This window comes from Bradyrhizobium sp. ORS 111 (genome assembly GCF_045571485.1).
Classification (GTDB): Bacteria; Pseudomonadota; Alphaproteobacteria; order Rhizobiales; family Xanthobacteraceae; genus Bradyrhizobium.
The window spans coordinates 2,347,592-2,405,262 of sequence record NZ_CP120701.1; the positions used below are offsets into that span (position 1 = coordinate 2,347,592).

Annotated in this window: 29 protein-coding genes and 16 pseudogenes (1 of these 45 cut by a window edge); 30 read left to right on the plus strand and 15 right to left on the minus strand. The window is 59.9% G+C overall.

Annotated elements, in window-relative coordinates:
• Together ltrA (P6U30_RS10855) and ltrA (P6U30_RS10860) are read left to right on the plus strand one after the other, a co-directional pair.
• Positions 1 to 210, plus strand: a pseudogene (gene ltrA / locus P6U30_RS10855) (group II intron reverse transcriptase/maturase); it begins 1,051 nt to the left of the window's first position.
• Positions 211 to 541: 331 nt separating this feature from the next.
• A complete protein-coding gene (gene ltrA, locus P6U30_RS10860) occupies positions 542 to 2,023 on the plus strand; it encodes a group II intron reverse transcriptase/maturase (RefSeq protein ID WP_407170421.1) in 1,482 nt (493 codons plus the stop codon).
• A 38-nt stretch (positions 2,024 to 2,061) separates the two neighbouring features.
• Here ltrA (P6U30_RS10860) and P6U30_RS10865 read toward each other — a convergent pair.
• A pseudogene (locus tag P6U30_RS10865) lies at positions 2,062 to 2,184 on the minus strand (transposase); the annotation flags it as partial.
• A 474-nt stretch (positions 2,185 to 2,658) separates the two neighbouring features.
• Between P6U30_RS10865 and ectB the strand changes: the two are divergent.
• The 3 genes and pseudogenes from ectB to tnpC all read left to right on the plus strand — a co-directional run.
• Positions 2,659 to 4,014 carry a diaminobutyrate--2-oxoglutarate transaminase gene (ectB, locus tag P6U30_RS10870; RefSeq protein WP_407169150.1) on the plus strand — a complete coding sequence of 452 codons (1,356 nt, stop codon included), beginning with the start codon at positions 2,659 to 2,661 and terminating at the stop codon, positions 4,012 to 4,014.
• Complete coding sequence (locus tag P6U30_RS10875; RefSeq protein ID WP_407169151.1) at positions 3,908 to 4,750, plus strand: hypothetical protein; 843 nt, start codon at positions 3,908 to 3,910, stop codon at positions 4,748 to 4,750. The genes ectB and P6U30_RS10875 overlap by 107 nt, the downstream gene beginning before the upstream one ends.
• 254 nt (positions 4,751 to 5,004) lie before the next feature.
• Positions 5,005 to 5,727 (plus strand): annotated as a pseudogene (gene tnpC, locus P6U30_RS10880) (IS66 family transposase); the annotation flags it as partial.
• Positions 5,728 to 6,356: 629 nt separating this feature from the next.
• On the opposite strand, the pseudogene P6U30_RS10885 reads toward tnpC, so the two are convergent.
• Positions 6,357 to 6,807: pseudogene (locus tag P6U30_RS10885) on the minus strand (transposase); the annotation flags it as partial.
• 199 nt (positions 6,808 to 7,006) lie between these two features.
• On the opposite strand from P6U30_RS10885, the gene P6U30_RS10890 reads away from it, so the two are divergent.
• On the plus strand, positions 7,007 to 7,960 hold the full coding sequence (locus P6U30_RS10890; RefSeq protein WP_407169152.1) for an IS481 family transposase: 954 nt from the start codon (positions 7,007 to 7,009) through the stop codon (positions 7,958 to 7,960).
• Between the two features lie 161 nt (positions 7,961 to 8,121).
• On the opposite strand, the gene P6U30_RS10895 is transcribed toward P6U30_RS10890, so the two are convergent.
• The 3 genes and pseudogenes from P6U30_RS10895 to P6U30_RS10905 all read right to left on the minus strand — a co-directional run bounded on the left by P6U30_RS10895 (position 8,122) and on the right by P6U30_RS10905 (position 11,992).
• Positions 8,122 to 8,940, minus strand: a complete 819-nt coding sequence (locus tag P6U30_RS10895; protein ID WP_407169153.1) for a cupin-like domain-containing protein — start codon at positions 8,938 to 8,940, stop codon at positions 8,122 to 8,124.
• Between the two features lie 521 nt (positions 8,941 to 9,461).
• Positions 9,462 to 9,947, minus strand: a pseudogene (locus P6U30_RS10900) (IS630 family transposase); the annotation flags it as partial.
• Positions 9,948 to 10,498: 551 nt separating this feature from the next.
• A pseudogene (locus P6U30_RS10905) lies at positions 10,499 to 11,992 on the minus strand (ISNCY family transposase).
• A gap of 700 nt (positions 11,993 to 12,692) precedes the next feature.
• On the opposite strand from P6U30_RS10905, the gene P6U30_RS10910 reads away from it, so the two are divergent.
• From P6U30_RS10910 to folD, 7 genes are all read left to right on the plus strand, one after another.
• Entirely contained in the window at positions 12,693 to 14,207 is a 1,515-nt protein-coding gene (locus P6U30_RS10910) for an NAD-dependent succinate-semialdehyde dehydrogenase (RefSeq protein WP_407169154.1), read from the plus strand.
• A gap of 10 nt (positions 14,208 to 14,217) precedes the next feature.
• Positions 14,218 to 15,618: an aminotransferase gene (locus P6U30_RS10915; protein WP_407169155.1), complete on the plus strand. Its 1,401-nt coding sequence runs from the start codon at positions 14,218 to 14,220 to the stop codon at positions 15,616 to 15,618.
• A gap of 674 nt (positions 15,619 to 16,292) precedes the next feature.
• Complete coding sequence (gene eutB / locus P6U30_RS10920) at positions 16,293 to 17,279, plus strand: hydroxyectoine utilization dehydratase EutB (RefSeq protein WP_407169156.1); 987 nt, start codon at positions 16,293 to 16,295, stop codon at positions 17,277 to 17,279.
• Positions 17,279 to 18,271, plus strand: coding sequence for an ectoine utilization protein EutC (eutC, locus tag P6U30_RS10925; RefSeq protein ID WP_407169157.1), 993 nt, complete (start codon positions 17,279 to 17,281; stop codon positions 18,269 to 18,271). The genes eutB and eutC overlap by 1 nt, the downstream gene beginning before the upstream one ends.
• A 667-nt stretch (positions 18,272 to 18,938) precedes the next feature.
• On the plus strand, positions 18,939 to 19,688 hold the full coding sequence (locus P6U30_RS10930; protein WP_407169158.1) for an electron transfer flavoprotein subunit beta/FixA family protein: 750 nt from the start codon (positions 18,939 to 18,941) through the stop codon (positions 19,686 to 19,688).
• Complete coding sequence (locus P6U30_RS10935) at positions 19,688 to 20,635, plus strand: electron transfer flavoprotein subunit alpha/FixB family protein (RefSeq protein ID WP_407169159.1); 948 nt, start codon at positions 19,688 to 19,690, stop codon at positions 20,633 to 20,635. Before P6U30_RS10930 ends, P6U30_RS10935 begins: the two co-directional genes overlap by 1 nt.
• A gap of 932 nt (positions 20,636 to 21,567) precedes the next feature.
• Positions 21,568 to 22,524, plus strand: a complete 957-nt coding sequence (gene folD, locus P6U30_RS10940; protein WP_407170422.1) for a bifunctional methylenetetrahydrofolate dehydrogenase/methenyltetrahydrofolate cyclohydrolase FolD — start codon at positions 21,568 to 21,570, stop codon at positions 22,522 to 22,524.
• A gap of 188 nt (positions 22,525 to 22,712) precedes the next feature.
• Here folD and P6U30_RS10945 read toward each other — a convergent pair.
• Positions 22,713 to 24,049: pseudogene (locus P6U30_RS10945) on the minus strand (IS5 family transposase); the annotation flags it as partial.
• Between the two features lie 236 nt (positions 24,050 to 24,285).
• Positions 24,286 to 24,639, minus strand: coding sequence for an acetyl-CoA hydrolase/transferase C-terminal domain-containing protein (locus P6U30_RS10950; protein ID WP_407169160.1), 354 nt, complete (start codon positions 24,637 to 24,639; stop codon positions 24,286 to 24,288).
• Between the two features lie 1,313 nt (positions 24,640 to 25,952).
• On the opposite strand from P6U30_RS10950, the gene P6U30_RS10955 reads away from it, so the two are divergent.
• The 3 genes from P6U30_RS10955 (at position 25,953) to P6U30_RS10965 (ending at position 30,762) form a co-directional block, all read left to right on the plus strand.
• On the plus strand, positions 25,953 to 28,460 hold the full coding sequence (locus P6U30_RS10955; RefSeq protein WP_407169161.1) for an FAD-dependent oxidoreductase: 2,508 nt from the start codon (positions 25,953 to 25,955) through the stop codon (positions 28,458 to 28,460).
• Positions 28,461 to 28,519: 59 nt separating this feature from the next.
• Positions 28,520 to 29,383 carry a formyltetrahydrofolate deformylase gene (purU, locus tag P6U30_RS10960; RefSeq protein ID WP_407170423.1) on the plus strand — a complete coding sequence of 288 codons (864 nt, stop codon included), beginning with the start codon at positions 28,520 to 28,522 and terminating at the stop codon, positions 29,381 to 29,383.
• Positions 29,384 to 29,535: 152 nt separating this feature from the next.
• On the plus strand, positions 29,536 to 30,762 hold the full coding sequence (locus tag P6U30_RS10965) for a CaiB/BaiF CoA transferase family protein (protein WP_407169162.1): 1,227 nt from the start codon (positions 29,536 to 29,538) through the stop codon (positions 30,760 to 30,762).
• A 353-nt stretch (positions 30,763 to 31,115) separates the two neighbouring features.
• Here P6U30_RS10965 and P6U30_RS10970 read toward each other — a convergent pair.
• Positions 31,116 to 31,828, minus strand: a pseudogene (locus P6U30_RS10970) (ISNCY family transposase); the annotation flags it as partial.
• A 5-nt stretch (positions 31,829 to 31,833) separates the two neighbouring features.
• On the opposite strand from P6U30_RS10970, the pseudogene P6U30_RS10975 reads away from it, so the two are divergent.
• Positions 31,834 to 32,264: pseudogene (locus P6U30_RS10975) on the plus strand (IS21 family transposase); the annotation flags it as partial.
• A gap of 78 nt (positions 32,265 to 32,342) precedes the next feature.
• Here P6U30_RS10975 and P6U30_RS10980 read toward each other — a convergent pair.
• Entirely contained in the window at positions 32,343 to 33,083 is a 741-nt protein-coding gene (locus tag P6U30_RS10980) for an enoyl-CoA hydratase/isomerase family protein (RefSeq protein WP_407169163.1), read from the minus strand.
• Between the two features lie 184 nt (positions 33,084 to 33,267).
• Here P6U30_RS10980 and P6U30_RS10985 point away from each other — a divergent pair, with 184 nt between their 5' ends.
• Complete coding sequence (locus tag P6U30_RS10985) at positions 33,268 to 33,819, plus strand: TetR/AcrR family transcriptional regulator (RefSeq protein ID WP_407169164.1); 552 nt, start codon at positions 33,268 to 33,270, stop codon at positions 33,817 to 33,819.
• Positions 33,820 to 33,843: 24 nt separating this feature from the next.
• A complete protein-coding gene (locus P6U30_RS10990; protein WP_407169165.1) occupies positions 33,844 to 34,827 on the plus strand; it encodes an MDR family oxidoreductase in 984 nt (327 codons plus the stop codon).
• A gap of 358 nt (positions 34,828 to 35,185) precedes the next feature.
• On the opposite strand, the gene P6U30_RS10995 is transcribed toward P6U30_RS10990, so the two are convergent.
• Positions 35,186 to 36,148, minus strand: a complete 963-nt coding sequence (locus P6U30_RS10995) for an IS110 family transposase (RefSeq protein ID WP_407169166.1) — start codon at positions 36,146 to 36,148, stop codon at positions 35,186 to 35,188.
• Positions 36,149 to 36,537: 389 nt separating this feature from the next.
• On the opposite strand from P6U30_RS10995, the pseudogene P6U30_RS11000 reads away from it, so the two are divergent.
• Positions 36,538 to 37,446 (plus strand): annotated as a pseudogene (locus tag P6U30_RS11000) (IS3 family transposase); the annotation flags it as partial.
• A 258-nt stretch (positions 37,447 to 37,704) separates the two neighbouring features.
• Here the strand turns inward: P6U30_RS11000 and P6U30_RS11005 are convergent.
• Positions 37,705 to 38,725 (minus strand): annotated as a pseudogene (locus P6U30_RS11005) (IS110 family transposase).
• Between the two features lie 78 nt (positions 38,726 to 38,803).
• Between P6U30_RS11005 and P6U30_RS11010 the strand changes: the two are divergent.
• The 8 genes and pseudogenes from P6U30_RS11010 to P6U30_RS11045 form a co-directional block, all read left to right on the plus strand.
• Positions 38,804 to 39,073, plus strand: a pseudogene (locus P6U30_RS11010) (transposase); the annotation flags it as partial.
• Positions 39,074 to 40,123: 1,050 nt separating this feature from the next.
• Positions 40,124 to 41,302 (plus strand): M24 family metallopeptidase, encoded by a 1,179-nt coding sequence (locus tag P6U30_RS11015; protein ID WP_407169167.1) that lies wholly within the window; start codon positions 40,124 to 40,126, stop codon positions 41,300 to 41,302.
• 150 nt (positions 41,303 to 41,452) lie between these two features.
• Positions 41,453 to 42,340, plus strand: coding sequence for an HpcH/HpaI aldolase/citrate lyase family protein (locus P6U30_RS11020; protein WP_407169168.1), 888 nt, complete (start codon positions 41,453 to 41,455; stop codon positions 42,338 to 42,340).
• Positions 42,337 to 43,608 (plus strand): acetyl-CoA hydrolase/transferase family protein, encoded by a 1,272-nt coding sequence (locus P6U30_RS11025; RefSeq protein WP_407169169.1) that lies wholly within the window; start codon positions 42,337 to 42,339, stop codon positions 43,606 to 43,608. The genes P6U30_RS11020 and P6U30_RS11025 overlap by 4 nt, the downstream gene beginning before the upstream one ends.
• A complete protein-coding gene (locus tag P6U30_RS11030; protein ID WP_407169170.1) occupies positions 43,608 to 44,375 on the plus strand; it encodes an enoyl-CoA hydratase/isomerase family protein in 768 nt (255 codons plus the stop codon). The genes P6U30_RS11025 and P6U30_RS11030 overlap by 1 nt, the downstream gene beginning before the upstream one ends.
• Before the next feature lie 513 nt (positions 44,376 to 44,888).
• Positions 44,889 to 46,055: a M20 aminoacylase family protein gene (locus tag P6U30_RS11035; protein WP_407169172.1), complete on the plus strand. Its 1,167-nt coding sequence runs from the start codon at positions 44,889 to 44,891 to the stop codon at positions 46,053 to 46,055.
• Between the two features lie 573 nt (positions 46,056 to 46,628).
• Complete coding sequence (locus tag P6U30_RS11040; RefSeq protein ID WP_407169173.1) at positions 46,629 to 46,847, plus strand: transposase; 219 nt, start codon at positions 46,629 to 46,631, stop codon at positions 46,845 to 46,847.
• Between the two features lie 36 nt (positions 46,848 to 46,883).
• Positions 46,884 to 47,617, plus strand: a pseudogene (locus tag P6U30_RS11045) (ATP-binding protein).
• A 296-nt stretch (positions 47,618 to 47,913) separates the two neighbouring features.
• Here P6U30_RS11045 and istB read toward each other — a convergent pair.
• From istB to P6U30_RS11060, 3 genes and pseudogenes are all read right to left on the minus strand, one after another.
• Positions 47,914 to 48,655, minus strand: a pseudogene (gene istB / locus P6U30_RS11050) (IS21-like element helper ATPase IstB).
• Between the two features lie 13 nt (positions 48,656 to 48,668).
• Positions 48,669 to 50,185 (minus strand): annotated as a pseudogene (gene istA / locus P6U30_RS11055) (IS21 family transposase).
• A 525-nt stretch (positions 50,186 to 50,710) separates the two neighbouring features.
• Positions 50,711 to 51,725 (minus strand): IS630 family transposase gene (locus P6U30_RS11060; RefSeq protein WP_407170424.1). Its coding sequence is split into 2 segments (ribosomal slippage): positions 50,711 to 51,287 and positions 51,286 to 51,725, totalling 1,017 coding nucleotides; the frame shifts between segments, so codons are not numbered across the junction.
• 131 nt (positions 51,726 to 51,856) lie between these two features.
• Here P6U30_RS11060 and P6U30_RS11065 point away from each other — a divergent pair.
• Positions 51,857 to 53,351, plus strand: a pseudogene (locus P6U30_RS11065) (ISNCY family transposase).
• A gap of 552 nt (positions 53,352 to 53,903) precedes the next feature.
• Here P6U30_RS11065 and P6U30_RS11070 read toward each other — a convergent pair.
• Positions 53,904 to 55,013: an aminotransferase class V-fold PLP-dependent enzyme gene (locus tag P6U30_RS11070; RefSeq protein ID WP_407169174.1), complete on the minus strand. Its 1,110-nt coding sequence runs from the start codon at positions 55,011 to 55,013 to the stop codon at positions 53,904 to 53,906.
• Between the two features lie 471 nt (positions 55,014 to 55,484).
• On the opposite strand from P6U30_RS11070, the gene P6U30_RS11075 reads away from it, so the two are divergent.
• Positions 55,485 to 56,627, plus strand: a complete 1,143-nt coding sequence (locus P6U30_RS11075; protein ID WP_407169175.1) for a M24 family metallopeptidase — start codon at positions 55,485 to 55,487, stop codon at positions 56,625 to 56,627.
• The last annotated feature ends 1,044 nt before the right edge of the window (positions 56,628 to 57,671 follow it).

Below are 57,671 nucleotides of genomic sequence, written 5' to 3' on the forward strand. Positions count from 1 at the left end.
TGGATTGCCTATTACGGACGATACACGCGCTCGGCTCTGGGCCCATTTCTGGCATTCGTCGATCAGACGCTCCGGGCGTGGCTGATGCGGAAGTTCAAGCGCTTTAAGGGACAGAAGACCCGAGCAGGAAAGATCATCGCTCGATTATCTCGAGAATGGAGTGACCTTTTCGCACGCTGGAAACTCGGACTACGCGGCTCGTTGGCCTGATGGGAGCCCAGTGAGGGGAGACCCTCACGCTGGGATCTGAGAGAGGCCGGCGGTGAGATTCCGCCGGCCTACTCGCCCGCGAAATCGGAAGTCTGGAGCGCCGACGCTGTTATCCTAAGCGGAAGGCAACACTTTGGGCGGCGCACATCGCTAGCCGCTCAACGGCTCCACGCGGTCGGAGACCCTGAGCATGCGGGGAAATCCTTCGCACAGGAACTGGGAGATCTCGTCGTCGCCGGAGGACGAACAGCCTTCGGGCAGGCTGGGGAAAGGCGAATGCCATAAGCCCAGCGTCATCGTCGACGAGAAGTCGGATGTCCGCATAGTACCAATGAACGACCTGAACAAAAGCGACGGGTCCACACCGTTGCTGGCGGAAGGTCCGGAGGGAAGGCGGACAGCCAAGGGCAATAGCAAACATCCTCCCGCGCCCCGGACCCTGAGCCGGACCAGCGCGTCGACGAGGCTGGAGGCTATACGTGAACTGGCAAGACGGAATAGGAAGACACGGTTTACGGCGTTGATGCATCACGTGACGCGCGAATTGCTGACGGAAAGCTTCAGGCAACTGAAGCGCTCCGCGGCGCCCGGCGTCGACGGGATGACATGGCGCGACTATGAGGAAGGGCTCGACGAGCGAATAGCAGCGCTTTGGGACGCGGTCCAATCAGGCCGCTACCAGGCACTCCCGTCTCGCCGAGTGTATATCCCCAAGTTGAATGGCAAACTGAGACCGCTCGGAATCGCTGCGCTGGAGGATAAGATCGTCCAGCACGCGGTGACGACGGTCCTGAATGCAATCTACGAAGCGGACTTCCTCGGCTTTTCCTACGGATTCCGGGAGGGGCGAAGTCAGCATAAAGCGCTGGACGCACTCTGGATCGGCATCCATCAGAAAAGAGTGAACTGGGTGCTCGACGCCGACATCCGCTCGTTCTTCGACACGATCGATCACGAATGGATGATGCGGTTCCTCGAGCACAGGATTGCAGACCGCCGGCTCTTGCGATTGATACGCAAGTGGCTGACCGCTGGCGTTGTCGAAAGTGGATCGAAGTCCGTAGCACGGATAGGTACGCCGCAAGGCGCGGTGATCTCGCCGCTCCTCGCCAATATTTATCTGCACTACGTCTTCGACCTCTGGACCCACCAATGGCGAAGCAAAACGGCGAAAGGGGATGTCATCGTCGTCCGCTATGCGGACGACAGGGTCGTGGGCTTCGAAACAAAGTCCGAGGCCCTACGCTTTCTCGACGCACTGCGTGAGCGGATGGCGAAGTTCGGTCTCTCGCTGAATGAGGAGAAGACACGGATTCTGGAATTTGGACGGTACGCGGCCGAGCGCCGCGCACGCCGGGGGCAACGCCGCCCGGAAACGTTCGACTTCCTCGGGTTCACGCACATCTGCGCTGTGACCCGAATGAATCCGCACTTCACAATCCGGCGCGTGACAATCGCCTCCCGCATGCGGGCGACGCTGAGGGCGATACGACACGACCTGATGAAACGCCGCCATGCGCCCATCGCTGAGATCGGCGCCTGGCTCCGTCGCGTGGTGCAGGGGTACCTGAACTACCACGCGATTCCAGGGAATCTGAAACGGCTCGGCATGTTCCGCGCCGAGGTCTGCCGGGCAGGGCTGCGCTCGCTTCGCCGACGCAGCCAGCGCTCCCGCATGACCTGGGATCGATTCCAGCGTCACGTTAGGCGATACATCCCGAAAGTCCGCGCCTGTCATCCGCATCCCAATCCGCGGTACACGCATGACCCAAGGCAGGAGCCGTATGCGGTAGCTCCGCACGTACGGATCTGAGCGGGGGGCGCTGGGAAACCAGCGTCCCTACCGCGACCGATGCTGGCGTCGCTGACGCCGTACTTCCGGCACAGATCGGCGACCGAGACGCCAGCCCCGTGCTCCTTCAAAATCCCGATAATCTGCTCTTCCCGCTCTTCCGAAAAGCGGCTGCGCTTCATGCTCTGGTCCTTGCCTTGGGCCAGAGAGAACTTGAACCTGGATTAAATCCGTGGAGCCCCGCGATCTGTATGACCACCACCCGCTCAGCGGGCGCACTCACATGGGCGGAGTGCAGACGCATCGTTGGACCAGAAGACTATCAGCCCTAGTAGGTTCGTTGTTCGCATTTCTCAAGTAAGTGAGTGGCCCTTCTAGGAGCCAACGCCACGCAACATAAGCTCCGCCGCGCGCCCGTTCGGCCGTCGGCATCGTCCGCAGCTCGCGCAATCTGTCATTGAACCACTTACCTTGAAGGGACCCAAGATACGTGTGGAGTGATTGGCGAGCTACGCAATTGACAGCGTTTCGAAACCCTAGAAACGAACGCCGGCTCATACTCGCATATGTAGCGGGTAAGAACATCTATCACAACCAAACGCACTCCATTGCAAATCTCGTTGAACGCGATGCCTACACGCAGATGGACTCGAAAAATGAATACCGATGTGTTCGCGGCTCATGAGTCTAGCGTTCGTCGCTATGGGCGGTCGTTTCCCACAGTCTTTACGAAAGCCCTTGGAGCGACAATCTGGGACGAGGCCGGTAATACGTATCTCGACTTCCTTGTGGGATCCGGCGCACTCAATTACGGACACAACAACCCGAATATTCTCGCACCGGCAATTGAATATCTCGCCGGCGGAAACATTCTTTTGTCGCTTGATATGTACACAGCCGCAAAGCGTGACTTCATTGAGGTGTTTGTCGATTCAATCCTGAAACGTCGGGGCCTTTCTTACAAAATTCAGTTTCCTGGGCCGACCGGCACAAGCGCTAACGAAGCGGCGCTAGCGTTGGCGCGAAAATATACGGGTCGTTCTAGCGTCATGGCTTTCACAAATGCGTTCCACGGCATGTCGCTCGGCTCTCTGGCGGTTTCAGGTTCAGCGTCGACTAGGGAGCTAGGCGGCGTCGCACGCCACGATGTGATCCGTGTCCCCTACGACGGCTATCCTAACCGAGCGTTCGATTCCGCGAGTTACATCAACTACGTACTGGGCGACCCGGGGAGCGGCATAGAAAAACCCGCCGCAATCATTCTAGAGACCATCCAGGCAGAAGGCGGAATGAACACCGCATCCGCCGCCTGGCTCACGGAAATTCAGCGCATTTGCCGTAAACACGGTGTTGTTTTAATTGTCGACGACATTCAGGCAGGCGCCGGACGAACGGGCGATTTCTTCTCGTTCGAGTTCGCTAAAATCGAACCAGATATCGTGTGCCTTTCGAAATCCCTAAGCGGTTTAGGTAATCCTCTATCCATTGTTCTGATTCGCCCCGACATAGACATATGGAATCCCGGCGAACATAGCGGGACCTTCAGAGGCAATAATCTCGCCTTCGTCACCGCGGGAGCCATGTGCAAAATGTGGTCCGACCGGCAGTTCACTGCAGGCGTCGAGCGGACAGCCATCAAACTGCAAGGATACCTGGATCGCCTTGTTGAGAAATTCCCTAAAGTCATCGAACAAAAGCGCGGCCGCGGTCTTATGGCCGGCCTCAAGTGTCGTTCGCAGGCTGATGTCGGCCGTGTGCACGACGTTGCGTTCGAAAACGGCCTGCTAATAGAATCCTCAGGGCCAAACCGCGACGTCATCAAAGTTCTCCCACCGATAACCATCACCGATGACGAACTCGAACATGCCATCGCGATCCTCGATAACGCACTACAGGAGCAAGCCAATGGTGACTGCCCAAGTATCTCAAGCGCCAGCGATCTCGCCTTTGGCGATCAAGGAACGAACCGGCTCAATCAGCATCGCGGAGATCATCGCAATTATGAAAGGTGAGATCACTGGCCTGCACATTAAACACGGCTTTAGTGTCGAAGTAGCCGACGAGATCGCCGCGAACTTTACCCGCAATCCCGGCCTCAAGGAGCGGGAAGATGGCGTTCCTGGACAATATATAGGCGCATCTCACTACAGGAAGCATGCAGCCACTTATTTCGCAGAGGCGCAAAATGCGCGACCGTTCGTCGACGCCCTTTTTGGCAATTTGGTTGATCCAGTCCGCGGATTATTCGACGCGTTGCGGCGCGAGCTTCACAATCAGGGCGTTGAATTGCGGCTTGCCAGTTCAAAGCATGGCCAAGCTAACATTTGTCGCGCTATCTGTTGGTCTGGTACCGGCACGTATGCCTTGGAGCCTCACGACGACGTCGCTCAAGTCCTATGTGCCGGGAAGGAATACGATCTTGCTGCTGTGGCAAATAACACCGTCGTAGCGCTTAACTTCTATCCTAGTATGCCCGAGGAAGGTGGCAATCTGAGGATCTGGAGCCATAAGCCGACAGCCACGGACCGAAAGTCACAGGGTGTCGAGACCACAGGCTATCCCTATTCGACAGCTTATCTCGACGCCATCCCTTCTCACGACTTCCAGCTTCAGGCCGGGGATATCGCTCTGATCGACGGCGGTTTCATTCACGGGGTTACCCGACAATCAGGCTATGGAAAGCACCGTCTTCTGCTGAACTGCTTCTTCGGGTTTGCGCAACCGGATCTTGTTCTCTGGTGGACCTGAAGTTCGACGTCACAGCGAGTGACCGGTCCGCCGGCAGCTAAGGGGCCCACATGCCTCGTAACGGCGCCGCCGTTGCGTGACGGACCATCGGGCTGATTGAACTACCTCCATTTTTAACCGGACACCGGCGTTAGCTGGAGGAGGTAAAGTATCCCCGGCAAAGCCAGGGGCTTTAGGAATTGGGCCGCTCAAAGCGGCCGTGGGGACGTTAACGCATCCCCGATTTCTTTGGCCGCCTAAAGGCGGCCTTAGCGCCACATGTTCATTTGGTCGAGCCGGGTATCCTGCAAGCCGATTGCTACAACGGCTTCGAGCCGCTGTTCGACCCGCAGAAGAAGATGCTGCCGATTACGCCGGCGTTTTGCTTGCCCATGCGCGGCGGGGCTTCTTCGAGCTGGCTGACATCGAGAAAAATGCCCGGGAAGGTAACAAGGGCAAACCGGTCTCGCCGATCACGCTGGAGGCGGTCAGACGCCTCGATGCGTTGTTCAAGATCGAGCGCGCCATCAACGGCCGCGGCGCCGACGAGCGACGCGCCGTGCGCCAGGAAAAGAGCAAGCCGCTTCTCGAGGACATGCACGCCTGGTTGCTGCGTGAGCGCGAAACCCTCTCGCGCTCCTCCGAGGTCCTGAAGCCTATGAATTACATGCTCAGGCGCTGGGACGACTTCGCCCCGCTTCCTCGACGATGGCAGGATCTGCTTGACCAACAATTGCGCTGAGCGCGCATTGAGAGGCATCGCCTTGGGAAGGCGCAACTGGACCTTCGCCGGCAGCCAGCGTGGCGCTGACCGTGCCGCCATCATGCTGACGATGATCACGACCTGTCGCCTCAACGACGTCGATCCCAAGGCCTGGCTCGCCGACATCCTCGCCCGTATCGCCGATCTTCCCGCGTCGCATCTGCACGAACTGCTGCCCTGGGAATGGAAGCTCCTGCGCCAAGGCGACAAGCTCGCCGATCAGCAGGCCGCCTGATCTTCACGCAACGCCATCATAGAGCTCGCCGTGCCCGCGCGCATGCGTCAATCAGGCGGTCTTCGTCGTATGCGTACGTTGAGGGCGCCATTCGCCCGCCAGCTTCGTCATGCGGTCCCAGATGAAGCGGCCTCGTTGACTTCGGCGCCGAAGCGTTCGGAACGCTGAGGGCGCTCACCCATTTGTAGGAACAGCGTAGTATGCGAAGTGGCCGGTGACGACCTGCCTCAACCATGCCCCCCTGGACGGGGATCGGTTGGTGCATTCGACATCGCAACTCTTCCTTGATGCCCTGAAGCTTCGTCCGCAGACGGGCGCGACGGGTCTTCCTTTCGAGCAGGAAGTTCCTCCGGCGTGACTTACCGCAGATGTGGATGAAGCCCAAAAACATGAAGGTCTCCGGTTCGCCAAGCCTGCGTCCCTTGCGATTGGCCGCCGGACGGGGACCGAACTCGCGGTCCAGCGCCTGGGTCACGCGAGCCCGGGTCTGCGTCCGGTACGTGCTTTGCTGTCCCGCGTTCCCCTTGGTCCCAGCCCTCCTCTCCATCGCCTCTGCCACCGGAGTTCCGGCTTTACTCGGCGACTTCATAGCTGCTGTAGCGGAGTCAGACTTCTCTAGATCGTTCATCGGCGACTAGGCTCCTCGCCTTGCCGAGCTCACGCATCGCCGTGGCGCGGGCTCTCACTAAGTCGCGCATGGCCTCATGCGCCGCATCCGGAACCCACACCGCTGTTAGCTCGCCGCTCCGGTGCAGGTTGGCCAGCATCGCCGCGTCGTGCCGGTCGGTTTTAACTCGATCGCCGGCCTTCATCGGAATCAGCGAGGGTGCCACCACGATGCAGTTGTGCCCCCAGTCCCATCAGTTGTCGATGCAGGCCATATCCGCACGGACCGGCTTCGTAGCAAAAGCTTATCTGCCGGTCACCCCTGCCAAGCTTCTTCGCCAGCTTGGCGACCTGATCGGCGCGATTGGGGATGATCCCCAAGTTCCGAACTTCCCCGCCGCGCATCCCTTCGGCCACCGCAACCGAAATCGTCGCCTTGTGCACATCCAGCCCCACGAAAATGCTATCGTTCATCAGGCCCGCTCCCCCATGCTTGAGGCTCGGCGCCGGACCATCCGGCGCAACCTCCGATAGGAGCTTGCCGCCGGCGGGCCGCCCGTCACCTCAGGGAGCGAACATAGGGTCTAGCTGTGAACTTTCAGGAGGTTGTCCATTCGGCCCCGACCGTGAACGCTGATGTCGCCAAACACACAGTGATTCGCGGGGGAACCGAATGGACACTCACAAGAATGCGCCTCTGACGCCCAAAGGTCGAGAGGCCATGGTGCGCAGTGTTGTTGAAGGCGGGCTCAGCAAGGTCGCAGCTGCACGCCAATTCAACGTTACGCCGAAGACTGTGGCCAAGTGGGTCAACCGTTTCCGCGCCGAAGGTGTAGATGGTTTGCGGGATCGTTCCTCACGGCCTCATTCATTGCCAGGCCAAACCCCGGCGGCCACATGCGCCGTCGTCGAGGCGTTGCGCCGGCGGCGCTACACGGGCAAGCAGATCGCCACTGAGGTCGGAGTATCGGCAGCGACCGTCAGCCGCATCCTGCGCCGGCTCGGCCTGAACAGGCTCGCCGCGCTGGAGCCGGCCGAGCCGATCCGCCGCTACGAGCGCGAGCACCCGGGCGAGCTTATCCATCTCGATATCAAGAAGCTCGGCCGCATCGGCTCGGTGGGACATCGCATCACCGGGCGCTATCCCGGCGCGGTCAATCGCCACCACGGCATCGGCTGGGAGTTCGTCCACGTCTGCATCGACGATGCTTCGCGCATCGCCTTCGTCCAGGTCATGGCCGATCAGCGCAAGGAAAGTGCTGTGGCTTTTCTTGAGGCCGCTGTCGCTTACTTTGCCAAACTCGGAGTCCGCGTCGAGCGCGTGATGACAGATAATGGTTCGTGCTACCGCTCAAAGATGTTCCGAGCCGCTTGCAAACGCCTCGGCCTTCGCCAAATCTTCACCAGGCCATATACTCCTAAGACCAACGGCAAAGCCGAGCGCTTCATCCAAACCGCGCTTCGGGCTTATGCGCAAGCCTATCAAAGCTCATATCAGCGAACCGCCGAACTGCCCAACTGGCTCCATCGCTACAATTGGCATCGGCCGCATGGTAGCCTGAAGGCCAACACACCTATCAGCCGACTTGGCTTAGCCGGGAACAACCTCTTGAGGCTCCACAGCTAGTCCGCCAGAAAATGATGACGTCTTGCGCTGTCCGCGCTCCTTTGCTCAGTTCGGAATCATTTGTCGGGCAGGTTCCGTTTGATCGGCACGACCTCGGACAACTCTTCGAATCGTGCTCAATGCGATGTCCATTGCGCAGTGCTTGCGGCCTTTTCATTCTATCAGCTTACGTAACTCAAATAGGGCCGGTACAACGGAAACGTGATGGCTTCAGGTATTTTTGTAATTGCCGTCAATGCCGTGATCGCATTGTAATACACGACCTTTCTCGGCATTCCCTTGTTTGACTGCGCCAGCGCACGTAATACACTCCGTCTTGTGTGCCAATCGATAGCAAAGGAAATCGAGGCGGATAAGCTGCGAACGTGGTGGAGGGTTCCAGCCGGCATAAACAGGACGTCGCCAGCACTTACGGTGATGACGGCGGGCGTCGCTTGCTTGTACTGCGGAAAGCGCACATAGTCTGGTTGCTCGGGGTCCACATCAAACCACCTCCAGCCACGGCGTCCACAGCATGTAGTTTGGTTAGGTGGAATGAGGATGAACTGCTTCGCGCCGTAGATCTGGAAGAAGAGATTATGAGTGAGGAGGCTGTCGAAGTGGAGCGGGGTAACCGAGCCTGCCGGGCCCATGAAGAACTGCGAGTAGCGCCACCAATGCCGACGATACCAGGGACTAAGAAAGTTTGCGGGAAAGGGCTGACAATCCTCTGCCAGGCTTTCCACCAAGCCCAGTAGTGGAATGTCATGACAGTAAGGAATTTTTGCCGCGTTCGACAAGGCTCCATCCGCGTCCGCCGGCTGTTCCATGATGAACCGTGCGTATTCCGCGAGGCGCCAAGAAGAAACCTCGATCTCGCTGCCGTTAAGCGTTTTGACGGGCACCGTAAGTGATCCGGCGACCTTGTCAAAATGCTGAGGGGACCAGCGTCGGCAGGCGCTCCAAGCCGCGCAGCCGCCTCGTAGGAGAACTGGCCGCATTGCATCTCGGTAATTCGCCACAAAGTCCTGGTCAGATAGCTGTGTTACGATTGATACCCATGGTGAGCTCGAGTCCTGTAGCGTCGACGATCGATCGCGTGGCGCTTGTGGCGATGTTACTACTGTTATTTCAGCCATTTTTTGATCCTCTCTTCGACGTAGTTACGTTGAATGACAACTTCCGCCGCGACCGGAGCCAATCCAGTTGATCGGGAACGATGAACAGTAATCATGGAAGCAACCGCTTCGCTAACCAGCTGGTCCGCGGACAGTCTGGGCGGAAAGCAATTCGGACAATGGTCCCCATGCCTAGTGAGAGCAAGGTTCAGACTACATGGAAGGCCACACTTTGAAACTACCAAGATCTATAGTTTGAGATTGTTGTCCCGGAACGGCATCGCATGCTCAAGGAGACGGGGTGATGACATGTATGGTCGTCTCGCCGGAACCTATCCGTCGTATGTGAATCGGGCTGCCCTAAAGCCGCTAAGCGTGCCAGTGCGCGCTAAAGCGTGATGGCATTAGGTTCGATAGCCTGAGTTTTTGAGGTAGTTGGCGCATTCACCAGGGGTGAAGGCATGAAGTGCCTGGGCGATTGCGGCGCAGACTGCATCGACGGTTCGCGCGGCAGCTTTTCGGAGCAGGTGCTTGAGCTTGGCAAAGACCTGTTCGATCGGGTTCAGGTCGGGCGAGTATTTTGGCAGGAAGAAGAGTTTGGCGCCGACCGAACGGATGAGGTGGCGAACTGCTTTGCTCCTGTGGCTGCCGAGGTTATCCAAGACGACGATATCGCCGGGTCGAAGGACGGGCAGAAGAACCTTCTCGACATAGGTGCGGAAGCTCACGCCATCGATCGGCCCCTCGATGAACCATGGCGCATCGATCCGGTCATGGCGCAGGGCCGCCAAGAAGGTCATGGTCTTCCAGCGGGCGTGTGGAACCTTGGCGTAAAGTCTGTGCTCGTGCGGCGCCCATCCTCGCAAGGGCGCCATATCGGTCCTGGTCCAAGGATGAGTAGGCCAGGGGATTTTCACCCCCGGCCTCTCGCAGAACGGTGCGTGAACCTCTCGGCTCACACCGCTCCCGTCAGGTGAACATGATCGTTCCGAAGAACTGCCAGTGGTTTGCGGATTCCGATTATCTCGCCCGGGTGTACCGATTTGATCTCGCCCAGGATTCCGAGATGATCTCGCCCACCATTCCGATTTGATATCGCCCGGGGCGCGAGGCGTTCTGGCTGCCTGGTTTCTGGCACCGGCGAAGCCGCGTGGTCAATCTTGAATCGCGGCTCGAAGTACTCGTTTTTTGCTGCTCCTGCTGTGGGCATGAGGGCAACGCTCTTCGCGTTGTCCAAGCGCAGCGGCATGTCCACAGCGCCACCGGCTTAGGCCTTTCGGCCGGGCTTGCGGGTTCGCCGCAGGGTCTCGCCGTTAAGATCGATCCGGTATGGCGCGACAATCAGGATGAGAGTGCGTATTGCCTCACGTATCCATGCTCCGAGTACGGTCCGTTGCCTCATTTATTTTGTTCCCGGCCTCCTCCGCTCGTTCCTGGCTCGTCACTGGGGTATTGTGATCTCATACGTCGACGGCGTCTTCTCCGAGGGGACGAACAGCAATGCATTTGCTTGCTCGCTGCGCCAGGATTTCAAGCGGCGCTGAAGCGTTCGAAGTTCGAATAGGCCCCGGGATATTCTACCTGTAATCGGGAGAGCAGTTCACTACCGGTCCGCCAAGGCTTGGCCTCAAACCATTTTCGCAAATCTGGCGTGACCCGGATGAGCGGGTCGGGACGACGCCGACCTCTCTTCGCTTTCACGATTGGCCGATCCGTCGGTCGCACACCTCCGTCCTTCCAGGCGGTTCGCAGGCTTGCCAAGAAGAGATCGATCGGTTGCGATGCCATGGCAGGATCGACGATTGGCTGGACATCCGCGAGCGCCGCGAGGCGCTCCTGTGCGGCGCGGATATCGTGCAGCAACGCGACCGGGTCGAGAGCGGCATAGATTTCCTGGAGATGGGCGCGAACCGCTTCGGGCGTGCGAGCGTCGGCAGCCAAGCGCTGGTGTGGCGTCGCCGGCGCGCTGTACGTCTTGCGCACACGCGCACCGTCGCGCTGTTTGGCTATCAACTTGAACGAAGGCTGGAAGAAGTTCGCGAACAGCCGCGCCGATCGGTAGAGTTGAGCAAGCAGTGTAGCCGCCTCCAGGCCCTCGAACCGGCGATAGCCGACCATCCTGCGCACGACCGCGCCGTTCTTCTGCTCGACGAACGCCTGGTCGTTCTTGCGGTAGGGCCGGCAACGCGTGAGGACGATGTTGCCCGCATCGCAGTAGGCCTTCAGCGTCTCGTTCATAAACACGGTGTCGTTGTCCGTATCGAGGCCGAGCAGCGCGAAGGGCAATTGTTTGCGCAATTCCGTCAGCACAGTGCTCAGCAGCGTCTGTTCGCGCACAATCAATGGAGCGCACTCTGTCCAACCGGTCGCGACGTCGGTGAGCACGAGGATCTGGATGAAGCTGCCGCGCGCCGATGGACCGCTGTGCGCTACGAGGTCCGCTTCGACAAAACCCGGCGCCGGATCGTTCCAATCTGCCGACGTCCGTATTGAAATCCTGCGACGCAAGGCGTGCGTCGCGGGCCGCCGGCGCTTGCGACCTAACCCGTATCGCACCCCGCGCCAATGCGCGGTCGATCGTCGCAGCGCTCATGGCCAGAAGTTTGTCGCGGATCTCGGGAGCGAGGTCGAGGTGGCCGTGCCGTTCCATCGCCTCGATCAGCGCAGGCATCAACGCCTTCAGCCGCTTCCCGCAGATCCGGTCTGACGCCTCCCAAAGAAGCGCGAGCGCGTTGTGTTCCGCCTCGGAATAGACTCGACGTCGCGCCCGCCGACCTGGGCGTACGTCTTCCTGACCTCGAAGCAGTCGCATCGCGTGCTTGCGATGGAATCCGGTGATGTCGACGAACTCGTCCAATATCCGCGCCTTCTTCGCGCGATCCGACGTCCGATAGCGCGCGGCTACCGCCGCCGTCAGTTCCTTCCGCGTCGCCATGCTCAGCTACCCCATCTTTGCCCCCGCTCGTTCCCAGTCCAAGGGAGCAATTTACGTGAGGCAACGGCTCAGCATCCGGTAACATTTAGGGCGAGGCAATGCGTGCCTCTTCAGTCGCGTGCGTCGACCAGGTGAGCCAGATGCTCAAGGCTATTCAGGCGCAGGAGAGCCGCGCCGCGGCCGGCGAGAAGACCAGGACCGTCATCGCGAATCTGCGGCAAGCCACGTGGCCAGAGCTGCTGATCTCGTCGAGCAGGTGGTTCACGAGACGCTCACCGACTACGCCGTTCCGGGCATCCATTGGTGTAAGATTCGAACGAACAATCCGTTGCATCATGAAGGAGATCCAGCGACGAACCCGTGTCGTCCACGCCTTTCCTGACAGCCAATCCTGTCTCAATTAGGCGGCGATCGGCCTGCAACACGTAGCCGGAAGGGCGTGATCGACTAAATGCTACATGAATACACGAGCGCGATATCAATCAGCAGAAGGTCTCTGAAACCGGAGCCGTTGCTTGATCAAAAGTGCGAAAGATTCTGGACAACACCGCAAAGCCTTCAGGTGTATTTTAGTCGCAAAGTCGCCGCGACTTGCAGGAAATCGTCCGAAGGACGGGAAACGCGACGCAAATATTTATGCGATATCAGTATCATTATTGGTATAGGCAATTTCAACAAATGACCGTGTGGAAACCGTCAAATGACCTTCCAAGGTATTCGACCTAAAAGTCCTCATTGGACCGGTCTCGCTAGGAAGCGCCTGCAAAACCTGCGTCGTCGAGATTTCGTTTCGGGGGCCGCGCTCATTGACGGCAGCTGGATTGCGAGCGAGCGAAGAGACGTTGTTATCGATCCGGCGACTGGCGAGGAGATTGCTGATGTTGCTCGTTGCGGTGCCGCTGATGTGAGCCTGGCGATCGCCGCGGCCGAACGAGCCTTTCCCGTCTGGCGAGAATTGTTGCCAGTACAGCGCGGCGCGATCCTCCGGTCGTGGGCGTCGTTGATGCGCGACCATTCGGAAGAGCTCGCCATCCTGGTCACGAGCGAGCAAGGCAAGCCGATTGCTGAGGCGCGGTACGAAATTGCGTACGGTGCTGGATTTCTCGAGTGGTTTGCTGCGGAGGGGGAGCGCGCATATGGCGAAACGATCCCCTGCCACAAGCCTGGAAGTCTAGTTCAAGTGCGAATGCAACCAGCTGGTGCTGCGGCTGCGATCACCCCGTGGAATTTCCCTATCGCCATGATTACCCGAAAGGCGGGCGCCGCTCTTGCAGCTGGTTGTCCGATGATTGTGAAGCCTGCTCCCGAGACGCCGCTCTCTGCGCTTGCTGTCGCTCGATTGGCCGAGGAGGCCGGGGTCCCTCGCGGTGTCTTTCAAGTGCTCGTCGGCAATCCGATCGAACTTTCGACACCTCTGTTGCTCGATACAAGAATACGCGCTCTCTCGTTCACCGGTTCTACCCAAGTTGGCCGTCTGCTTTTGGAAGGTGCAGCCGACACAGTAAAGAAGGTTTCACTCGAGCTGGGGGGGCATGCTCCCTTCGTAATCTTTGACGACGTCGACCTTAGGAAGGCCGTCAAAGGGGCGATGGCCGCAAAATTTGCCACCTCGGGTCAGGATTGTCTGGCCGCTAACCGCATCTACGTACAACGGGGCATCTATGGTGCCTTCGTCGAGGCGTTTGCTGGGGCGATGGCTCAGCTCAACATCGGTCATGGCCTGGAGCCTGCAACGGATATCGGGCCAATGACGAAGTTGTCGGTCGCCAACAAGTGCAGAAACCAAATCGATGATGCGGTGACAAAGGGGGCGCGAATCGTCTCCGCGAATCAAGGCGCAAGTCTAGGCCCAAACTTCGTTCTTCCGACGCTGCTGAGTGAAGTCAATGAAGACATGCTGATCGCGCATGAGGAAACGTTTGGGCCGGTAGCAGCTGTACTGCCGTTCGATTCTGAAGAAGAGGTCATAGCCCGAGCTAATGCTAGCGAAATGGGATTGGCTGGATACGTCTATACGGACGATCTACGTCGAGCGCTCAGACTTTCTGAGCAGATTGAGTGCGGCATGCTTGCCGTCAATACAGCGTCATTCACAGGCCCGCCCATTCCGTTCGGCGGATGGAAGCAATCTGGGCTCGGTCGCGAAGGGTCGCGGCACGGTTTGGCGGAGTACATGGAACTGAAATACGTCTGCTTCGGCGATTTGGCGGCTTAGGAGAACCGAAATGATTGATATCAAAACTATCGCTGAACGTGACCGATCGACGGTTCTGCATCCTTTCACTCAGCTGAAGGAATTTGCCACAGGTAAGATTGGTGATCCTACGATTGTCGCGGGGGGGGAAGGAATCCGCATCGAAGACGCGGGGGGGCGTAGTTACATTGACGCCTTCGCTGGCCTCTACTGTGTAAATATCGGATACGGCCGGACCGAAGTAGCTGAGGCCATCGCCCGGCAGGCCTACAAGCTTGCATACTATCACACATATGCGGCGCACACGACTGAAGAGCTGGCAATTCTGTCGGATCGTCTCGTGCGAATGGCACCGGGTAATCCGAGCAAGGTATTCTTCGGGATGTCCGGGTCGGATGCCAACGAAACGCAAGTTAAGCTCGTCTGGTATTACAACAATTTACGGGGCTACCCTAAGAAGAAGAAGATCATCTCGCGTGAGCGAGGCTACCATGGCTGCTCAGTGATTTCCGGTTCAATGACTGGTATGTCATTCTACCACGATCACATGGACCTTCCCTTTCCCGGCATTTTGCATACAGGCACACCGCACCACTATTGGGGCGCCGAGCCAGGCGAGACGGAGGAGTCCTTTTCTAGCCGGCGTGCAGCTGAGCTTGAGGAGCTGATCGTCCGAGAGGGTCCCGAAACAATCGGTGCCTTTATTGCTGAGCCGGTGCTGGGTACGGGCGGTATCACGCCGCCTCCTACCGGCTACTGGCGCGAGGTTCAGGCCGTGCTCAGGCGCTATGACATTCTTCTGATCGCCGACGAGGTGATTTGTGGATTCGGTCGAACCGGCGCTGATTTCGGTAGCACTCTGTATGGGATCGAGCCAGATCTGGTGACAGTTGCGAAAGGTCTGACATCTGGATACGTGCCGCTCTCGGGAGCCATAGTTGGAAAGAAGGTTTACGCAGTTATGGAGGAAGCAGCAGATCGAGTGGGGGCATTTTCACATGGATATACCTATTCGGGTCATCCAATTGCTGCCGCTGCTGCGAACGCAGTCCTCGATATTGTTGAGAAGGAACGGCTAAGCGAGCGCGCCAGAATCGTCGGCTCGCACCTCCTTAGGCGACTCAAGGAACGGTTTGCGCAACTGGAAATCGTCGGTGAAGTACGAGGTATAGGCTTGCTCGGCGCCATCGAGCTTGTTGCCGATCGCCAGACGAAACAGCGATTTGATCCGCAACTCAAGGTCGGCGCGCGCATCTCGAAGGCTGCTCGTGATCGCGGACTTATTGCGCGCGCAATGCCGCACGGAGATATTATTGGTTTTGCCCCGCCGCTCGTTGTGTCCGAAAGTGAGATCGATGAGATTGTTGATCTAGCGTATCGGGCGACGAAGCAGGTAATGGACGAACTCGTAAAGGAATCAGTGATCCAATGAATCTGGATGCATACCGCTGTGAATCTATGTCCATCCTCGGGGAGGCATTTGCCGTGGCAGCAGACTTCGGGCCTGGCTCTCTGAGCGCGTTCCGCACCTTCTTGTCCAGTAAGCGACTCCGAAACGTCCCGCTTTCACAATAGGCAAGGCGATCTCCCAGTTCTCCGCGCCGCGAACAAGTTCGACGGTCTGCGGGGCGGCGGCTGGGTCACACGTGTGGATCAGTTCACGTATGCCGCCGACTTCGCCAGAGCTTCACGGCTGCTTTCTCGTCCAAAATCAGGTTGCGTATGGCCCGAGCAACATCTGGAATGTAAGCGGCGCGATGTCGCTGGACTTGCGACCGGAAGGTATGTGTCGAGGCCAATCCTAGTCCGGTCATGAGGCATCGAAGGTTTGCATTCTGCCGATTGGACGCCGAATTTCGGCAATGCGTGGCCTCTACATTACCTAATTCAGCTTCCAACCGAACTATGCTCGGTTTTATGAGGTCGCAAACCCTATCTTCTCCCTGGAGACCTCAAGGTCGAACGAAGCCTTCCGCCAAGCGCCAATGCTGCCGACGTCGGTCTGAGTTCGATTTCCCGACCATTCCGGGCGTCGCGGGAGGGATCTACCGGATGACGATTGGGTCCATCTCCTGAGGGCGTCGTTGCTTGATTCGAGGAATGTCTATGATTGATCTCGATACTATTCAGGATGCGCGCGGGCGCATCGCCGGTCACATCCTCTCGACGCCACTCGTACACTCGCCGACGCTCTCGTATATTTGCGGCGTTCCGGTGCGCCTAAAGCTTGAACATTATCAGACGACCGGCAGTTTCAAATTGCGCGGTGCGACCAATGCGATCCTCAAACTCACCGAAGCCGAGCGGGCGTGCGGAGTCATCGCTGCCTCGACGGGAAATCATGGTCGAGCGCTTTCTCATGCAGCCAAAGCGGTGGGTTCGCGTGCGACGATCTGCATGTCGCGGCTGGTGCCTAAAAACAAAGTCTTAGAAATCCGACGCCTTGGCGCAGACGTGCAGATCATTGGCAGTTCGCACGACGAAGCGCAGCAGGAGGTCGACCGCTTGGTGGCTAAAAATGGATTCGTCAGGGTGCCGCCGTTCGATCATCCGGACGTCGTGGCCGGACAAGGGACCATCGGTCTCGAAATCGTCGAGGCGATGCCGGATGTCGCCACCGTGCTCGTGCCGCTCTCCGGCGGCGGGCTGCTGGCCGGCATCGCTGCAGCGGTCAAGGGCATACGCCCGCGTACGAGGATTATAGGAATCACTATGGAGCGCGGCGCAGCGATGAAGGCGAGTCTCGACGCAGGCCGACCGGTGCAGGTCAAGGAATTTCCCAGCCTTGCCGACTCGCTCGGCGGCGGCGTCGGCCTCGACAACAAGGTGACCTTCGCCATGTGCCGAGCCCTTGTCGATGACGTAGTTTTGCTAAGCGAGAGCGAGATCGCGGGCGGCATTCGATATGCCTACGAGAAAGAACGCGAGATCCTCGAAGGCGCAGGCGCCGTCGGCATAGCAGCGCTGCTCGCTGGCAACATCGCTGGATTACGGGGGCCGGTCGCGGTCGTGCTCTCGGGCCGGAATATCGATATGGAACTGCACCGCCGCGTCATAAACGGGGACTGCGATCCGTTCAAGGAGGAGGTCTGATGCGAAGAGTGAAAATTCTGACGGAGCGCGATCTTCGGCAAATCGCGCCGTTCGACCTCGATGCGGTGCAATGCGTCGAGGATGCGTTCCATTCGCTCGCCACCAAGGCAGTCGTGATGCCGCCAGTCCTCCGGCTGGATATTCCCCAACATCGGGGCGAGGTGGACGTCAAGACCGCCTATGTGCCGGGTCTTGACAGCCTCGCCATTAAGATCAGTCCGGGCTTCTTTGATAATCCGAAGATCGGCCTGCCTAGCACCAGCGGCATGATGGTGCTGCTTTCCAGCAAAACCGGTCTGGTCCAAGCGTTGCTGCTGGACAACGGCTATTTGACCGACGTGCGTACCGCTGCCGCAGGTGCAGTGGCAGCGAAGTATCTCGCCCGCAAAGACGCGTGCGTGGCCGCAATTCTAGGTGCCGGAATGCAGGCAAAGTTGCAATTGCGCGCGCTGACGCTGGTTCGGCCGATCCACGAAGCTCGTATCTGGGCGCGCGATGCCTCCAAGACCCGAAAGGTTGCGCAGGAGCTCTCCGTGGAACTGGGCTTTTCCGTAACGGCATGTCTGGAACCGATTGAGGCCGTGGCTGGCTCACATGTTATTGTCACAACGACGCCCGCTGATCAACCGATCCTGAGTGCAACGTGGCTGCAACCTGGACACCACGTGACCGCGATGGGATCGGACGCCGAATACAAGAATGAGCTTGACCCGGCCGCGATCGCCCGTGCCGATCTCTATGTTGCGGATAGCCTCACGCAGACGCGACGCTTGGGCGAGCTTCATCACGCAATCTCGACCGGTGCAGTGGCGGAGGAGGCAAACTTTCCCGAACTTGGGCAGATTATTTCCAAGGCGAAATCGGGGCGCATCGACGACCGGCAGATCACCGTTGCCGATCTTACTGGCACGGGCGTCCAGGACACTGCCATCGCCAACTTGGCGTTCGCACGCGCGCAAGTGGCGCAAGTCGGCGCAGAATTCGAAGGCTAAGAGGCTGCCATGGCTTTGGGCGCGAATAAGATAGAGTCACGGCTGACCCCAACTTACCGAAATGCTATCGAAACCCTCATGCTTATGCCGCCTAGAGTTCTGACAGAGCTGCCATGCACGAGAGCAGGTGGGGCTGTACACAAACCGAGCCGGTGCGCTGGTTTGCGGCAGTGCTCAGTGAAAAACCCCATAGCTGACAGAAGGACCTAAAGTCATGACAAAGGGCCGCAGGCGCTCCTCCGCCCGCGAAGATCAAACTACTTATGGCGGCCAAAACCTTGCGTCCTTTTTGCGGCCCAAATCCGCGATTAGACATAGGCATGTCACCTCGAGCCTCCGTCGTTACCGGAGTCTCTCGAGCGCTCCTTTCAGCAAACGATAGCTCGAGCGAGACGTGACCGCATTCCCATCCCATGGCGGCAATGGCAATCGGAGTTTTGCGTGGTACACTCGGCTAAGCGGATCATGGGTCTTGTCTTAGATGGCTTCTTCCTTCACGACGTCATTAGTTCGATGCTCTGATCGAGACTGGTTGGCCATCACGCATGGTCCATTGCCATCCATATATGAGCGTGATTCAGGAAACAAGCAGGTAAGCACGCTAATGAGCGCGACTCTAGGTCCGCGCCCAGCCGGCAAACCCGACTAATTGTGAGCGAGAGAATCGATGAAGGTTCTTGTGCCGGTAAAGCGGGTCGTCGACTACAACGTCAAGGTCCGCGTCAAGAGTGACGGATCGGGCGTCGAGCTCGCCAACGTCAAGATGTCGATGAACCCGTTCGACGAAATCGCCGTCGAGGAAGCGTTGCGGCTCAAGGAAGCCGGCAAGGCGACCGAGGTGGTGGTGGTGTCGATCGGACCGGCGCAGGCTTCCGAGACCATCCGCACCGGTCTCGCGATGGGCGCCGACCGCGGCATCCTCGTCAAGGCCGAGGGCAATGTTGAACCGCTCGGCGTTGCGAAGATCCTGAAGTCGGTGGTTGAGGCGGAGAAGCCCGGCCTCGTCATTCTCGGCAAGCAGGCGATCGACGACGATTCCAATCAGACCGGTCAGATGCTGGCGGCGCTGCTCGGCTGGTCGCAGGCGACCTTCGCCTCCAAGCTCGAGGTCGATGGTTCCGACTTCAAGGTCACACGCGAAGTCGATGGCGGCCTGCAGACCGTCAAGCTCAAGGGCCCGGCGATCGTCACCACCGACCTCCGCCTCAACGAGCCGCGCTATGCGTCGCTGCCCAACATCATGAAAGCGAAGAAGAAGCCGATCGACGACAAGAGTGCGTCGGATTACGGCGTCGATCTCACGCCGCGCCTTGAAGTACTGAAGACCGCGGAACCGGCAGGCCGCAAGGCGGGCGTCAAGGTCAAGGACGTCGCCGAACTCGTTAGCAAGCTCAAGACCGAAGCCGGGGTTCTCTGATGACGACGCTTTTGATTGCCGAACACCACCACGAGACCCTGAAGGACTCCACCAACAAGGCGCTGACCGCGGCAAGCCAGCTCGGCGGCGACGTTCATGTGCTGATCGCCGGCGGCCAGGGCACCAAGGCGGCAGCGGAAGCCGCAGCCAAGCTCACCGGCGTCAAGAAGGTGCTGGTGGCCGAAGGGGCCGCCTATGAGCACGACCTTGCCGAGCCGCTGGCCGCGCTGATCGTCTCGCTCGCCGGCAGCTATGATGCGATCGTCGCGCCTGCGACCTCACGCTTCAAGAACGTGATGCCGCGCGTCGCAGCGCTGCTTGACGTCATGCAGGTCTCCGAGATCATCAAGGTGGTCGCGCCCGACACTTTCGAGCGGCCGATCTATGCCGGCAACGCGATCCAGACCGTGAAGTCGAAGGACGCCAAGAAGGTCATCACGGTACGCACCTCGACCTTCGCCGCGACCGGCGAGGGCGGCAGTGCGGCGATCGAGACCGTCGCGGCGGCGGCCGATCCGGGCCTCTCCTCGTTCATCGGCGAGGAAGTTGCCAAGAGCGACCGGCCGGAGCTGACCTCGGCCAAGATCATCGTGTCCGGTGGTCGCGCGATGCAGAGCCGCGAGAACTTCACCAAGTACATCGAGCCGCTCGCCGACAAGCTCGGCGCCGGCGTCGGCGCCTCGCGTGCCGCGGTCGATGCCGGCTATGCGCCGAACGACTGGCAGGTCGGCCAAACCGGCAAGGTGGTCGCCCCGGAACTCTATGTCGCGATCGGCATCTCCGGCGCGATCCAGCACCTGGCCGGCATGAAGGACTCCAAGGTGATCGTCGCCATTAACAAGGATGAGGACGCGCCGATCTTCCAGGTCGCCGATTACGGCCTGGTCGCGGACCTCTATCAGGCGGTTCCGGAGCTGACCGAAGCGCTCGGTAAAATCGACAAGTAAGCTTAGGACAATTGGCTGGGGCGGCCAAAAGCCGGCTGGTATCTCTTGTGGAGAAAGTTCGCTAGGGTTCGCGCGTTGTTCAGCAACGCTCATGCTGCGTAACAAGGACTTCGACGAGATGAGTGGTTCGCTTGAACGCAGAGATTGTCAATGAATCTTGGCGTACCTCTTGGGTTGGGCGCTACCTAGATGCGCAGGGCGCGATTGCACCGGAGATCACTGTAACTCCTTCCAAATCAATCGCCTAAAACGAAGCTTGGATAATCAAGGCCGGCGCTCGATGCTGCTGACGAGCGTGATCGCGTGGTGCTGCATGCCTCACCATTGCCTGTCGTCGCAAGCTTCCGAGAGTTAAACCGCATGAGTACGGGCAAGAGGCTTATGATGTTCGCCACTGCCCGGGCGGAGGCATGGATCTCCTGGAGCTGATGCTCATAGCTCTCGGCTCGATCTATGAACGGCGATAGCGCGTCTGATCGACTCGCGATTTGCTATGATTGGAGGGAGGACGGAAGACGCTATACACCAGCTTCACTTCCTCAGTAAGTCCCGCTGGCTCGATCGCACCAAAGTTCATTTCGTCTCTCGTGCCTTACTCGCGTAGAACCGCAGGTGGACGCCCTAGTGAAAAGGCGGCGATTTCTCCTAATCAGTCGCAGAATTTCGGAGCGAGCGGGGCAATATTAGGAAATTTCGGCTTCAGGAGCCCGATATATCTGCGCAAAATACTCGCTACGTTATGCCATTCGGCACTCTTAGCCATACCGAACGTTCCGACAACTTTGGTGACCTCGTCGCATTTCATGCTGCGACATCAAAAGCCGCGCGGTTTAACCTCCGAATTTGAGCTCGCCGCATTGTGCAACGTCGGCGTGCTTGCATCGTCGAGAGAGCTCGACAGCTATCTTGACGGACGTCCTCAGGACTTAAACATGAAAGCTATCCAAATTAATGGAAAGACCATCGCCGAGGCCCTTAGGGCTCGCGTCGCGCGCGATGTGGCGTTGCTCCAAACCGAATGTAATGTCACGCCGGGCTTGGCGGTCGTGCTAGTCGGAGAGGATCCGGCCAGTTCGGTTTATGTAAAGATGAAAGCCAGACAAGCGCACGCCGTGGGATTCAGATCTCAGCAATTCCTGCTGCCGAGCAATGTCTATGAAGCCGATCTGCTAGGATTAATCGATGAGCTTAACGCTGACGATTCCATCGATGGCCTCCTTGTTCAGCTTCCGCTGCCCGGGCACATCGACCTTTGGCGGGTGCTGGAGGCAATCAATCCGGCCAAGGACGTGGACGGCTTTCATCCGTACAATGTTGGCAGATTGGCAGCGGGTCGACCGGCTCTCGTCCCTTGCACTCCACTAGGGATTGTCCATCTTATCAAGACCGTCGTGAGCGACTTGAACGGGCAGGATGTTGTCGTCATTGGTCGCTCGAATATCGTCGGAAAGCCTCTGGCACTTCTGCTCGGCGATGCTGGATGTACCGTGACAGGCGCGCAGCTCCAGACGCGAAACCTGCCGGACCTCTGTCGAAAGTCTGACATTGTCGTCGCCGCCGCCGGCTGCGCGGGGTTGGTCCGGGGCGATTGGCTCAAGCCAGGCGCGATTGTCATTGATGTCGGCATCAATCGTGCACTCGATTCGACCGGAACTGCCAAGATTGTCGGAGATGTAGCTTTCGCGGAAGCGAGTAAGCGCGCGAGCTACATAACTCCGGTGCCTGGCGGTGTCGGCCCCATGACTGTTGCTTACTTGCTCGCGAACACCGTTAATGCGGCAGTTTCTCGCCGAGGTTTATCGTTGGCGATGGATCGCGAAGCTCGCCACGTTGGACCATCCTGTCTCCGAGAGCAAAGTCTTGAGGTGGATCTGCAGCGGGCAACTTAGGAGGATCCGGGTGTCACCGGCCGTTTAGGACCGCTTCATGCAATCGCTCTGTTTGTGGCGCTTGACAAAGCATGCCGCTTGTCGGTGACAATACAGGGCCCGGCAACCCGCCACCCGCCATCCAACCGGTTCTTGAGGCTGAGCTGAGTCTGGCTAGTCGTCCGTGAAGAACTCGATTCAGCTCGGAACGAGCTGAGTGGGAGGATGAGCTGGGCAAGGATTTGGTGCAACAGAAGCTCGAGCCAGCGGATGAGGCGACGGAAGTTGTCGCCGGCGGCGGCGAGGACGGCATTGGTGGCATCGCCCTGGCCGTGCCAGAGATAGTTCCGGCCCATCCGATGTTCGGATTTGAGATGGCCGATGACCGGCTCGATGGCCGAGCGGCGGCGCATCTCGCGTTTGATCTTGGGCGTCACCCGCCGCTTCTGCCCTGAGATGCACACCCTGAACTTGTAGTCGGGTGGGGCATTGTAGCCGCGATAGCCTTTGTCGAGAACGAGCCGCTCGATGATGTTGCCAATCAGCGCCTCCATCCTCCATCTCCGGGACCACGGTCTTGAGCGTATGACCGTCATAGGGGGTTGCCCGGCAGCGCCGTCACATGGGTGACAAACGGCCGCCGCGGGCCGGCGCCAGCGTCGTAGTGACGGAGACCTTGACCCCGAACTCATAAGGCCGGTGGGCCTTGCCCTTGCCGATGCACTCCACCTCCGGCGCGTGCAGCGAGTAGACCTTCGGTTCACGCTGTTGCTGCTTCTGGTCAAGCACCCGTCGCGCCAGCGCCAGCATGCGGCCGAGGACAATCTCACCGCGCAAGTCGGTGCGGCCTTCGATATTGCAGGTGATGTCGCGGATGACGCGGTCGAGATAGGTTCGGAGCGTCCTCAAGGCTCGGTTGGCGCGCTCGAACTGCTTGGCGTGGGCATAGCGCTGATGCTTGATCAGCGCGAACTTGCCCACCCGCGCATAGGATTGCCGCAACGCGAGGCCCTGCCGTTTTGCCAGCCGGACCAGGATCTCGCGGGCGCGGTTGAGAAGCCTGGCATCGGTTGGGAACATCACGTTCTTGGGCGGCACCGTGGTGTCGACGATGGCGCGGTTGAGGTCGGACGGCTTGATCGCCTCGGTCTTGGTGGCGACCGAGAGGCTCTCCTGCAGCAGCGCTTGCAGCTTCTTCTCGCCCATCCGTTGGCGTCAGCGAGGAGCGATCGAACACCAAGCGGTGCTGGAAGAACTCCTCGCCGCAGAAGAACTGGTAGTAGGGATTCTCCACCCAGCGCTCGCACAGCGCCTCGTCGGAGACGTCGTAGGTGTGCTTGAGGGTGGCAAGTCCCGCCATCAGCCGCGTTGGCAGCGGCGGCCGGCCCGGCTTGTCTTCGTAGGCCGCGCCAAACCGCTCCTCGAGGAACGACCAGTCGATCGCCCGCGAAAGCTTCACCAGCGCATGGTTCATGTCGATGATCGCGTCCAGCCGCGACCGCAGAAGATCGGCCTGTCCGCTGTCCCGTCGTTCCGTGGGTCGCATCGTCCCCTCCGGTGCGACCAAGGAATCACGACCCGCGATTCGAAGGAATCGCAAAAATGAAATTACAAGCGGGCCTTCGAACCCAAAAAACTTGCAATCTCAAACCTCGCTCCGCTCCAAAAAATTGACTCCCGCTCAATGGATTGGGAGGTTCTTCACGGACGATTGGCTAGCTTCGTCGACAGGGTCACCTAGTGGTGGGCTCGGACGCCGAGCACAAGATGGCGGTGGCGTCGTCACGAGCCTCGAACAGGACAGGGGCGGTCGTCAATATCCCCTTTTTGCGATGGCGCGCGCGGCCTCGGCGAGGCCTCGCGATAGTCGGAATGTGCGACCGCGGTCATGCGTCGAGCACGCTCGACGAACATCTGCCCCTTGAGCTCGGCGGCGCCGAATTCGGTGATGATGATGTCGACCTCGCTGCGGCCGGTCGTCATGGGACCGCCGAGCGTCGGCACAATCCGGCTGCCCTTGTTGCCGACGGTCGCAGGAAGCGCGATGATCGAGCGGCCGCCCGCTGCCGAGAATTTTCGTCGCCTAGTAGATATCAGTGCCACAGCGGCGATTTCCTTCGCGCAATCCAGAGTCATGCGCAGATCCTCGAAGAGCGACTTTGGAAACTGGCCGCTGTATCTCTCGACGGTTTCTCGTCGAGATCAGGACATCTTGAGATCACGTCTGTAAGTGTACTCCTGACCCTTTGAAGAGTTTCTTGAAGTCGCTGACACAACAACACATTGGCTCTCGGAATCGAGCAATCGTCGCGTTTGGCACGTGCGATTGCTTGATCGTAGCGCCGCCGGCGACAAGCCGTTCGTGACCATGCGAGCGAGAGCGTCCGTGATCGTCAGTCGCCTAACCGGCAAGGGTAAAGCGCACAAGCTTATCTCCAGGTGTCCTGGCAGACGAAGGGCAGGCGTCGTGGGCCAACGCGCAGTCTAGGTCTCGGACGTCCATCCGTGCTCGGACTGGGGAAGGCCGCGACGCCGCGCCCTTCGTCCTGCGCTCGGGCCTGACACAAGGCGCCTGGCCGAGCAGACCACAATGCCCCAGACCCTCAAGTTTTGGAATAAGTCCGGACCGACGGCCAGGCTCAGGAAGAAGAAATGGTTCAGGGCGTTAGCTACGCCACGTAATGTCCCAATCCTCCGCCAGACGTTTACTCCTAGTTCAAACGGGGGGCAGCCGCAATAGACGGCGAAACGACAATATCGCATGCAAACGGCATTCACGTCGCTATCGGGTGCAGCCATCGCGGCTGGTGTACCTCAATCAGCCAAGTCCTCGATGTCACGGCGGTCACCGTTTTGAGGAATGAATCAACAAGCTTTGACGTCGTTGTGATCGGGAACGAGTCTACAGCCCTCTATCTGCGCGATTTGAACGCCGGCTAAAAGCGACTGGATACCGGCCGGAGTTATCTATGTCGACGGCAATGCGTCGTGCCGGCCGGTCGCTCCAAAGCTCAGATCACCTCGCGTGGCTTGCTCGCCTCAGCGCCAAGGTCAATGGCATAAAGCTTCAGTTTTGCCGATCGGGCGCAGAATTTCCGCTCCGCGAAGGCCTAGATTAATTAAATTCAAATCCAGGGCCAGCTAGTATTTGCGCGAGCGATGGAGCTTTCCGGTTGAGCAAGGTCACAGAATCAAAGCCCGAGAGGGAGATCGAATTTTGCACACGTCCTTACAGCGCGCATGCTCCATTGCCCATGACTCGTTGCTGATTATCAGACGCAACAAAGGCGCTCGATATCGCGCGAATGGGTTATCACATACCGCGGAAGGGCATCAAGATCGAGTATCAGCTGATGTGCCGCTCCGCTAACACGGTCAGCGCCTAGAAGGACCAGCGATATCCTTGCGCTGCGTTCGGGCGTACATCCAGTCAGTTTCTGAGTTGTGGAATGCAAAGCAAGCTGCCCTCTCATGCGGAATACGTCATCGTCGGTGGTGGAATCATTGGCCTGTCCATCGCCTATCACCTCACGCGCCTCGGGCATCGGGACGTTCTGCTGCTCGAGCGCGACCGGCTCACTTGCGGTACTACCTGGCATGCGGCAGGACTTGTCACCCAGCTTCGAGCCAATGAGAACATGGCGAAGCTCGCCCAGTACACGGCGGAGTTGTTCCAGGAGCTTGAGCGGCTGACCGGCCAAGCCACCGGCTTTCGACAATGTGGGTCGATCACCGTCGCGGCAACACCTGCGCGGCTGGAGGAGCTGAAGCGGGGTGCGTCGATGGGGCGATCCTTTGGTCTAGATGTCGAGATCATCGACGCCGCGGAAGCCGCGCGACGCGTACCCTTGCTCGACGTGGCCGACGTACTTGGCGCGGCATGGATCGCCTCCGACGGCAAGACAAATCCGGTGGACACTGCGCGCGCGTTTGCGGCTGGAGCGCGGCAGGGCGGAGCAAAAATCCTGGAACTCACACCGGTCACTCGCATACTGACCGAAGCGGAACGAATCGCCGGCGTCGAAACCGCGGAAGGTGTCGTGCGCACCGAAAAGGTCGTCATCTGCGCGGGGATGTGGTCTCGCGCTCTGGCTGCCGATCTCAATTGGACGGTGCCGCTGCACGCGGCAGAGCATTTCTACGTACTGACGGAGTCCATTGCGGGTTTGTCACCCGATACTCCCACGGTACGCGATCTTGATGCATGCTTCTATGCAAAAGAAGACGCCGGTAAAATGCTGGTGGGTTTCTTCGAACTGAACGGCAAGCCCTGGGGTATGGAGGGCATTCCGCGTGAGTTCAGTTTCGATTCACTGCCTGACGATTTCGAACATATCGAGCCTTACCTTGCCGGTGCCATGAAACGCATGCCGGCACTGGAAAATCTGGGACTGCAACTGAGCTTCAATGGGCCGGAGAGCTTTACGCCCGACAATCGATTCCTGTTGGGGCCTGCCCCCGACATCGCGGGCCTTTATGTGGCCTCGGGTTTCAATTCGTGCGGTATCGAGTCGTCTGGCGGCGCTGGCAAAGTTATGGCCGAGTGGATGTCAACAGGCGTGCCCGCCAACGACTATTGGGAAATGGACGTGCGACGCGCCATGCCATTCCAGCGCAATCGTCGATATTTGCGCGATCGAACCGGTGAGGCAGTTGGGCTCCTTTACGCTCTGCATCGGCCTCACAAATCACCTGCGACTGCTCGTAACGTGCGCGTCTCGCCGCTGCACGATCGGCTCGCAGCCGCTGGCGCGAAGTTCGGCGAGGCCGCTGGGTGGGAGCGCGTGCAATGGTTTGGCGCGCCGGACGCGCCGGTGCACGCCCACGCTACCTTTGCTCGCGACGATTGGTTCAAGGCGAGCGGGGCTGAACACGCAGCCACTCGCTCCGGGGTCACGCTGTTTGACCAGACCTCCTTTGCGCATCTGCTGGTGCAGGGTCGTGATGCGCTCGCCTTTCTTCAGCGTCTCTCCACTAACGACGTTGACGTTCCAGTGGGTCGTATCGTGTACACGCCATGGCTCAATGAGCGAGGCGGCATGGAGTCCGACGTCACGATCGCGCGAACGGGCGACGGCGAGTTCCTGGTGGTCACGGCGGCCGTGCAGCGCATCCGGGATCTCGCTTGGCTGCGAATGCATGCCAAAGGGGCGGGCCACGTGTTCGTCACCGACGTGTCGTCGGGCTACGCGTGCCTTTCCGTCATGGGGCCGCGTTCGCGAGAGCTGCTCATTCGCGTGAGCCCGGCGGATTTTTCTGATGCCGCATTTCCCTTCGCGACGGCGCGAGAAATCGAGATTGGCTATGGCATGGCGCTCGCTTTTCGCATGACTTTCGTCGGAGAACTCGGATGGGAGCTGCACATCCCGACCGAGCAAGCGCTGAGTGTTTATGATGCACTGATCGCTGCGGGACGCGATCTCGATCTGCGCCAAGCGGGTTACGTCGCACTGAACACGTTGCGCCTCGAGGCGGGTTACCGGGATTGGGGCGCGGACGTGAGCGATGAAGATTCTCCGCTCGAAGCGGGACTGGGGTTCACGATCGCCTGGAACAAGGGCGAGGATTTCATTGGGCGAGCGGTCCTTGAATCACAGCGCGCACACATTCCGCGCCGACGTCTTGTTCAATTGGCCGCGCCCCGGGCGGCACCGCTCATGTTCGGAACAGAGCCAGTTTGGCGCAATGGATCGCTCGTCGGCTACCTGCGCTCCGCGGGCTTTGGCCACACGCTGGACTGCGGTGTCGGCATGGGGTATCTGCACTGCGAGAGCGGGGTGAGTGCCGAATGGCTATCTAAAGGAAGTTTTGAGATAGAGATAGCGGGCGAGAGGCACGCTGCCATCGCATCCGTTCGAGCCTTCTACGATTTGAATCGCACTAGAGTGAAGGGCGAGAGGAGCAACGTCGAAGACCTCATCGCCCCAGAGCTGATTCAAGCTCGCTCCAAGGCGTGACTTTCAAGATCCGCCTTTCTTCAACGCAGTTTACGAAGAGCCGCCGGGCCGTCATTGCTATGTCTGACCTTTCCATGATCCTCGCCTTTTCCGGCCCTGATCGTCCAGGCATCGTATCGGCGGTCTCGAGTCTTCTGTTCGAAGCTGGCTGTAACATCCTCGACGCTCAGCAATTCGATGATACGGAGACCGGTCATTTCTTTATGCGTGTTGTCTTCGATCGCCTTGATCAGGCGAAATCAGAGACAGAAATCGCTGCATCGATCGATGACCTCGCCAAGCGCCTAGCCATACGATTCACTCTGCGGCAGAGTTCCGCAAAAAAACGTGTGATGCTTCTGGTTTCTAAATTCGATCATTGTCTGGCCGATTTGCTCTATCGCTGGCGAATCGGCGAACTGCCAATGGAGGTGACTGCAATCGTCTCCAACCATGGCCGCGAGCACCTGGTCTCCACCGATCTGATGGAGCTGCCGTTCTACCATTTGCCCGTCACCAAGCAGACCAAAATGGAGCAGGAGGCACGAATTTGGGAGCTCGTGCAGGAGACCAATACGGATCTTGTTGTACTCGCGCGTTACATGCAGATTCTGTCGGACGGTTTCTCGGCCAAATTGTCAGGGCGCTGCATTAACATTCACCACTCCTTTCTGCCAGGCTTCAAAGGTGCCAGGCCGTATCACCAGGCCCACGAACGTGGCGTCAAGCTAATCGGAGCGACAGCGCATTATGTGACCTCCGATCTCGACGAGGGACCGATCATCGAACAGGACGTCGAGCGGATCTCACACCGCGACACGCCGGACGATCTCGTCCGCAAGGGCCGCGACATCGAACGGCGCGTACTCGCCCGCGCCGTGCACCATCACCTTGAGGATCGTGTGGTGCTGAATGGCAAAAAGACTGTCGTCTTCACAAGCTGATAGGAGCTTTGACGCGCCGAAGTAGAGTTGCTCCAGAGGTGCGGCGAGGTGCTGCGGCGAAGAATGCAGGTGGTTATCTACATAATTGTGCCCAACGGCACACGAAGTCCGCACTTCAACGTCTTCTGGACAAAATCGGAGGCAGCTTCATCATGGGGCCTTTGAAGGGGATTCGCGTCCTTGATCTTACAACGGTGCTCATGGGTCCGTTGGCGACCCAGACTATGGGAGACTTCGGTGCCGACGTGATCAAGGTCGAAGCACCAGAAGGAGATATTGCTCGGCATGTTGGTCCGAGCCGCCACGCCGGTATGGGGCCGCTTTTCCTGAACGCGAACCGTTCCAAACGCAGTATTGTATTGGATTTGAAGAAGCCGGCGGGGCGGAATGTAGTCCTCAGGCTTGCTAAGAACGCCGATGTAGTCGTTTCGAACATCCGGCCGCTCGCCATGGCGCGGCTCGGGCTCTCTTACGAAGAGTTTGCCAAGGCTAATCCTCGGATCATTTACGCTGCGCTGGTCGGATTCGACCAGAGCGGACCCTACGCTGAGCGTCCCGCCTATGACGATCTAATCCAGGGGGGCTCCTGCCTTGCCTACAGCTTCAGCCGTGCCGGTCTGCGTCCCGCCTATGTGCCCTCGGCCATTGCCGACCGATTCGTCGGGACTGCCGCAGTCAATGCCATTCTTTCAGCAATCATCGAGCGCAATGAATCCGGCCTCGGTCAGAAGGTCGAGGTTCCAATGTATGAAATCATGGTGTCCCTCGTACTCGGAGATCATCTTGGCGGACTGACGTACGAACCGCCGCTCGATAAGGGGGGCTACGCCCGCCAGCTGTCGCCGGAGCGCCGCCCATATCGGACCAAGGACGGCTATGTCTGCGCGCTCATCTATACTGACGGACATTGGGAACGGTTTTTTAAGGCGATCGGCCGACCAGACATCCCGGAAGCGGATGCTCGCTTCACAAGCTTTGCAACGCGCATGGCCAATATCGATGAGGTCTATGCCGAGCTGGGGCGCATTCTGCTAACAAAAACGACCGCGGAATGGCTTCGACTATTCCTTGAAGCCGACGTGCCCGCAATGCCAATGCATAGCTACGAATCTGTGCTTGAAGACGATCATCTAAAGGCGACGGGCTTTTTCAGGGTAGTTGATCATCCAAGTGAGGGGATGCTGCGGAGCATGGCGGTTCCAACTCGTTTCTCGCGCACCGAAGTAACGCCAGATCGTTTGGCGCCGCAGCTGGGTGAGCATGGCCGCGGAATTCTCATGGAGGCTGGTTTTGGCGCCGATCAGATCGACGAAATGGTGACCTCCGGTTCTCTTTGGGTTCCTGCACATGACAAAACTGATGGAATTTGGCCCAAATGAAGTTTGACAATTTGCCAGCGAGGCGATCGGCAGGATTCGCGCCGGCTTGGTGGGCGCGATCAGGACGGCACTTCCCGCAGGAATGCTATGAAGTGCTCGCAAAGGAAGAAAATGAGAGCATCTCATTGGCCCAGGCGGTCGCCCCTGTTTTGTCAACGCGTGCCGAATGGCACTCTCCAAGCGATCGTGCCAGCGCGATGCACCGTTGCCCGCAATGAGACCAGAATTCCGACCGTATCAGGCCCTGCGTGAGGGGCAATTCGGCTTTAAAGCCGGCTATTTGCGTGTCAAACGAATGGTGCAGTTTACGCAGAAGGTCTTTTGGGAGGAATTGAAATGGAGACGACGAACAGTCAGGCATCTCTTGGCGCGCGGGCCTCAGCCTGTCGGCTTTTCGCGCGATGAGCGCGCTTTCCCGAACGAAGCGTTCGCAGGAGCTTGTCAGAATAGGCTCGTCGATATTCTGCCTGCAGTTTGGACAGAAGCTCGCTGCCCGTCCGCCATGGTTCGAACCATGCTCGTAGTTCGACGGTTACACGAACGAATGGATCGGGCCGCCGCCGTTCTCTCTTCGCTTTCATGATCGGCTCGTCTGTCGGCCGTGTCCGGCCAACTTTCCAGGCTGTTCGTAAGCTTGCGAGGAAGAGCTCGATCGACTGTGGCGCCGCGGAGGAGTCGCTTGCAGGGTTTGTGTCGGCAAGCGCGGCGAGGGATTCCTGCGCGGCCCGAATGTCGCGAACAGCACGACAGAATCCAGTTCGGCGTAGATTGCCTACAAACATGCGCGAACTTCGTCGGGCGTGCGGGCATCGGCGACCGAGCGCTGATGCGGTGTCGCTGGCGCGCTGTACGTTTTTGCGCACCCGCGCGCCGTCGCGTCGTTTTCCGACGAGCTTGAACGACGGTTGGAGAAGTTCACGAACAGTCGTGTCGCGCGCCAGAGCTGAGCCAGCAAAGAGGCCGTCTCAGGCCCTCAAACTGGCGATAGCCGACGTCGCACGACCGAACCGTTCTTTTGCTCGACAAACGCCTGGTAGTTCTTACGGTACGGCCGAAAGCGCATGAAACGCCGAGATCATCCCGATCCTGAAGGCTGCGCCTGGAATCCGCGTGATCGGCTTGCTGGACGAGTTACGCCGAAGGGCATCCCGACGTCAATCCCAACATCGGACGCACGCTGGAGCGGCGCATCAATGCCTGACGGGCGCTCGACGGCCCCGAACAGCACGTGATCTTCCGCCAGGAGCACGAGCCCGGACGTCTGGGTCTGTCCAACTTCACCGACAAGCGGTCCGGCATTTCCATCGCGGGTGAAGCACTCGATCACCGGCTCTATCACTTCCAACTGACGTTCTCCGGCTTCGAGCATGCCCATGTCGTCCTCGGTGGCGAAAGCGTCACCGGCCCTGGCCGAGGGTTTGCAGAACGCCGCCCTGTGGGCGCTCGGCGGCGTTCCGCGGGAGCATCGCAGCGACAGCCTATCGGCCGGGTTCCGCAATCTAGCGGCCCGTCGTTTCGGAATGCTCTATCGACTGGAGGTGAGACAGTGGAATTGGCACCGTTCACCAATAAGAGGATCGTCATATCTGTCGGTATTTGCTCATGGTTGCTTGAGCCGCTTCTGACAGGCAGTCCCGAGCAAACGCGTTATGCGCCTGCACGTCCAGTTGCTCTGCATCCATCATCACAAAAGGCTGAAAATAGGTTTTGACCGAAGAGACCGCCTCTGATGGTAGAGCGGCAAGTCCCTTCGCGACGTCGAGAGCCTTTCCGAGTGCCTCGCCATTGTCGACGACGTAGTCAACGATCCCCAGTCTCTGTGCCTCGTGCCCATCAATCTTCTCCGCTCCCCAACTCAGGAGGCGGGCACGCATCGGACCAACCCGGCTCATCAAGGCGCGCATGCCCCAGATGGGCAGCCATCCGCTGGGCACTTCCGGAAGATGCCATTTCGCGTCGCCGCTGCTCACTACCACATCGCAAGCGATCGCCAACATGAACCCGCCGCCGAGCGCATAGCCTTCGACTGACGCGATGACCGGCTTCGTCAACGCAGAAATCGATCGGACGACCGATGCGGTCTCAGCTTCGTGTTCGCGCATGTCGGCACTGGAGAGAGAGGCAAGCTCTTTCAAATCACTGCCAGCGCAGAACGCGGGAGGGGCTCCGGTGATGATGACGGCCCGTACCGTATCATCGGCGTCTAGGCGTCGCAGAGAGGCTGACAGGGTGCGGATCAGCGTGGTTCCAAGCGCATTACGCCTGTCGGGCCGGTCTATGGTGATGATGCCAATTGAGCCGCTCTTCTCCGATCTGATCATTCGTTCTCCTCGACAACGCCCGAGGGCCGGCCGTCCCGAGCCCACCATGGAATCTGACTTGATTTAATAGACGATCGGTCTAAAAATGGAAGAGATGGAACAGAGGCTCGATATACGACCGTCCCGCTCGAGGGGGCGGCCGCCCAAGCTGGTACCAAGCTATGGGGAGACCCGAGAGGCGCTCGTGCGCGCCGGAGTAGCTCTGCTGTCGGAGAAGGGCTTCTCGGCAACTGGTCTGGAGCAAATCCTCCAGCAGGTTGGAGTGCCAAAGGGTTCTTTCTACCACTATTTCACTAGCAAGAATGAATTCGGTCTCGCCATTATCGACGCCTACGCAGATTATTTTGCGAAGAGGCTGGATAGGGCTTTCGTTCATACGAACCTTAGCCCTCTGAGCCGCATCAAGTTCTTCATGGACGATGCGCGGGCGGGCATGGCCCGGTTCGATTTCCGACGCGGCTGCGTGGTTGGCAACCTGGGGCAGGAAATGGGTAGTCTCCCCAACATCTTCCAGGAACAGCTGCACGGCGTTCTTCTGGACTGGCAGAGACGGACGGCCTTGGTGTTCGCCGAAGCTCAGTCGGTCGGGGAGCTGGACGCGCGGCACAACTGCGAAAGTCTGGCGGCATTCTTCTGGATTGGCTGGGAGGGGGTCGTGCTCAGGGCGAAACTCGAGCGTAGCCCGGATCCGATCGATATTTTCTCCGAAACTTTCATGGCGCTGCTCACGCGCTAACCCGGTTCGGGCAAGGAGGCATTCGTGTTCAAGGCGATCGTGATCGACAAGTATGGCGACAACTACCATGCTTTCGTCAAAGAGGTCGATCGGAGGAATCTTCCCGAAGGAAGTGTCACTGTCGACGTCGCCTATTCGGCGCTCAACTACAAGGATGGTTTGGCAATCACCGGTAGGGGGCCGGTCGTCAGAAAATTCCCGATGATTCCGGGTATCGACCTGGTCGGAACAGTCCAGGATTCGCAGGACTCCCGTTATAAGGTCGGTGACAAGGTTGTGCTGAACGGATGGGGCGTCGGTGAGACAAGCTGGGGTGGACTAGCCCAGGTTGCGCGGCTCAAGGGTGACTGGCTCCTGCCGCTGCCGGAAGCATTCACCGAACGGCAGGCTATGGCCATCGGTACCGCCGGTTACACGGCTATGCTCTGCATTCTGGCACTGGAGCGTCATGGCGTCCGCCCGGACATGGGAGAGATCATCGTCACGGGCGCCGCCGGCGGTGTCGGCAGCACGGCCATCGCGATCCTCTCGAAGCTTGGCTACACCGTCGTAGCTGTCAGCGGCCGGAGGAGCGAGGCCGACTATCTTCATTCGCTCGGCGCTAGGGAAATATTCGATCGCTCGCAATTCTCCGGTCGGGGCAAGCCACTTGGCAAGGAGCGTTGGGCGGGCGCAGTGGATGTTGTGGGCAGCCATACTTTGGCGAATATCTGCGCATCGACGAAATATCGGGGCATAGTCACGGCATGCGGTCTCGCCGGCGGTCTCGATTTTCCCAGCAGCGTGGCACCTTTCATCCTGCGGGGGGTAACCCTTGTCGGGATTGACAGTGTCATGTGCCCACGGGAAGATCGTCTGGCCGCGTGGGGGCGCCTTGCGCGCGATCTCGATCCATCCGCCATCGAAATTATGACACAGGAGATCGGGCTTGGCGAAGCCATCGATGCCGCCAGCCAGATTCTGGACGGCCGGGTTCGCGGCAGGCTGGTGGTGGACGTCAATAAATAGTGCGGCGCGCGGGTGACGGCGAATGAAGCCCATCCTCTATGGGGATTTGTGAGTCAAGTCTGTCGTTTGGGTCTGGGTCTGGCTTGCGTGATAAGAGGGGGCGCGCGGAGCCATGCGCAGCGCAGCGCGCCATGGCGGCTCGTGGCAGGGATTGGTTTCCGAAGATTTCTGCAGCTCACTGCATCACCTCATATCCGGTCGGATTGTTTGATCCGTACCCACCTTCCGCATGCTTGCGGCGAGGAAGCCTGGCGAGGATGAGACCCATCTACGAAACGGCGGCTGAGGCCCTAGGATGGCACGGTCATCATCCATCCCGCACGAGCGCGGCGAAGCCGCGACGCGGGTGAGGTGGTTGTTATGCCTTCATGGTTGCCTGCTCTGGAATGAGGCCGGTGGTGAGGTAGCGCCACAGCGCCACGATCAGCTTGCGCGCCAGTGCGACGATGGCGATGCGCTTGGCACGCTTGCCGGCGTTGGCGGTCCGGGAACGGAACCAGCGGCCGAGCGCGCTGTCGCCCTGATGGCGGAGCCAGAGCCAGGCCAGCTCGATCGCCTTGTCGCGGGCGCGCCGATTGCCGGCCTTGCTGATGCCCTGCTCGCGATCGATGCCGCCGCTCTTCCAGGGACTGGGGGTCAAGCCGCAATAGCTGGCGACCTCGCGGCGGTTGCGGAAGTCCTTGTAGAACAGCTCATTGACCAGCGTCGCCGTGAAGGCCGGGCCGGGCGCCTTGAGCCGCTGCAATTGATCCCGCCGCTCAACCATCGGCGTCGGAAGCGCTGGAGAAGCGCCCGCAACCTGGATCTGCTCCAGCGCCGCGAGCTGCTCACGCACCAGCATCAGCCGGGCGTGCTCGCGCTCGATCTCGGCCAGAAGATGCGGCGGCAGCGGCTCGCCCTGCCAGTCGCGTTGCCGCTCGAGCCAGGCCAGCCAGTCACGCCGCCGCGGATTGCCGACCGCCATCTCCCGAAGACGCAGCAACGCTTTGATCCGATTGGTGTGGGCGGTCTGCTCGGTGACCAGGCGGTCGCGTCCGCGGCTGGCGCGCCGGGCATCCTCGGCTTCCACACTCGGCACCCGGACGATCCGGACCACCCGCGGCTCGCCCCGCAAATAGGCCATCAGCGTGCGCAGCAACAGCTCGCCGTCGATCCGGTCCGTCTTCGCCCGCCGCGCCCGCTGCTCCACCGCAATGCTCGCCGCATCGAACACGAAGTTCGTGATCCCGGCCGCTTCCAATAGCCGGTGCAGCCAAAAGCCGTCATAGCCGGCTTCATAGCAGCTCACCACACGCGGCACCGCTCCGAGCTTCTCTGCCACCCGCCTGCGGGTTCGTTCGATCAACCCCCAGCAGTTCGGCGTGATCGCCCCCTTGCAGCTTGTGGCGTCACATCCGCTCCCGGTCCGGGCTGTGCAGCGTCACAAGCCAGGTCTTCTGACTGAGTTCGATCGCAACGAAAATTGTGCCACAATGGCCGGTGGTGGGCGTGCCTAGGGTCGATGCTTGCATCTGACTGCTCCGATGGTTCGAGTGTGGAAACCCAAACCTACCGGAAAGGCCACGCTCACCGCCCATGGAATCTAACCGGCTTACCTCCCGCATCGCGAGGCCGCAAAGCATATCGCAAGTCGTCCGGACCCGCAGTGACCTTGCCCCACGGGCTTAATCCAGTTTGAAGTTCGCTCTGGCCCACGACAAGGACCAGAGCATGAAGCGCAGCCGCTTTTCGGAAGAGCAGATCATCGGGATTTTGAAGGAGCACGAGGCCGGCGTTTCGGTCGCCGACCTGTGCCGCAAGCACGGCGTCAGCGACGCCAGCATCTACAAATGGAAGGCGAAGTTCGGCGGGATGGAGGTGTCGGAGGCCAAGGGGCTGGAGGATGAGAACACGCGGCTGAAGCGGCTGCTGGCGGATGCCATGCTCGACAATGTCGCGCTGAAGGACCTGCTGGGAAAGAAATGGTGACGCCCGCGGCCAAGCGGAAAGCTGTCGCCCATCTCATGGATGCCCACGGATGAGCGAACGGCGGGCGTGTAAAGCCATCGGCTGTTGCCGCATGACCATGAGATACAAGACGACCAGGTCGGACGATGCCGGCCTGCGCCAACGCATGCGAGCGATCGCTCATGAGCGCCGCCGCTTCGGCTACCGGCGCCTGCATGTCCTGCTCAAGCGGGAGGGCTATGCAATCAACCACACGAAGCTGTTCCGGCTCTACCGGGAAGAGGAGCTCGCGGTGCGCCGCCGTGGCGGCCGCAAGCGCGCCATCGGGACCCGGGCGCCGATGACGGTGCCGATGGCCCGAACGACCGCTGGTCGCTCGACTTCGTCTCGGATCAACTGACCGACGGCCGCCGCTTCCGCGTCCTCACCGTGGTCGATGACTGCACCCGCGAGTGCCTGGCGCTGGTCGCCGATACCTCGCTCTCCGGCACCCGCGTGGCGCGGGAACTGGACCGGCTGATGATCGAGCGCGGCAAGCCGACAATGGTGGTCAGCGACAACGGCAGCGAGCTGACCAGCAACGCCATCCTGACCTGGGCCGATCAGCGCCGCGTCGCATGGCATTACATTGCGCCGGGCAAGCCCATGCAGAACGCCTTCATCGAGAGCTTCATGTATAGACGGCCCCGCGGATGCAAGGGATTTCAGCAGCACTTTGGATACCGGTCGGGTGCGTTCATGTATACGGCCTGTGAGTGCGACCGATGCCATGGCCGCTGGCCCTGATGGAGATCGCGGATCGAGGCCTCATCAACGGGTCGCGCTTGTTGCGCTTAAAGCTCTTCGGGCTTGCTCGATCCCCAGCTCCGCCGGTGTCCATCATGCTGTCATTTGCCCTCACACCATAAGGTGGCCAACGTACGCGGAAAGTCAGGCCGCGAGCTTAGGCCGATAGAATTCCCCGGTCGTCATCATCGCCCAGACGATCCGGGCCAACTTGTTGGCAACGGCGATGGCGACGACCATGGGCCGACGCCGGTCAAGCAAGGCTTCGATCCAGCCGCCTCCAACCCGGGAGCGTGCCTTTGGGTACCGAACGACGTTACGTGCTCCGATGACAAGCAAGTGCCTGAGATAGGAATCGCCCTGTTTCGTAATCCGGCCGAGCCGATCCTTGCCGCCGGTGGAATTCTGTTTAGGCGTCAGGCCAAGCCAGGCCGCGAACTCTCGCCCGGAGCGGAACACGGTCGCGTCCGGCACGGTCGCGGCGAGAGCCGTGGCCGTTATGGGACCAATGCCCGGAATCGAGGACAGCAACTTCGCCATCGGATTTACTCGCTGGATCTGAGCTAGCTCGCGCTCGATGGCCTCGACCTGCCGGTCCAATTCCTTCAGTTGGTTCACAAGAACGGCCAGTGCGATGCGGGCATGGGCCGGTAGCGTCAGCCCCTTGTCATCCAGCAGATCCACCAGACCATCCACCCGTTGCCGGCCTTGCCCGACAATGATTCCGAACTCAGCAAAGTGAGCTCGAATGGCGCAGGCTGTCATGGTTCGTTGGCGGACCAGCAAGCCTCTTGCACGATGAAGCATCAAGAATCCTTGGTTCTCGACGCTCTTGATTGGAACGAACCGCATATTGGGACGGTGACCGCTTCGCAGATCGCGGCCGCGTCAGCGGCGTCATTCTTGGCCCCCTACGTACGTAGGGTTTAACATAGGCCGGCGGAATCAATCTCACATCGTGTCCAAACTGCCGAATCTCCCGCGCCCAGTGATGAGCGGTCGCACAGGCCTCGATGCCGACCAGGCAAGGTGCGAGCGAGGAGAAGAACGAAATGATCTCACCTCGCCGAAAGCGTTGGCGACCGGCCACCTGGCCTTGGCTATTAACTGCATGGATGTGAAATACGTGCTTCGAGATGTCCAATCCAATTGTCGCGACTTCCATTGGTGCATTGCTCCTGTTAGCGGCTCGTCCATCGCCAGTATATCGCCGGCGCCGAGGAGCGGGGCCGTCTTCCCCATCAACGGCCGGCTGCGCGACGAATCGTTGAACGAGACGCTGTTCACGTCGCTGGCCCAGGCCCGCGTCGCACTCGGATGTTGGCGAGCCGATTACAATAACACACGACCGCACTCGCAGCTCGGATGGAAGACCCCCTCCGAGTTCGCCTTCACCTGTCACCCGCGCCGGGAGCTGGCGCTGCGCTATGCCGAAAGCTCCGCGCCAGCTCCCGTCGCTCCCACCGCCCAACCGGGCAAATCCAACAGCCAGGGCGAACTCAGGACTGGATAAAACTTGGGGCAAGGTCAGCAGTGGTGACCTTGCGGAGCTCTATGAATCCGGCGCTCTGCAGGGCCGGACCGCCGTTAGCCGAGGCCAACGTGGTTGGACAGCCGCGCTATATAAAAGCTGAACCGCTCGCGGACCGCCTGGTACATGCGAGGCAGATCGCTCGTGACAGCGGAACGGGACAACCCCTGTTGCGGTCGTCAGGATGGGTGCGGGAGGGATAAAGGCCGACATCGGTACGCGTGTATCAAGGCCTCAACCACGGCCAGCTCAAGGCCAAGTCGGTTCCGTACCAGCTCGCCTGGATTCGGGATCGTTTTGCCGGCAAGCCTGCGCCCACCTGCCCACCAGCAGTTGCGGCGCGAAATGAGATAGCAACGCTATCTCAGCCATCGATTGGTAGCGCTTATACGTTTCTAGCCTACCAAGGGAGGCCCCCCGGCTCTGCCAGGGAGGCAGCAGAAGTTTGACATTTCAGGCAGTCGTCCATCGACGAAACTCGCGACTCGTGAGCCGCCACGCGCACGAAAAGGAGTTTCGCGACCTGGCTGAGGCTTCTGCTGAGCCTAACACTGAACGTTTTGAAGCGGCTGCTTGCCGCCCCAGCTGCGCTCGAATGCGCTTCTTAGGGACGGCGCCTTATCACGCCGTCATTTGCGAAAGTAGCGTCTTGGCGGACAAAAGACGGATCGATCCCGTGTTTACGTCAGAGCCGTACGCTTCATTGCATCGGAATCTTCAGCTTTGCATGAGCAACGCCGCCATTCTACAAGTCCACTCTATTCGAGGCTGTGTGGCAGCTTCAGCGACAATTTATTCGGGAAGGATAAAGAGTCGTCTGTTGACGTCGCAATTGGCACTTCGATGAGTGGATTTCTGCAGCGCAGCAGGGCAGTTTCTGCTGTCATTGTGCGAAGACGCGTTCCTTTTTGCAGGAAAGCAGATCGAGAATGAGCTAGCCTCGTTGCAAATTTTGGCCATTGTGCGGCTCGCTGTGCTCGGACCGTCCAATGCTGGAGTGAGCGGGCATCGGTTAGGAAAAGAAGGTGACGCATGAAGAAAGATCTGGTTTTCGATAGGCAGGAATATTCAGTGCGTTTGACCGCCGTAAAAAACGAGATGGCGAAACGCGGAATTGATGTTTTGCTGGTGTCGGAGCCGCCCAGTCAAAACTATCTGACGGGATACGACGCCTACTCCTTCTATACCCCGCAAATAGCGATTGTGGCGCTCGATCAGCCCGAGCCCATTTTCATCACGCGTTTCCAGGATCGTGTGTCAGCGGTGAGGACTACCTATCTCGCGGACGAAAACATTCGCGGATTTCCGGATAAGTACGTAAACTCACCGGAGTTCTCAGCTTATGATTATATGGCAGATGTTGTAAAAGAGATTGGGGGAGAAAGGTCGAGGATTGGTGTCGAAATGGGGGGGTATTACTATTCCGCCCGTGCGCACGCTGATCTCGTGAAGGCGCTGCCGCACGCAAAGTTTGTCGATGCCGATCTGCTTGTAAACTGGATAAGGTTGGTGAAGAGCCCTGCGGAAGTGGCGCTCATGCGCCAAGCGGGGCAGATCGCTGATGCCCAGATCAAGCGCGGGGTTGATATGATCGAACCCGGAGTGCGCGAATGTGAGGTAGCGGCTGCCATTTGTCATCAGCAGATACTGGGTACTCCTAAGTTTTCCGGTGGTTATGATAGCGCGGCTCTGATGTTTGGTGTTGGCGAGCGCGCACTCGAACCGCATCCCGCATGGACCGACGATCCGCTCCCATCGATGACCACCGTCTACATGGAGGTGCATGGAGTGCGGCACCGCTACCAAGTCAACTTGGCGCGTACTGTTTCCATCGGAAAACCTTCGGGCGCGCAACAAAAGCTCGCCGATTTCGCGGTCGAGGCCCTCAACGCGTCCTTGGAAAGCGTTCGCCCAGGTCGCACTTGCTCGGAGGTCCACGGTGTATTCCAGGATACGCTCGCCCGTCATGGTTATGAGAAGGAGGGGCGACTCGGTTATCCGCAAGGAATTGGCTACCCGCCCGCTTCAGCCGAGCGTACTGCGAGCCTGCGCAAAGCAGATCATACAGTGCTTCGGCCAGGGATGTGCTTCCACATGATGCCCGGTCTTTGGCTGGATAATATCAGCGTTGCTATAAGCCAACCATTCGTCGTGACCAATAGCGGTCACGAGCCGCTGACCTCCACGCCTCGCAAGCTGTTCATCAAATGAGGGGGTAGCGACATACGTTTTTGCGATGGAAGCACCGTCGGCGACAGAAGGGGGGGCGATAAACAGCTGTGGGGTTTATCAACTTATCTCCGAGCCGGATTTCCGCTGGGTTCGCCGAAGAGATGAAAATATGCGAGAGGGAAATTACCAATGTCCGCCAGTGATGTTGCCGCCGGCGCTCGCTCCTGGTTGTTCGCGCCGGGGGACAGCGACCACAAGATGGGGAAGGCGCTCGGCTCAGCTGCCGACATCGTAATCGTCGATCTGGAAGACGCGGTTGCCGAGACCGAAAAACCCGTAGCCCGGGAAAGGGTCGCGGAGTTCCTGATGGCGAATGCCAATCAGCGTAGTCGCCTCTGGGTGCGCATCAATCCCGTCCAGAGCAAACACGCACTCCACGATCTCGCCAAGATAGTTCCTGCAGCCCCAGGCGGCTTGATGTTGCCAAAGCCACGTGGTCGAGCCGACGTCGAGCTGCTGGACCATTATCTCAGTGCCCTGGAAGCAACGGCAGCAATCGCGATCGGCTCGACGCAACTAATCATCGTTGCGACCGAAACGCCACAGGCGATGTTTACGACCGGCAGCTACGAGGGCGTCCCGCGCCTCGTCGCGATGACCTGGGGAGCGGAGGATATCGCGACCGCGATCGGGGCGATCAGCAACAGGCTCGATGACGGCAGCTACGACTTCACTTACAAGCTCGCCCGGAGCCTGTGCCTCACCGGCGCGGCGGTAGCAGGCGTGCCGGCGATTGAGACCGTCCACGCGGACTTCCGCGACGAGGTCGGCCTCAGGGCGCTCGCTGCCGAGGTGCGCCGCGCCGGCTTCCGGGGCATGCTGGCGATCCACCCCGCGCAGGTCGATCCGATCAATGAAGCCTTCACGCCGAGCGAGGCGGAGGTTGCCAACGCGAGCGAGATCGTCGGTCTCTTCGCTGCAAATCCTGGGCTCGGCGCGATCGGCTACAAGGGGGAGATGCTCGACTTGCCGCACCTCACGCGCGCCCGTGCCGTGCTGGCGCGGATGAAGACATGACCGAATGGATCGCCTCTGAAGCCCTTGCGCTCGATCGCTATGTGCGGTCCGGCGATCGCATCGTGTGGGGTCAGGCCTGCGGCGAGCCGACGACGCTGGTAGAAACCCTCATCGCCCAAGCGGCCGGGCTCGGCGGTGTCTCCGCCTTCGCCGGATCGAGCTTCTCCGGGTTGCTGACGCCGGAGATGGGCGAGCATGTCTCGCTGTCCAGCATGGGTGCGATCGGGGCGCTGCGCAGCGTCGCGAAGGCGGGGAGGCTTGGCATCATTCCCTGCCATGTCGGCCAGATCAGCAACATGATCGAGGCTGGGCTGATCGGCTGCGACGTGGCTTTTGTCCAGGTCAGCCCGAGCGACACGGATGGGAACCACAGCTACGGCCTGATTAACGATTATGTGCAGGCCGCTGTTGCCAAGGCGCGGGTGGTGATCGCCGAGGTCAACGAGCAGGTGCCCTTCACCCATTGCGACGCGCTGCTGCCCGCCTCGCGGATCGATCTCGCGATCAAGGTGTCCCACCCGCCGGTCGAGGTGAAGCCTGCTGCGATCGGCGACATCGATCGCGCCATCGCCAAGCACGCCGCCGAGTATATAGGCGACGGGTCGGTACTGCAGATCGGAATCGGCGCGGTGCCCGATGCGGTATTGCAACTCGTGAGCGACCGCCGCGATCTGGGCATACATTCCGGCATGATAGGCGACGGGCTCCTCGACCTGGTCGAGGCCGGGGTGATCACCAACGCTCGCAAGATGTTCGACGCCGGCATTTCGATCACCGGCGCGCTGATAGGGTCGCGTCGCCTCTATGATTTCGCGCACCGTAACCCAGCCGTGGGGATGCGCGCCTCCGGCTACACCCATGCCGACGCGGTGCTGACCGCCATCCCGCGGTTCGTCACCATCAACTCGGCGCTCGAGGTCGATCTCACCGGGCAAGTGAACGCCGAGCAGGTCGGATCAAGCTATGTCGGCGGCACCGGCGGGCAGGTCGATTATGTGCGTGGCGGCAGCCGCTCGCCAGGCGGCCGCTCGATCATCGCGCTCCCTGCGACCGCCGGCAACAAGGGCAGCCGGATTGTGCCGACGCTCGGCGGTCCCGTGACGACCGGCCGCAGCGAGGTCGACATCATCATCACCGAGTTCGGCGCCGCCGAACTCAAGGGACAGACGCTCGTCGAGCGTGCCCGCCGCTTGATGGCGATCGCACATCCCGACTATCGCGAGGGCCTCGCCCAGGCCGCGCACGCCATCGCCAAGAGGGGATATTGATGACCAACGCTGTCCTGTTCGAGGCTCGTGACGACGCCATCGCCATCATCACCATCAATCGGCCGGACGCGCGGAACGCGCTCGGCAACGCGGTGCGGGAGGGACTGTTCGCCGCTTGGGACCGCTTCAACCGAGACGACGCGCTGCGCGTCGCGATCCTCACCGGAGCGGGCGAAAAGGCTTTCTGCGCGGGCGGTGACCTCAAGGAGATGAGCGTGACCAAGCTCACTGTGCCGCCGCGCGACATGTTCCCCGTACCGGGTGACAATATCGACGTGCCGAAGCCGACGATCGCGGCGGTGAACGGCGTCGCTTTCGCCGGCGGCTGGTTACTCGCGCAGGCGTGCGACCTATGCGTCGCCAGCACCAACGCGCGCTTCGCCATCACGGAGGTGAAGGTAGGACGGGGCTCACCCTGGGCCGCGCCGCTGATTAACATGATCCCACAGCGGATCATGATGGAGGTCATCCTGACTGGAGCGCCACTGAGCGCGGCCCGTGCCTACGAGGTCGGCCTCGTCAACCGGCTGGCGGAGCCGGAGGCATTGATGCAGACTGCGCTCGAACTGGCGGCCCAGATTGTCGCGGGCGCGCCGCTCTCCGTCGTGGCGGGCAAGGAGACGGTGATGCTGGCGACCGAGATGGGCCGTTCCGCCGCACTGCGCGCTGCGCGCCATGCCTGGGAGCGCGCCTATCGCAGCGCCGACGCGCAGGAAGGCCCCACGGCTTTCGCGGAGAAGCGCAAGCCAGTGTGGCGTGGGGAGTGAAGCGTCAGTGCCTCCCGCCATGTATAGGCGAGCAGCGGCACCCACAAGTCCGGGGACGCCGAGCGCGATGGACACCGCGCCGATTCCGCAGCCGATCGCGACCAGCCAGGTCAAGCGATCATCACCAGCGGCATCGCACCGCGTTGACGATGTCGTTCGCGGCGTCGCCCAACGTCTAGAGCAGGGCGTAGAGTGACGAGGTAGACATCCCGGCGATCGCGGTGACCGAAAGCTCTTTTCCTATCTCGACCATACAGCTCAAAACGAAGTCGGATACCATCGAGCGTCGAAGATTAATCGCGTTTTCTCATGAAAGGCGCAGCAATTTCCCGGAGCTCCTGACCAAAATGCACAAGACGGGCGCAAAAATTGGATTAACATCCACCCAATCTCGGCGCGAAACTTCCACGCCTTCCCCGTAGTGCGGTTGCGGGCGGCTGCGTGGCGAGGAGCTTTGTGCTGTAGCTTGCGCCAAACAAGCTATTTCAGAAATGGTGGGGAGCTAGAAATCTTATGCGCAGCGTTGAGGCATTCCGGTATCTGCAGAGCGAAGTGACTGAGTGGCGTCGCTATCTTCATCGTAACCCAGAGCTCGGTTATGAATTACATAATACGGCGAGATTTGTGGCGGAGAAACTGGCTTCCTTCGGCATCAATCACATCGAAACCAACATCGCTGAGACCGGAATAGTTGCTTTGATACAGGGCGAAGGCGGGTATGGCCCGACAATCGGGTTGAGAGCCGACATGGACGCCCTGCCGATACTCGAAACTTCGAACAAACCCTGGTCGTCTGAGTCGTCCGGCAATATGCATGGGTGCGGCCATGACGGTCACACAGCCATGCTACTGGGCGCCGCCAAGTATCTCGCCAGCACACGCAAGTTCAAAGGTACCGTGGCTTTGATTTTTCAACCGGCCGAGGAGGTGTTGCCGTCGGGTGCTCTCAGGATGATCCAAGAAGGCGTGTTGGAGCGTTTCGGCATCTCGCAAGTTTTTGGAATGCACAATACTCCTGGCATAGAGATTGGCAAGTTTGGTATCCGCCACGGTCCAATTCTGGGATCGTTGGATGAGTTCGACCTTATTGTGACCGGCAGAGGCGGCCATGCAGCGAAGCCGAATGAGGCGATCGATCCGATTGTTATTGCTGCGCAAGTTATCGTTGGTCTGCAGACTTTGATTTCGCGGAGAACAAATCCTATGGAGGCACTCGTAATCTCCATTACCAAACTGAATGCAGGCACGGCTTATAACATCATTCCCGAGTCCGCGGAATTGGCGGGTACCGTCAGAACCTACTCTTCCAATCTTCGAGATTTCGCCGAGCGACAGATATTGGAATTAGCCCGGGGTGTCGCCCGCGGGTTCGGAGGGGACGCCGAATTAAAGTATCGCCGAGATTGCCCGGTGACCTTTAACGATACCGCGAGTACCGACCAAGCGATCAATGCAGCACGTGGTCTTGTTGGGCATGCCGCTGTTAACGACAAGATGGCGCCGCGGATGGGGTCAGAGGATTTCGCTTATATGCTAGACGCGCGCCCCGGCGCAATGATGTATATTGGCAATGGATCGACCGCTCCTCTGCATAACCCTTCGTATGACTTTGACGACGAAGCATTGTGTTTCGGTATCGGGTACTGGGTGAATCTGGTCGAGACGACGCTGGCTGCCTGACAACGTTCGCTGAAGCGTTTCGAGCGATCGTATACACGATCGCTCGCGCCACTCGCGATTCTGGTGATTGTGTCCTCGTTCACCAGGCGGCGGTACGATAAAGGTTCCCTCTCACGTCTTTTTCGCTGTGCTGCCTTCAGAAGAGTCGAGAAGAGGCTGTCATGACGGCGTTCTGGACCAGCACGTACATTGCGGTGCACAGCGGCGCGTCGAGCGGATCGAGTTTGGCGGATCGAGTCGGCGATGACACGACCGAATCCCAGTAAGGACGATCTATGCGCAGGTGGAATGCTTCGGATTAATTTCTTCTGGCGCAGCGCTTACAAGTTGTGTTCGCCATGGTCAGGCCCGCTCCAGCGCCTTCGTCTCGTGCGCGGCCGTACGTATTGTGCAGTACATCGATGTGTTGGAACGAGGGCTCGATATCCCGGTAGTGACCAGCTCTCTCCGTTGGCGCGGGATGCGCTTCGGCTGGCTACGTCTTTCAATCAATAGATTTGGAAGGCTGTTAGCCACTGAACGGTGAGGCAGAAGCCGAGTTTCTTAAGAAGTCCGGTAAAGAAGCCATAGCCATTGAACGAGAGTAGACTTCTGCGCCGTTGCGGCTTTGAGATTGTAAGCGTGTGGTCCACGCCAAGCCGCCATTCGGCGGGGCCCGAACAGGTGCTGGGTTATCTCGGCCGCTTTACGCATCGCGTCGCCTTCGCCAACAGTCGGCTGATTTCGCTGCCCGATGCTAAGGTAAGCTTTTCCAAGGACTATCGGCAAAATCGCAAAGCCAAGTTCGCTTGATGCTGGTGAGTTCATTCTCGCTTTCTCCCGCACACATTGCCGGACGGCTTTCACCGCATCCGCCGCCATAGCTCCCTCGGCAATCGTGACCGCAACGATAGAATCGGCTTCCGCCGTCAACTCCTTGGTTGCTGGACCATGAAGCGACTTGGCGTAACAACCGGCTCCTGGCACTTCGTCTTCGCAAGGCAAAGCTGCGTCATCATGCCGTGCCCGAGGATATCGAGTACCGCGCTCCCAGTGGGCTCGACCGCCGCTTGTTCGACATGCTGCTCAAGGGAGACTGGATCAAGAACCACGAGAATTGTGCCATTGTCGGGCCGACCGGCGTGGGGAAAAGGCTGGCTTGGCTGTGCAGTTGGTCACAAGGCCTGCCGGGACAACCAGGACCTTGCCGGGCGACGGCCGATTCGCTTCGTGGATGAAGAGCATCACCGCTGTCGAGCTCCTGATTTTGGACGATTGGGGCCTCCAGGCCATCGACGCCAATGCGCGGCATCATCTGCTCGAAATCCTTGAGGACCGCTACGGCCGTCGATCAACACTCGTCACCGGCCAGCTTCCAATTGCCAAAATGGCATGAGCTCATAAATGACCCAACCTACGCTGATGCCATACTTGATCGGTTGCTTCACAATGCTCACAGGCTCGAACTGAACGGTGACTCCCTGCGTCGCCCGCCGGTTCTTCTCGGCCTTGATTACATCGTCGGCCCGATGAAGATCGCGGCTGCAGCCCGCGAAGCTGACCGGCCGCTACGGCACTGTTGAGGGGGGCGCGTCCAGTCAGCTTCGCTCCATCGCGCATTCCAGGGATGATGATCAGCGGTTCCAGGCGATGGTGATCACGGATTCCAGATGATGGTGATCACTTGCGGAGGCGAACCCGACTGACGGGATTATGTGTGCTGGAAATGATCCTCCTGGTCAAGACGGGCGGGAGGGTTTGAAGATCGTTCCAGCGGTCCATGGGAAGGTCCCGTGCGCGGCGCGGAGTGCCCCACGAGCGACGCAGCGGCGCGCGCGGGAGGGCCTGTGGGCCGGTGGGACGATCGGGCGCACGGTGGTCACGCTTTTGTCCTACCGTCGGCCCGACGCCGCAGGCTGTCGCCCTTGAGCTCGATGCGGTGAGCGTTGTGAATGATGCGATCCAAGATGGCATCGCCAAGCGTGGGATCGGCAATCACGTCATGCCATTGCGACGCGGGGAGCTGACTTGTGATCAATAATGATCCCTGTCGTAGCGATCATCGACGGTCTCGAGCAGGTCACGGCGCTGGTCGGCGGTGAGCGGTTCGGGTCCCCAATCGTCAAGGACCAGAAGATTGACGCGCTCCAGCGCGGCGATCAGGCGAGCGAGGCGGCCTTCGCCGCGCGCCTGCGCGAGATCGGCGAACAGGCGGGACACGCGCTTGTAGAGGACGGAGAAGCCATCGCGGCAGGCTTTGTTGCCGAGCGCGCAGGCCAGCCAGGACTTGCCGGTGCCGGTCGGGCCGACCATCACCAGATGGTTGTGATCGCGGATCCATTGGCTGGAGGCGAGGGTCTGGAAGAGCGAACGATCGAGACCCCGCGGTGCGATAGTCGACGTTCTCGATGGTGGCGGCCTGGCGGAGCTTGGCATTGGTCAAGCGGCGCGTGAGGCGACGGTTGTCGCGGGCGGTGACCTCGCGATCGACGAGGAGGCCGAGCGAAGCGCGGCGCGGCATCTCGGGCGGCCTCGGGATTGTTCTGCAGTTCGATGACGGTATCGGCCATGGCAGTGAGGCCGAGTGCGCGCAGGCGTTCGACGGTCGGATGGATGAGCACGATGATCTCCTGATCAGTGGTAGTAACCGCGGCCGCGGATGTTGGCGTGGAAGAGGATGGGTGCGTCCTGAGTCGGAGGCGCGGTTTTGTCGGTGCCGTTCTTGAGGATGGCAGCGACCGATTTGTAGGAACGGGCATTGAGCAAAAGGGTACGGGCGCAGGCGGCGTCGACGCGCTCCTGGCCATAGCGTTTGACCAGCCCGAGAATGCCGATGGCCGAGCGGAAGCCCTGCTCCGGATGTGGCCGCGAGCGTAGGATGACGTCGATCAGGGTCTCGGCGTCGGGCCCCACCTTGGCGGCTTCGGAGCGGATGCGCTCGTGGGTCCAGTCGCGGTAGCGGCGATGCGAGCTTGGCATATGCTCGGGGATCGTCGTCGGACGATGCGGCAGGGTGCTGCGCAGATGCGAGGCGACACGCTTGCCGCGCAGGAAAATTTCGACGGTTTTGAGGGTGATCCGTGCCTCGACCTCCTGATGTACGAGGTGGTGAGGCACGCTGTAATAATGTTTGGCAATCTCGATACGATAGTCGAGATTGACCCGGCAGCGCTTCCACTCGGCATACTCGTAGGGCTCGTCCGGCAAGCGGGGCAGTGCCGGGCGATCGAGCTCCTCGAACAGGTCGCGCCGGCTTCGTCCCCAGCTCCGGAGAGGTCGATCGTACAGCTCGACAAGGAGTGCGTAAATTGCCTCGTTGAGGGCAGCGAGCGAGAAGAAGCGGCGGTTGCGCAGGCGCGCCAGAATCCATCGCCCAACGATCTGGACGCCGACTTCGACCTTGGCCTTGTCGCGCGGACGATACGGCCGCGCCGGCACAATGGCGGTGCGGTAATGGCGGGCGAGATCGGCATAGGTCCGGTTCACCATCGGCTCGTGAAAGCAGGCCCGGGTGATGCCGGCCTTCAGATTGTCGCTCACCGTCTGCCGGGCGGTGCCACCGAAATAGGCAAAGGCCCGAACGTGCGAGGCGATCCAGTCCGGCAAGCTCTGGCTGAGGCTGGCCTCGGCGTAGGTGTAGTTCGAGGCGCCGAGCACGGCGACGAAGATCTGCGCGCTGCGCACCTCGCCGGTGAGTCCGTCAACCACCTCCATGGTGTGGCCAGAATAGTCGACGAACGGCTTCTCGCCGACGACATGAACCTGGCGCAGGGTCGGCTTGAGGCGGTTGGCCCATTCCTTGTAGCGTTCGCAGAACCACGAATAGCTGAAACTGTCGGAGTGGGAGCCGCAATACTCCTCCCGCAACAACATCAGCGTGACGTTCCTCCGCCGCAGCTCGCGATGCACGAGCGCCCAATCCGGCTGCGGACGCTCGTCGCTGGGCAAATCGGACGGTGGCGGAAACAGGCAGTTCTCGAGCCGGACATCGTCATCGAGCTCCGGCGGCAACGGCCAGGTCAGGCCGGCCGGCGCGTTCGGTTGAGGTACTTGTTGACCGTGCCCTGGGCCAGGCCGAGGCTGCGGGCAATCGCGCGTTGCGACATGCCGACGCTGTGGTGCAGGCGCAAAACTTCGCGAATGTGGCGCATGGACAGTCTCTCTGTGTCGGCATCTCGATCCTCTGCGGTTGGGCAAAAGACCAAGCTACCTGGATTGCAGACTGTCAGTGGTGTGTGCCTCTGCCGTCCCCGATCACGATCCGCTGGAAAAAGCGATCACAATCCCCTGGAGTTGGCGATCACGATCCTCTGGAAACGGTGATCACGATGCTCTGGAATGAGTGATCACGATGGCCTGGAATTGGTGATCACGACCGTCTGGAACGCGCACTCCATTGAGCGACACCGGACGTGATCTCTTCGGCGGCCGCTTGACCACGGGCTACCGTTAGTGCCAATTGCCTTTAACGATCGGGGGCTTCACATGCGCGCGGTCAGATTGGAATGCTGCGCGGCATCAGATTGGAACAGCTGCGCGCGATCATCGGAATCCGGAGCTGCCCCGCGACCTCACAGACCCTCAAGATTCGCTTGAATCACTGCTCGTTATACGGTGGTTGCAGGGAAGGAAGAGATGCAGCCGAAGAATCCGGAAGAGACGGGTAATACCAATCCTCAAATTGATCGACCGATATAGGCCCAATCGCGGAGCGCGATTGACATGGTCTTCCACGGCTGATCGATGAGAGTGTTCCAGGCGTAACAGCAGTGATCGACGATGTTCTCATAGGATTTGAAGACGCGGTTTGACAGCCAATTTTGGCGCATGGACTGCCAGATATTCTCCTGGCTGTGCAGCTCGGGCGAATGCGGCGGCAACGGCATCAGCGAGATGTTGTGCGGGATCTTCAGCTCCTTCGCTCCGTGCCAGCCGGCCTGATCGAGAATGACGATGGCGTGGGCGCTATGGCTGACCTTGCTTGCGATCTCGTTGAGATGAAGCTGCATGGCCTCGCTGTTGCAGAGGGGCAGAACCAGTGCCGCGCCGGTTCCGAGCTCCGGGCACACGGCGCCGAACAGGTAGGTCGATTGCGTGCGCTGGTCGGGAGCCGCCCGCGGCCGCGATCCCTTCCTAGCCCAGCGATAGGTGAGCTTGTTCTTCTGCCCCACCCGCATCTCATCCTGAAACCACACCTCTACCGGCGTGTCCGGCGCAAGGCTGCTGCGGATTTCCTCCACGCGAGCGTGGAAGTTTTTTTAATGCCTCGATCGCCGCGGGATCCTGCTTGTACGCTCTCGGCCGGGCGCTGACGTGTGAGAAGCCGAGGTCCTTGAGGGCTCGATAGACCGTATCGTCTGACACCGAGATGCCGAACTCCTCATGCAGCCGCATGATCAGGTTCACGATCCGCGCCAGAAACGCCCGGTGCTCCGTGTTGAGCTTCGCCGGCGCGCCTGGCGCGGGAACATTGATCAGACCATCGGGCCCTTGCTTGTTGAATCGGATCACCCAGTCACGAAGCGTCTGCCGGTCCATCCCGCCAACCTTGGCGGCCTCCGCCCGCGATGCGCCATCGAGCACCGCAGCGATCGCCAGAAGGCCGACCTGATCGCTGTCCTTCGACCGCCGCGCGAGCCGGCGAAGCTCAACCGCTGAAAAATCCGTTCGAACCGCAATCGGCTGGCCCATGTGCCGCGCGGCAATCAGGATGGAAGTGCGCATTGCCTCGCCCTAAATGTTACCGGATGCTGAGCCGTTGCCTCACGTAAATTGCTCCCTTGGACTGGGAACGAGCGGGGGCAAAGATGGGGTAGCTGAGCATGGCGACGCGGAAGGAACTGACGGCGGCGGTAGCCGCGCGCTATCGGACGTCGGATCGCGCGAAGAAGGCGCGGATATTGGACGAGTTCGTCGACATCACCGGATTCCATCGCAAGCACGCGATGCGACTGCTTCGAGGTCAGGAAGACGTACGCCCAGGTCGGCGGGCGCGACGTCGAGTCTATTCCGAGGCGGAACACAACGCGCTCGCGCTTCTTTGGGAGGCGTCAGACCGGATCTGCGGGAAGCGGCTGAAGGCGTTGATGCCTGCCTGATCGAGGCGATGGAACGGCACGGCCACCTCGACCTCGCTCCCGAGATCCGCGACAAACTTCTAGCCATGAGCGCTGCGACGATCGACCGCGCATTGGCGCGGGGTGCGATACGGGTTAGGTCGCAAGCGCCGGCGGCCTGCGACGCACGCCTTGCGTCGCAGGATTTCAATACGGACGTCGGCAGATTGGAACGATCCGGCGCCGGGTTTTGTCGAAGCGGACCTCGTAGCGCACAGCGGTCCATCGGCGCGCGGCAGCTTCATCCAGATCCTCGTGCTCACCGACGTCGCGACCGGTTGGACAGAGTGCGCTCCATTGATTGTGCGCGAACAGACGCTGCTGAGCACTGTGCTGACGGAATTGCGCAAACAATTGCCCTTCGCGCTGCTCGGCCTCGATACGGACAACGACACCGTGTTTATGAACGAGACGCTGAAGGCCTACTGCGATGCGGGCAACATCGTCCTCACGCGTTGCCGGCCCTACCGCAAGAACACGACCAGGCGTTCGTCGAGCAGAAGAACGGCGCGGTCGTGCGCAGGATGGTCGGCTATCGCCGGTTCGAGGGCCTGGAGGCGGCTACACTGCTTGCTCAACTCTACCGATCGGCGCGGCTGTTCGCGAACTTCTTCCAGCCTTCGTTCAAGTTGATAGCCAAACAGCGCGACGGTGCGCGTGTGCGCAAGACGTACAGCGCGCCGGCGACGCCACACCAGCGCTTGGCTGCCGACGCTCGCACGCCCGAAGCGGTTCGCGCCCATCTCCAGGAAATCTATGCCGCTCTCGACCCGGTCGCGTTGCTGCACGATATCCGCGCCGCACAGGAGCGCCTCGCGGCGCTCGCGGATGTCCAGCCAATCGTCGATCCTGCCATGGCATCGCAACCGATCGATCTCTTCTTGGCAAGCCTGCGAACCGCCTGGAAGGACGGAGGTGTGCGACCGACGGATCGGCCAATCGTGAAAGCGAAGAGAGGTCGGCGTCGTCCCGACCCGCTCATCCGGGTCACGCCAGATTTGCGAAAATGGTTTGAGGCCAAGCCTTGGCGGACCGGTAGTGAACTGCTCTCCCGATTACAGGTAGAATATCCCGGGGCCTATTCGAACTTCGAACGCTTCAGCGCCGCTTGAAATCCTGGCGCAGCGAGCAAGCAAATGCATTGCTGTTCGTCCCCTCGGAGAAGACGCCGTCGACGTATGAGATCACAATACCCCAGTGACGAGCCAGGAACGAGCGGAGGAGGCCGGGAACAAAATAAATGAGGCAACGGACCGTACTCGGAGCATGGATACGTGAGGCAATACGCACTTCCATCCTGATTGCCGCGCTATAGGCCCATGGCAACTCCCTCCAGTTGCCACGTTGAATCATCGATCCCCTGATTTGGGAATGCCCGTCGTGAGTCAGCAGCTCAGCGGATTGGTTTAACTAGGGATGTAGATCAGGCGGTCTGACGTGCGGGTGATGACGGCCGTCGCCTTGCCATCTTGCCATGGCCGACGTTCGGCGACGGCGAAGGAAGACGTCACCCGCACAATCACCGCCACTCAAGTGTTGCTCTCTTGGAGCTGTCTTGGCGCAGGAAATGATTCAGCACGACGCGAGGCGGAAGTCCTGCTTAGGGTGCATGATCGAAGGCGCGTGAGGGCGAAGCCGCAATGATTGCCGGCATAAAGAAAGCGTTTCGGCGCGGGATGGTAAGCTGGCGAGCTGTCCCGAATTTCAAGTAAAGTGACACTTTCGGTGAGCGAAGAAAGTGTGATCCAGTCGCTCAGGTGAGAAGGGACCTCAAGGCGTCCAGCACTCGTTGTACGTCGTGTTGGTCATTGTAGGCGTGAACTGAAATGCGTAACCGCCCATCGCCGCCCCAAGTCAATATCCTCAATTGCCGCAGTTTCGATTCCAATTCTTCGGAACGGTCGATTGCGAAGCAAATATTGCCGGCTCTTTTCCCTATTTCCTTTGGCGTAAGCAAGTCGACTCCCAAGCGGAGAAGTCCGCCGCGCAACTCGGCGCCAAGATCGAGGACGTGGGCCTCGATCCTGGATATGCCGATCGACGCGATTGTCTTCAGAGCGTTCTCCAGATAATAGATGCTGATGTAGCTGGGATTCCCGGCTTCAAACTTTTCTATTGACGCCTTCAAGTCGAACCAGTCACGGCGCCGCCAGTCCTCGTTCGGGATCACGGAATTCCAGCCTATGGCCTTGGGCTCCAAGTCGGGCCAGCGCTTCGAGTTCACGAAGAGCACACCCACGCCGTGCGTACCTAGGAGCCACTTGTAGCAGCAGGAGACAACAACATCGCAGAGCGATCCGTCGACAGGGACAACGCCAAGGGCGTGCGATGCGTCTACGACTAGGCGTGCACAGCTACGGTCGGCGATTTCCCGCAACAAGGCAAGATCGCTTCGTGCTCCAGTAAGGTAGCTGACGTGACTAACGACGATCGCTCGTGTGCGCGAATCCACTGCGGCGGCAATCTCGTCTGTCGTCGGGCATGGCGTCGAGCCGACCCGGCGAACTTCGACCCCGATCCCCTGCCAGACATGCAGCAGTGATGGAAACTCGCTGGCCCCAACGACAACGTTGTCCCCAGCCCGCCAAACTATTCCGGTCGCGACCGCGTGAAGGCCCGCGGTCGCGTTCCAGAGAAGCGCGATCTCGTCGGCTGTCCCATTCAACAGATGCGCCAGACTGTTGCGGGCCCTATCAGCCGTCGCGTACATTCGGTCGCGCCCCGGCATGCCGATTCCCTTGTCCATGAGGAACCGGGTCACCGCCGCAACGTTGGTTGCGAGCACGGGAGATTCTCCTCCGGTGGCAAGATGCGTCACGTCTTCGATTCCGATGAAGTCGCGCTTTGGAATGAGAGTGGACATCGGGAAACCTAATCAGAACGATAAGAACACAAGGATGAGGCGTACATACCGTCACATATCCCGGGCGTTCGGTAACTGCAAAATTGCCTCGCGATCGCGGGTTTTCCGCAGAGACGAACCCCAACTGCCGGATGGGAACCCCGCGGGCATTTTCCTGGTGCCGTCGCTGAGGTTTCGTATCGATTTCCCGAAGTCTTCACGCGACGGAGCGCGTGGCGAAGGGCTGGTGATTAGCGATGCGCGATGCGGAAGAACCGCAATGCAGCGCGTTCATGCGCAGAAATTCGGTGCAATGCACTAAGATATGCCGGATTTGTCACGGCGGTTGGTGCGAAATTAGATCGCAAATAGGGAGGGGCCGGCGCAAGGGGCTCCGGTGCAGAGAAACCTTCAACACCACCATACTCACTGAAACCCTGAAGGAAGCACAGGATGAAAAGACAGCTGACTTTCGAACGCGCCGAATATGCCGTGCGCCTGGCAGCCGTCAAGGAGGAGATGGCCAGTCGCGGGATCGACATCCTGCTGCTGTCAGAGCCGCCGAACCACAATTACCTGACCGGCTACGACGGCTACTCGTTCTACACGCCGCAGATGGTGATCGTGTCGCTCAAGCGCGAAGAGCCGATCTGGATCGCGAGAGCCGTCGAGCGGCCGCAAGCGGTAATGAGCACGTATCTGTCGGACGACAGCATCCGGACCTACCCGGACGACTACGTAAACTCGCTTGTCGGATTGTCGGCTTACGACGTCATGGCGGACGTCGTCAAGGAACTCGGCGGCGAGAAGGCCACGATTGGCGTGGAACTCGGGGGCTACTACTACTCGGCGCAAGCGCATGCCGACTTCCTAAAGGCGCTCCCTCAGGCCAAGTTCGTGAATGCCGACCTGCTGGTCAACTGGATTCGTCTGGTGAAGAGTCCGGCCGAAGTGGCGGTGATGCGCCAGTCCGGCCGTATAGCGGACGCGATGATCAATCGCGGCTTCGAGACGGCCGCACCAGGTGTTCGCGAGTGCGAAGTCGCCGCCGCGCTCTGCCACCAGCAAATCCTCGGCACGCCGGAGTACAGCGGGGCCTACGACTGCGCTGTCGTGATGTTCGGCGCTGGCGAACGTGCGCTCGCGCCGCATCCGACATGGACCGATGATGTGTTGCCGGACTCGACCATGATCTACCTCGAGGTTCACGGGGTTCGGCACCGCTACCAGGTGAATCTCGCCCGGACGATCGTGCTCGGCAAGCCCACGCCCGAATACTTGAAATTCGCGGACATCGCGGTTGAAGCGCTGAACGTGGGCCTGGACGCCGTGCGCCCGGGTCGCACCTGCTCGGAGGTGCATGCTGCGTATGCCCAATCGCTTGGGCGCCACGGGTACGAGAAGATTTCGAGGCTCGGCTATCCGCAGGGGGTCGGCTACCCGCCCGCCTCGGCGGAGCGGACCGCAAGCCTCCGCAAGGGCGACAACACGGTCCTCAAGCCCGGCATGTGCTTCCACATGATGGCCGCGCTCTGGCTCGAGGACAAGAGCTGCTGCATCACGCAGCCCTTCGTTGTCACCGAGACGGGGCATGAGCCCTTGACCTCCACGCCGCGGGAGCTACTTGTCAAGTAAGCCGTCCGCTCGCCGTTGCAAAGTCAGATGTCCCGGAGGTGAAACGATACAAGAAACCGGGGTCGAGAAGCCCTTCGGGAATTATCGCGCGCATCGGCCTCATCCTGCGTTCGCCTCGGTGACGCCGAAGGGCGGGGCCGTCTTCTCTCTACGAGTACGGCTAGGGCGACTTCCGATTGGCAATCCCCTTCACGGAAGTTGTCGCCACGCTGCCCCTCCCGGCCGTTTGGGCGTCGTTGCCTTCAGTTGTACCGCCTGCACAGTATCGATGGGCATGGAGAACATGATGCCCAGTTTGCGCGGGCGAGGCCTGGCAGCAAGTACACGTCTCCGGCCAGCACTAGTCACGGCGTTGCGACACTTGGGCGCAAGGAAGATTACGTTGCTTTCGCCCCACGAGTTCGATTGTCAGAGAATCTCCTAGTGATTTATTTGCCAGGAGCTTATGTGAGCGAACATGCCTCTGACACCAAGAATTTCGAAGTTGTCACCGTCACACCCGAGCGGCTTGGTCAGTCCGGGACGGAGCTATCGCGACCTGGTCGCGTGAGGCGAAGGAGCGGATCGCCAAGGAAACGTACCAGGCGAATGTGTCGTTGCTTCACGCATGCTCGATCCATCGTAGTTGTTTGCAGGACGGCTGGGATCCGTCATCCTCTGGTTTGCGCGAGCAGGGCAGGCACGCGCGAGTGCTACGCGCCTTCGAAGACCATTCCGTTCATAAGAACACAGACTCCGCAACCGCATGATCTGAACCAATTGCTCGCCCCGTGAGATTTCGCTCTCCGGCGAAGAGTCAAATGCAAAAGAGGAAGAGCTGTCGTTCAAGACTTCGGTGATCGTCGCAAGCCGGAGTTCGGGGCGCGACGGGCGAGTGGTCAAACAATGGATAACTTTGGGGGACTGGTTAGAGAGCCTTCAGGACCAAAAGGCCAACTCACCCATTCAGGTTGGCCTAGGCTCGCAACCAATGAAGCCCCGGGTGTGGCGCGGTTCTTGAATAACGCCCCGATGGCTGGTTGATAACTTCGGCACGAGCAAACG

Excerpts from the sequence above, each read along its gene's own strand:
- ltrA (WP_407170421.1), top strand. The coding sequence starts at position 542 with ATGAACGACCTGAACAAAAGCGACGGGTCCACACCGTTGCTGGCGGAA.
- ectB (WP_407169150.1), top strand. The coding sequence starts at position 2,659 with ATGAATACCGATGTGTTCGCGGCTCATGAGTCTAGCGTTCGTCGCTAT.
- P6U30_RS10875 (WP_407169151.1), top strand. The coding sequence starts at position 3,908 with ATGGTGACTGCCCAAGTATCTCAAGCGCCAGCGATCTCGCCTTTGGCG.
- P6U30_RS10890 (WP_407169152.1), top strand. The coding sequence starts at position 7,007 with ATGGACACTCACAAGAATGCGCCTCTGACGCCCAAAGGTCGAGAGGCC.
- P6U30_RS10895 (WP_407169153.1), bottom strand. The coding sequence starts at position 8,940 with ATGCGGCCAGTTCTCCTACGAGGCGGCTGCGCGGCTTGGAGCGCCTGC.
- P6U30_RS10910 (WP_407169154.1), top strand. The coding sequence starts at position 12,693 with ATGACCTTCCAAGGTATTCGACCTAAAAGTCCTCATTGGACCGGTCTC.
- P6U30_RS10915 (WP_407169155.1), top strand. The coding sequence starts at position 14,218 with ATGATTGATATCAAAACTATCGCTGAACGTGACCGATCGACGGTTCTG.
- eutB (WP_407169156.1), top strand. The coding sequence starts at position 16,293 with ATGATTGATCTCGATACTATTCAGGATGCGCGCGGGCGCATCGCCGGT.
- eutC (WP_407169157.1), top strand. The coding sequence starts at position 17,279 with ATGCGAAGAGTGAAAATTCTGACGGAGCGCGATCTTCGGCAAATCGCG.
- P6U30_RS10930 (WP_407169158.1), top strand. The coding sequence starts at position 18,939 with ATGAAGGTTCTTGTGCCGGTAAAGCGGGTCGTCGACTACAACGTCAAG.
- P6U30_RS10935 (WP_407169159.1), top strand. The coding sequence starts at position 19,688 with ATGACGACGCTTTTGATTGCCGAACACCACCACGAGACCCTGAAGGAC.
- folD (WP_407170422.1), top strand. The coding sequence starts at position 21,568 with ATGAAAGCTATCCAAATTAATGGAAAGACCATCGCCGAGGCCCTTAGG.
- P6U30_RS10950 (WP_407169160.1), bottom strand. The coding sequence starts at position 24,639 with ATGACTCTGGATTGCGCGAAGGAAATCGCCGCTGTGGCACTGATATCT.
- P6U30_RS10955 (WP_407169161.1), top strand. The coding sequence starts at position 25,953 with ATGCAAAGCAAGCTGCCCTCTCATGCGGAATACGTCATCGTCGGTGGT.
- purU (WP_407170423.1), top strand. The coding sequence starts at position 28,520 with ATGTCTGACCTTTCCATGATCCTCGCCTTTTCCGGCCCTGATCGTCCA.
- P6U30_RS10965 (WP_407169162.1), top strand. The coding sequence starts at position 29,536 with ATGGGGCCTTTGAAGGGGATTCGCGTCCTTGATCTTACAACGGTGCTC.
- P6U30_RS10980 (WP_407169163.1), bottom strand. The coding sequence starts at position 33,083 with ATGATCAGATCGGAGAAGAGCGGCTCAATTGGCATCATCACCATAGAC.
- P6U30_RS11015 (WP_407169167.1), top strand. The coding sequence starts at position 40,124 with ATGAAGAAAGATCTGGTTTTCGATAGGCAGGAATATTCAGTGCGTTTG.
- P6U30_RS11020 (WP_407169168.1), top strand. The coding sequence starts at position 41,453 with ATGTCCGCCAGTGATGTTGCCGCCGGCGCTCGCTCCTGGTTGTTCGCG.
- P6U30_RS11025 (WP_407169169.1), top strand. The coding sequence starts at position 42,337 with ATGACCGAATGGATCGCCTCTGAAGCCCTTGCGCTCGATCGCTATGTG.
- P6U30_RS11030 (WP_407169170.1), top strand. The coding sequence starts at position 43,608 with ATGACCAACGCTGTCCTGTTCGAGGCTCGTGACGACGCCATCGCCATC.
- P6U30_RS11035 (WP_407169172.1), top strand. The coding sequence starts at position 44,889 with ATGCGCAGCGTTGAGGCATTCCGGTATCTGCAGAGCGAAGTGACTGAG.
- P6U30_RS11070 (WP_407169174.1), bottom strand. The coding sequence starts at position 55,013 with ATGTCCACTCTCATTCCAAAGCGCGACTTCATCGGAATCGAAGACGTG.